Below are 57,671 nucleotides of genomic sequence, written 5' to 3' on the forward strand. Positions count from 1 at the left end.
AAAGTTATCCACAGTATGTTAAAAATCCCCTAATGCAGTAGGGATCATAGTGGAAATCCCACAGTAAGCGCTGGACTAGTGATGGAACGAGGAATTGGAACGAAGAGCCCGACCCGGGAAATGGCCAACTAATTACAATTATTATAAGTGGCTGCGAGGGTACTGCCCTAAAAAAAATATTTTATTTCACATTTATTATGCTATATCATAGAAGTATGCTCTTCTTGAAAATGAAAAAATCCCGATCTTTCGAACGGGATTTGAGAATTATAATGATCTGAATCTATTTACTTAACTCAGCATTTAGTTTTACAGCATCTTGATAGGTTGGATCTAACTGTACAGATTTTGCTGCATACTCTTTCGCTTTAGCAACATCTTTTCCTTTTACCAAATAAGCAACTGCGAAATAGGCATATGATAAAGTCTTTTTGTTAGCTTCTAATTCTTCAGGTTTTACCTTTGCAATGAATTTTTCATAACTCATCATTGCTAATTCGTTATTACCTGCTTGCTGATAAGCATAGCCTTGACTGTAGTAAGCTGGTGCCCAATCTGGCAGCAAACCACTCATTTTTTGCCAAGTCAGTATTGCTCCATTCCAGTTTTTAGCTTCCTGGTAGGCATTTCCTAATTTATACAATGCGTCAGTATCCTGTGGTTTTGCAGCAACGGCTTTCTTAAGCGCTTCAATTTCAGGACTTGTCTGACCTTGGTCAACAACTGCTTGATTTACCGCACCGCCTCCTTTAATCTTAACCAACTCCTCATCCCAATTCAAAGTATCATCTTTAGCAGCTTTCGCTATTGCAATTTTTTGCTGCGAATCTTGCATTAGTGCTGCTTTCTTTGTTGCATCAGTTTCTTTTTGCGCAAGACCTGCTGAAATAAGACCTAATAAACCTTGATCTCCAGCTTGAACTCTGCTAGCTTCAGCTTGAGTCATGAATTGGTCTAAACTACTTTTTGCTCCGGCATAATCGCCATCAGAATATAACAAGTATGCTCTTAATTTAAATTTAATTGGATCTTTTACTTTATCAAATACTTTGTCCAAATATATTTTCGAATTAGCATAATCCTCATTAGTAAAAAATAATTTAGAAATCTCTAACTGAGTATCTGGATCTTCATCAGCATACTGAGCATAATTTACCAGATCTTGTGTTGCTAAAGCGTTTTGCTGATATTTAATATCATAAGCTGCCTTTGCTTTATAAGCCGGAGCATAAGATGCATCAGCTGCAATTGCACGATCAATGCTTTCTTTCGCTTTTTGCCATTGTTGAGCCTGCATCCAAAGTGTTCCAATTCTGGTATAAACTGAAGCCTTATTTTTAGCAACCGGAAGTGCTTTATCATAAGCAGTCATTGCAGAACCTGCAACTTGTGGGCTATTTGTCAATTTTAAACGATAAGCGTCACCTAAAGTGTAATAGTAATAGGCAGGGGTTCCGCCTTTTTGAGATTTATCAACCGCTCTGTTTAAATAGTCGATTGCTGTATCTGCATTTTGTGGACCACCAAAATTTGTTAATGCTTCCGCAGCTCTATACAAAACTTCTGCATCTTTATCACGTGCATCTTTTACAATATTAGCAATTTCGTTCACAGCTGATTTATCTCCTTTTCCTAATTTCACGGAAGCTAAACCTATTCTATTCAGATAACTTTTTTTATCTGCTGCTAAGCCTTTATTAAAATTTTCCTGAGCCATTTCAAAATTCGGCTCAAACTGCGCCAAATAGGCATTTCCCAAATAGAAATAATTCTCAGCGCTAGGAGACTTTGCAATCATTTCTGTAAAAACCTCTTTTGCCTTTGCATATTTATGACTATCTGCATTTGCAACACCATCTTGTAAAGTCTGTGCATAAGCAAAATTTGTAAAAAATCCTACTGCTGCACCGAACGCAATCTTCTTTGATAAATTCATTATATCTTTCATTTTTATTTGTTTAATGTTTACTGGTAACTTTTAACCCAATTTTTATACCAAAATATTCCAAAATTTTAATTTCGGGAATTTTTCTGGATAAATCTAACGCATTTGCACCTCTCGGTTAAAAATAGTGTAAGGCTGCAATCCTTCCTTTTCAACCACGATCTGACCTAACTGCTGACAAGAAAAACGGATGAAACCATTTCCTAAACCGTAATAAGGCTCATTGGTAAGAAAATATAAAACTCTGGTAAATGGATAGGTCATCGCTTTGATATTCGCCATACTAGGTTCAAAAGTTTTATTTTTGGAAATGACGGGAAGAATTTTGACCGAATTCTTTAAATCCTCAGATTCCTTATCATAAGGTCTGCTGATCGTATTTAAACTTATTACTCCGATTTTATCTGGATACTGACTAATTTCTTTTACTACATTTTTATTTCCACTTATGACCGAAAATTTTAATTGATTAGGAACTGTTCCTAATTTTTGCGCTACAAAATTTAAATTACTGGAATTGGTTCCATCGAATATAATTCTCTTTTGATCTGAATTCAATTCATTTTTAAGTTCCTCCATCGATATGCTTTCTCTCGCAGAATTTTTTGGAACGATGAAAATTACGGCATCGGCTGCAAATTTTCCGGGCTCCATCTTCATGTCTATCTTCTTCTTATAAGCTTCTTTTTCTTCAGCACTTAATTCACGGGACATCACAATTACGCGTACTTTATTTTCCAGTAAGTCCAAAAAGCCTAAATCCTCTTTTTTGATGACTAAATTAATTTTAGTTTTAGGATTTAATGCCATATATCTTTCAGTAAGCGCTTCCGAAACACTACGAAATGACTCATCGGCAGATATGGTTATTGTTCCCTGTTGTGGATCATCTGCAATTCTCCCCGATTTTTTTTTACATGATATTAACACTGTAAATAATAACAGTGCCGAGAAGAATACTTTATAATTCATTTTTGTCTTGTCTAATTTTATAAATAGCTCTACCGATTCTAAAAATTCCATACAGGATTAAAAGACCGCCTAAAGGATAAGCGATATTGGGTTCCAGAAAAATAACAAAGAATTTGTAAATTATTACCACGATTCCTAAAACCATATAGAAGAAACCTGTGACTAAGGATAACCAGTTAAACATCATAAAAGCAAAAATACAAAAAAATTAAAAAAGAGAAGCTTTCGCTTCTCTTTGTAGTATTATAAACAGTTTCCGTTACTCGAACTGCATTGTTAGTGGCATTCTAAATCTGTATCGCACAGATTGACCATTAATTTTTGCAGGAGCCCATTTGTTCTTAATCGATTTTACAGTTCTTACTGCTTCTGCGTTAAAGTCTTTATTAGGACCATTTGCTTTCACATCAGTAATACTACCGTCTCTTTCAACAACGAAAATCACTTCTGTTTTCACCGTTCCGGCATCACTATCCATTACAGAGGTATCGAAACCTCCATTAACTTTACTTCTGAAGGAATTGATCCCTCCTGGAAATTCTGCTAATTGCTCAACTTCTGTATAAACCTGCGTTTCTGAAACTTGAGGCTTAACCTCTACTGTTGTAGATTTACCTGGACCTGGAGGTGGCGGCGGTGGTGTATAAGCAGGGGTTTTAACACCTTCCTGATTATTCAAACCTGTCGTCGTTTCCAGCTGCTTAGAAATTGGCGGCGGTGGCGTTTCTACTTTCGGCGCTTTTACCGGCTCCGGTACCACATTCTGAATAACCTCTTGTTTAGGTTCTTCTTTCGGTGGCGGTGGTGGAGGTGGTTCCTTTTCTTTAGGTTGCTCAATGATCACATTGTCTGGAAGAATATCTATCAACTTTGCATTGACCTCAGTATTGTCCTTGGCATTCATCTCCTTGATCTTCATAATTACGAATGGTGTCAATACAACAACCACGAATAAAATAGTACCAAGTATGAACGCTTTAGTAAGCACGGAACGATATTGTGTTCTTAGATCAAATGCACCGTAAGCTTTATTTCTATTTTCAAATACAATCTCATCCAAAGTTGGATTCGGATTGTAAGCGTTTTCATCTGCCATTATTCTTTCTTTTAAATATTAAAAGTTAATTAGTGGGCGCTGCTGGAGTTGCTGCGGGACCACCTACTTTTCTCTCGTAAACCAACTTTTCCCAAGGCTTAATATCGGTAATACCGTATATTTCATTCTTGGTAATCGCCATTTGATCTAACATATCTACGAAATTCTTATATACTGCATCGTCCGTTGGCTTGATGATCACCGTAAATTTGGTCTGATCTTTCGCGTTGGCTTTTGCTTGCTCAATTACTTTTGTAATTCCATTTCTATCAAAAGTTGTTTCCTGCAAGGTTTGATCATTCAATCCTGCCTGGTCTAACTGATGATAAAAAATTCTGTTGTCTTTTCCAATAATTAATGATATCGAATTCGATAAATCAATTTCTGTATTTGGTGGTTTTACGTTGTCTTTCGGTTTTGCCGGAAGACCTAAATCCATCACATTCGGTTTGTTGAAAGTTGTCACTAACATAAAGAATGTGATCAAAAGGAACGCCAAATCCACCATGGGAGTTAAATCTACGTGAGGTACCGCTTTTTTCGAGCGTACCTTTCCGCCTTTCCCGCCGTTGTCTTTTACTTGTACTTCTGCCATTTCTTAATTATTGTGCCACTTCTTGACTTGTTATTAACCAGAACTTCAAGAAATCAATATCTCTTAATCCTTCAAATAAAGATTTAACTTTAGGATACTTTGTCTGAACATCTCCCTTGATCGCTAATTTGTAATCTGGGTTTACAGTTAAACTTTGCTGTACCCAATCAATTAATTGTTTATTGGTACTATCCATTGGTATTCCGGTCTTGCTTTTATAAGCTTTCCGGTCTTCATCTGAAAGGTCTAAGTAACCTTTCAACTGATTCATAGGAACTCCTATTGACTGCGCATTAGAAAAAGCAACTTTTTCTTTGTCAGTAAATTTCATACCATACTTCTCTCCCATTTTATCTAACAGAGCGATTCTTTCGGTTCCGTTCTCAACTGGTGTGAAATAGAATCTTCCGTCGGTTGTGCTCAAAATTGTCATCAAACTCGCATCTGGAAGAAGCTTTTGAGATATAGAAGATGGCGTGGTAATCGTCTCAACATCAGGTTTTGCAAACTGAGCCGTGAGGATAAAGAATGTAAGGAGTAGAAATGATACATCGGTCATGGCCGTCATATCTACCCTTATATTATGTCTTTTTGGTTTGACTCTCGCCATTGTAAATTATTTTTTATTAAACTTCTGCTTTTTGAGATCCTCTAAAAATCAAAGACCTCCAATCAGTCGAGAATTCTTAGTGGAATTCTGCGAAAGACTGCTGAATTGACATTGCGATCTCGTCAATTTTGAACGTTAATCCGTCAATTTTAGAAGTAAAATAGTTGTAAAGAATAATTGCAACAGCAGATGTACCAATACCCAAAGCAGTATTTACTAACGCTTCAGAAATACCGATAGATAGTGCAGCTGAATCTGGAGTACCTCCTCCTGAACCCAATGCGCTAAATGCCTTGATCATCCCGATCACCGTTCCAAGTAGAGCAACCAAAGTCGCAACAGTACCCAGAGTTGAAAGGATCATCATGTTTTTCTCAAGCATTGGCATCTCCAAAGTTGTAGCTTCTTCGATTGATTTGTTAAGAGCTACCATTTTTTGCTCTTTATTCATTGATGAGTCGTGAGCTAAAGCTTTGTAAGTTGTTAAACCTTCTTTTACTACATTCCCCACAGAACCTTCTTGATTATCACATTCTACGATTGCTTCATCAACTTTATTTTGGTTCAATAATCTTCTTACGTTCAAAACGAAAGTATCAACATTTCCTTTTCCAGCTGCTTTTTTCAATGCTAAAGCTCTTTCAATAGAAAACACGATTACGATGATCATGAAGGAAATCAAGATTGGAACGATTGGTCCACCCATATAGATAACTCCCATAAAACCACCACCCGGATGCAATTCTTTGGTCTCTAAACCTGAAAATGCTACAGATGAAAGACCGTTTAGCCTTGGATCAGCCTTAAAATTACCTGGATTACCTAATACAAAGATGTAAATGGCAATACCTATCAAAATAAGAATAGGAATTATTAACGCAGGATTTAATCCTCCTACTTTTTTAGCAACTACTTGCTCCTCGTTGTTTGAAACATTCATTTCCATACTTAACTAAATTATAATTGTTATTTTTTTAATTTTCGAGTTGTAAAATAAAGTCAAAATATTTAATAATGCAAGTCTTTCAAAACTATTACAGTGATTTTTTTTAACGTTAAGATTCATTAACATTACAGAATTTGCAAAATATGAATTGAATTTTGATTATAATTTTGGATTTTAAAAATACCTTTAAAAATTCAGAAGAATAACAGACTTTATTTTACGATTCCTTGCAATAAATATTTTTTAGTAATTTATTTTAAAAGACAATATTAATGATTTTTTTCGGCACTATGATGATTTTTTTAGGATGATTTCCCGCAAGTTGTTGTAAAATGCGCTCATCCTTTAATGCGATTTCCTCGATCTGAGAAGCCGTTAAATCTGAAGGAAGCGCTAATTTAAATTTCATTTTTCCATTAAAACTTACCGGATATTGGATCTCATCCTCAACCAAATATTTCTCCTCGAATTCAGGGAATTTTTCAAACTCAATCGAAGTATGATGTCCCAGATTGCGCCATAATTCTTCACAAATATGAGGCGCGTAAGGAGAAACAACGATTGCCAAAGCTTCTAAAATTTTTCTTTTGTTCGTCTTCAGTTTCTGAAGTTCATTCACCGCGATCATAAAGGAAGACACCGAAGTATTAAAGGAGAAATTCGCAATATCTGCAACCACTTTTTTAATTAAGGTATGTAGAACTTTATATTCTTCTTTGGTTGGTTCTTCTTCCGAAATTTCTAAAACATCTTCATTATAGTAAAGATTATAAAACTTTTTCAAAAAGCCATAAACCCCACTCAAGCCTTGCGTATTCCAGGGTTTTGACTGTTCTAAAGGTCCTAAGAACATTTCGTACAAACGCAGACAGTCGGCACCATATTCCTCACAAATATCATCCGGATTGACAACATTGTATTTTGATTTTGACATTTTTTCGACTTCTCGTTCGCAAATGTATTTTCCGTCTTCTAATATAAATTCCGCATCAGCATATTCTGAACGCCAGTTTTTGAATTTTTCTGTATCGAGTTCATCAGTACCACCTTTTAATAAAGAAACGTCGACGTGGATTTTTTGAAAAAGATCGCTTCTCAAGACCAACGGAGAATTAGCAGCTGATCCAGTTTTATCACTTGGTAAATTTTTAAAAACCATTTTACTAATTTCGCTGATATATGGCTCTTCATTTACTTGATTAATTAGATTTTTAGAAATAAGAATAACATTTGACTTACCAGTAATAGTATCACTGTAGTTAAATCTATAGGCCAATGCGCTCATCCCCAAAATCATTCCCTGATTGATAAGTTTCTTGAAAGGTTCTTCATGATTAATGTAACCTCGGTCTTTCATAAACATATTCCAGAAACGGGAATACAATAAATGTCCGGTTGCATGTTCACTTCCACCAATATAGAGATCAACTTGTCCCCAATAATCTGAAAGATTTTTATCGGTGAAAACTTCTTTGTTATTCGGATCCATGTATCTCAAAAAATACCAGGAACTTCCCGCCCAACCAGGCATTGTCGATAATTCTAAAGGGAAAACATTCTCATCATCAATTAAGTCTGTGGAAACAATTTTTTGATTCGCTTCATCCCAACCAAATGTTTTAGCATTTCCTAAAGGTGGATCGCCATCTTCAGTCGGCAAATATTTTTCAACTTCCGGAAGTTCTAAAGGAAGCGCAGAAACTGGCAAAGAATAAGGCATTCCATCTTTATAATAGATAGGAACTGGCTCACCCCAATATCTTTGACGGGAAAAAATAGCATCACGCTGTCTATAATTTGTTGTGCCGTGACCAATATTTTTCTTTTCAATTTCAGCGATAATTAATGATTTGGCTTCATGATATTTTAATCCATTTAAAAATTCTGAATTCACACAAACCGAATCTTTCGAATCAAAAGACTCTTCCTGAATATCATTATCGTTTTCAATAACATTTACAATATTCAAATCGAATTTCTTCGCAAAACGATGATCCCGTTCATCATGTGCAGGAACCGCCATTACTGCTCCAGTTCCATAACCCATCAAAACATAATCGGAAATATAAATCGGCATTTCCTGATTGGTAAAGGGATTCAAAGCATAACTTCCGGTGAAGGCGCCGCTCACGTTTTTCACGTCAGACATACGATCCCGCTCTGTTTTCTTTGAAGTTTGTTCGATGTAACTTTCAACTTCTTCTTTTTGACCTTCTATCGTTAAATTTTCAACCAAAGGATTCTCAGGCGCTAAGACGATAAAGGTTGCTCCAAAAATGGTGTCTGGACGCGTAGTGAAAACTGAAATTTTTTCTACAGAATCTTCAACATCAAAAGTCACAATTGCTCCCTGAGATTTTCCGATCCAGTATTCCTGAGCATCTTTCAAAGGTTGTGGCCAGTCTAAATTTTGCAGACCTTTCAACAGTCGTTCGGAGTAAGCAGTAATTCTCATGCTCCACTGCATCATTTTCTTTTGAAATACAGGGAATCCTCCTCGTTCAGATTTACCATCTTTCACCTCATCATTTGCCAAAACAGTTCCCAATCCTGGACACCAGTTCACCGTTGTTTCAGCGCGATAAGCCAAGCGATAATTTAATAAAATATCCTGTTGATCTAATTCAGAAGCACTCTTCCACTCTTCTGCTGTGAAATTTAACTGGTCATTTTGAACTGCTGATAAGTTTTCACTTCCTTCATTTTCAAAATGCAGAATCAATTCAGAGATCGGTTCCGCTTTATCGGTCGACTTATTATACCAGGAATCAAAAAGTTGAATGAAAATCCATTGCGTCCACTTATAATAAGCAGCGTCGGAAGTTCTCAACTCCCGACTCCAGTCAAATGAAAAACCAATTTTACGCATCTGCTGTTCGTAGCGCGCAATATTTTCTTCGGTTGTTACCGCAGGATGTTGGCCGGTTTGAATTGCATACTGTTCCGCGGGAAGTCCGAAAGAATCATAACCGATCGGGTGTAAAACATTAAAACCTTCGTGTCTTTTGTAACGCGCATAAATATCTGAGGCAATGTAACCTAACGGATGTCCCACATGCAACCCCGCTCCTGAAGGATAAGGAAACATATCTAAAACATAGAATTTCGGTTTATCGGTCTTATCTGTCGTTTTGTAGGTTTGATTTTCTTCCCAGAATTTCTGCCAGTCTTTTTCTATCTTTTTATGGTCGTAAAACATTTCTTAAATTTAAATAAGTCACAAATTTAAGGTTTTACAATGAAAAAATCCTCACCTGAAGAGATGAGGAAATAGTTTTGAAGATTTATAGAAATTAGTTCGCCACTTTTGTCCCAGAAATTTCAATATTATTTGAAATTGCAGGATTGCTTTTATCTACATAATAAATAATCACATTACTGTTTGTTAAGCTTGTAACTGCACCATACATCGTATTATTGTTGATGGTGATGGAAAACTTTTTAGTATCTGGATCAAAAGTGTAGGTGAAATCTGCTGCTAATGCAATAGCACAAGTTCCATTACTATCGTCCAAGTAAGTTGCTTTTCCAGTTGAATTGCTGTTAAAGACCAAACGTCCTTTTTTCTGGCAATCATTAGTTATAACTGTGGTCGTAGTGGTTGTCCCATTTTGTGTCGCAGTAGAAACAATTTTATCAGGACTCCAATTTCCATTGAGGTTCAACTGAGGAGCATCGGTATTACTGTCACTCCGGCAACTCATCAAAACGGCAAAAATAACTGCCAAACCTATTAAAAATAATTTTTTCATAATGTTTTTGTTTTATGTTATGCATAATACATAAGACAAACTTTGTACCATTTAATTTTTAACGGTTTTGTAATATTCAATTATCTTTGCTTTGAAATAAAGTAAAATATGCCCGAAGTTTCGATCATCACGCCTTGTTATAATTCTGGAAAATTTTTAGATGAGACCATTCAATCGGTTCTCACTCAAAATTTTACTGATTGGGAATGGCTTATTACCGATGATTGCTCCTCGGATGATTCTGTTGAAATCATTAAAAAAATTAATGATCCCAGAATTGTTCTCACCGTTGCAAAAGAAAATGGCGGCGCAGGTCACGCACGGAATTTATCATTAGAAAAAGCTTCAGGAAAATATATCACTTTTTTAGATGCTGATGATTTTTGGGAACCGAATTTTTTAAAGGAAATGGTCGCATTCATGAAAAAAGAAAAAGCTGAAATCGCCTATTCCAATTATGCGCGGTGTGATGAAAATTTAAATCCGAAAATTGCTGATTTTCAGGCGGATAAAGAGGTGACTTTCGAGAATTTACTGAAAACTTGCCGTTTATCCTTATTAAGTTCAATGTACGATTCTGAAAGAGTAGGAAAAGAATTTTTTCCAGCCGGAAGTAAAAGAGAAGATCACGTAATGTGGTTGAATTTATTAAAGAAAATTCCCGTCGGAAAACCGCTTAACAAAACCATGGCAAAATATAGAATGCATTCAAGCAGCATCTCCAGAAAGAAGACCAATATTATGAAAGATCAATATTTAGTTTACAAAGATTACATGCATTTTTCTACTTTAAAATCCTGGTATTACACGGTAAACTGGGCTTTAAACGGATTTATGAAATATTCTAAAATGTTTAATTAATGGAGTATTCAAAAGAATTTAAAGAGGCGATCTCCAATTTCACTTCTGGCGAAAAAGACAAACTGATCATCCGTTTGCTAAAAAAAGACCGGATTTTATCACACCGCCTTTATTTCGAATTGATCGACCCAGAAACTGCAGATGATAAACGGAATCAGATGGAAACTTTGATCAAAGAGGAAGTTTCTATGGTTGCAAAAAGGTTCGGACGAACTAAATATTTTCTTCCAGGAATTCGGAAAATTAGCGCTAAAATAACAGAACATGTAAAAATAACAACTGATAAATTTGGTGAAGTTTCTTTAACGCTTTTATTGATCAGTGAAACTTTAAAAAACGTACCAAAAACCGGTGATCACTATAAATTGTACATCTATCTCCTCAATAAAATTTTTCGTTCTTTAGTTTTAACCAAGAAATTAGATGAAGATTACTATTTAGATTTGAGAGAAAATTTTGAAGAAGTTGAAAAACAAATCATCCAAAATAAAAGTCTCGAACAGTTAACGCTTCATAACGGATTATTTTTAAGCTGGCTCGAACCCGAAAATATTCCTGAAGAAATTGATCAAATTTTGAAAGGAATTAAAGGCGAAGGACTTCTCAGGTAAGTAATCGTTCAAATTGAAGCGATCTTATTCATGACTCTATTCACCATATCATCACAATAAATTAAATTGAATTCGAAAATCTCCTCTTTATTGTAAGATTTTTCAATCTCAGCTCTAAGAAATGTTTTTGCCCGATTGAGGCGAACTTTCACGTTACTTTCGGTAATTCCTAAAATTTCTGCGGTTTCCGAAACGCTTAATCCATTAATTTCGCGCAGTGTAAACGTAGTTCTGTAATCCTCCGCAATATGAAGCAAACTTTTTTCGATTACACTGTTAAGTTCTGTGTTCATCACCTTATGAGTAGTTTCTAGAGTGCCTTTTTTTTCTAAAAGCGTCAGATTATTATCGAGAGATTCTGTATGAGTAGTTTCAAATTTCTTCGATTTTCGGTAACATTCATGAACCATGATTTTCGAGAGCCAGGTTTTCAAGGATGATCTGTTTTCAAACTGACCGAGGTGAGTATAAGCTTGCACGTAAGAGTCCTGCATTAAATCCTGCGTATCTTCGTGACTGAAATGATACATTTTCCCGATCCGATATAAAAAAGGATTATTTCTTCGGATAATTATTTCAAAAAGTCCCGATTCCCTGCCCAAAATCTTTTGAATTAATTCCTGATCTGAATATTGTGATTGAGTTTCCATCTGGTTTAATCGATTATTAAATTGAATACATCATTAGAAAGAAGAAATCGCAAATATCAAAAAAAATGAACCTATAAAGTGCAACTTCCCGGCTTATTACCAAAGATAAAACAATTATCCTACACAAAACTTTGATGTGTTTTTTGTCCGCATTGCGTCTTGATGAAAGTCACTGTAAAATAAAAAAACAGGTGTTTGACCATCGATTTCTATTGTAATAGAGTGCGATTGAAGCTAAAAGGTTACAAAATTTTTAAATCTATAATCTTTTAAGAATCTGATCCAGGATAATTTCAGAAGAAACAGGCTGCTCTTCGATAAAATTTCGGGCATTATTTCCCATCTTCACCAAAGAAGTTTGATCATTTAGCAAACCTAAAATATAAGGCGCCGCAAAAAATTCATCTTCGAACGATTTTCCACCATTTCGGGCAATCAATTCGTCGGCTTCAGGATTTTTGGTGTATTGATTTCCGAAGAAAACCGGAATTCCAAATGTTGCTGCTTCCAAAATATTGTGAAGACCTTTTGAATGAAAACCACCGCCGACAATTGCTAAGTTTCCGTAAGAGTAAATTTTAGAAAGCAATCCGATACAGTCGATAATTAAAACCTGACTGCTCATATATTTCAGTTCCGGAGTATTTTCATGTTGCGAGTAAAGTATTGCATTCGGGAAAATATTTTGTAAACGTTCGACCCTTTTTAAGTCATGTGGCGCAATGATCAATTTTACCTCCTTATTTTTTGAGGCGATAATTTCTGCAAGCCTCTCTTCAGATTCCCAGGAACTTCCGAAGATCAAGGTCGTTTTGTTTTGTTTGAATTCTTCAATATATTTGACCAAATTGTCGCCATCTCGAAGTTGTTTTACCCTGTCGAAACGGGTATCTCCTGATGTTGAAGAATTCTTTAACCCAATTCCTTTCGCCAAAGCAGTAGAATGCTGCGTTTGATGAAAAAACCAGTCCACATTCTTTTTCAGTTGATTGACGAACCAGCTTCCATAAGCTTTAAAGAAAATTTGAGTTTCATAAAAAAGGGCAGAAACGACGAAAATTTTTGCACCCTGATTTTTTAAATTTTCTAATAAATGATACCAGTAATCGTATTTTACAGTAAAGAAAATTTCTGTTTTAAAGTTAGATGTAAATTCTTTCACCCAATCTTCGGTATCAAAAGGTAAAAAACAGATCGCATCTGCTATTGTATTTTTCTTGATGACATTATCATATCCTGACGGTGAAAAAAAAGTGATCAATATTTTATGACCCGGGAATTTGATTTTTAGTTTTTCCAATACAGGAAGTCCCTGTTCATATTCGCCCAAACTTGCTGCATGCATCCATATCACTTTATCGTCCTGGGAAATCTTAGATTTTACAATGTCGCAACTTTGTCTTCGTCCCGCTAAGCCTTTCTTTAATTTATAATTAAAAATAGCACCAATTTTCATGGCAGAAATGAGCAGACGAATAAATAAATTGTAAACAAACATTGATTATAAAAATTTGAAAAAGTTTTTTAAAGTTTCAAAAGCAATAGCGCTGAACAAGGCAACTGTACTTAGATTCGAGACAGTTGGCAAACAACTTATCGTTTTGAGATCGCAACCATAATTCAAGTTAAAAAAGACTTCTCAAAAATCGTAATTTGTGAGTATGCTTATTTAATTCTTTATTGAAAATCCCCGTCGAGTCGAGAGAATCAATACGAACTTTTCCGTAAGCATGAATGATTTCGCTATTACTCAGCATCATTCCAACATGGGTAATTTGTCCTTCGGAATTTTCAAAAAAAGCTAAATCCCCAGGTTTACTTTCTTCGACAAAACTCAAAACTTCGCCAATTTCTGCTTGCTGATGAGATTCCCGAGGCAACGAAATCCCGTGAACTTTATAAATTAACTGGGTAAAACCACTGCAATCAATACCGAAAAAGCTCCTTCCGCTCCAGAGATAAGGAACATTTAGAAACTTTTTGGCAGTTTCTGAAACAGTTTCTACCTTTAAAAATGACGATTCCGTTTTCTCAGAATTAACTTCACTTCCTATCGATAAAAGAATTACACCTTGTGAAGTGTTATAAGTTTGTAAAGTATTCTTGACCAATTCAGTTTTTCTTTCAAGGAAATATTCTTCAGAAATTTCAGCGATCTGTTGCGCATCGATCCAGCCTTTATAACCATCGAAATGCATTTTGATCTTAATGAATTTCGCTGATTTTTCAAGAATATCTACCGTTTCTCCATACAGGATCTGCGACGTCATTTCTGACTGATGCGATTGTTCTGCCCGAATTGCAGCGACTGAAACTGTACAAATTCCTTTATCCATGCTTGATTCCAAATATTTATTTTTTCCGAATTAAATGAAGACCGTCTCGCAAAGGTAAAATAAGATTTTCAAAATCCTCATCTTTTGAGACCATCTCGTTCAATTCCTGTATAATGAGCGTAGATTTTTGCTTTGAATTTTCTTCTAGCACTTTTCCATACCACAAAACGTTGTCAAAAATGATGACGGCGCCACTTTTAATTTTGGCTCTAACGAGTTTGAAATACTCTACATAATTTTCTTTGTCCGCATCGATGAAAACAAAATCGAAAACTTCATCGGTTTCTTTTAAAAAGACTTTTGCGTCTTTCAGCTGAAAATCAATTTGAGACGAAAATTCACTTTCCTGAAAATATTTTCTGGGTAAATAAGCCAGTTCTTCATTCACATCCAGCGTAGTGATTTTACCTTCTTTTGTTAAACCTTCTGCTAAACATAAAGTGGCATAACCTGTAAAAGTTCCTATCTCCAGAATGTTTGTCGGATTACACATTTTTGAAAGAATAGCCAGAAATCTTCCTTGTAAAGATCCGGAGAGCATATGCGGTTGTGTGGTTTTTTGAAAAGTTTCTTTTCGCAATCTTTTCAAAATTTCCGGTTCTGAAGAAGTATGATTTTCCAGATAGCGATCCATTTCCGGGCATTGTTCTTCAAAAAAACTCATTTAATAATAATTTAAGTCAAATTTAAGCATTTAAAATAAAAAACGTTGCCAGAACATAAAGCTCTAACAACGTTTTATCAATATCTAAAAGACAATTGCTTAGTTTTTCACCGGTGCAATATCCATTAATTTCATGAATTCATCTAACTTAGGCATGATGATGATCTCCGTTCTTCTGTTTTCCGCTCTTCCAGAAACCGATGCGTTTGTCGTTTTCGGGTTGTACTCACTTCTTCCTCCTGCAGTAATTCTCGCCGGATTCACGCCAAATTTGGTTTGTAAAATTTTAGCCATTGAAGTTGCTCTCAAAGCTGAAAGATCCCAGTTGTCTTTTGGTAAAGTTGAAGCATTCAACGGAACATTATCCGTATTACCTTCGATCAATACTGAATAAGTGTCGTAATCGTTGATCACTTTCGCCACTTTTCCTAAAACATCCTGTGCAGCAGGTAAAACATTGTAGTCTCCTGTTTTGTACAACATGTTGTCAGACAAAGAAATTAGAACCACTCCTTTCAAAACTTTCACCTGAACATCGCCATCTGCGATATTATCCAGCGAACGTTTTAGTTTATTGGACAAAGCTAAATTCAAACTGTCGTTCTTTGAATTGGTAGAAATCAACTGTTTGATGTATTTGTTGGAAGAATTGATCTCTCCAATCAATTTATCAATGTTAGCAGAACCTTTTCCACTGTTCGATAAACAAGCATCAAGCGAAGATTTTAATGCATCATTCTGACCTTTCAAAAGTGCATTCTCACTAGACAATCCAGAGTTAACGCCTTTCAGATCCTGAATCTCACGCTGTCTCTCACCAACATTGGTAATACACGTATTGTAATTTTCATTTAAAGCGTCAAACTTTTTTTGGCTTACACAAGAAGTTAGCATTACTGCAACTCCCAGAATCGCTCCGATTTTTCCTATATTCATAATTTACTATTTAATGATTCAAAAATAGAGAAAGCAATTTAGATAGAAGAATTATCTTTGCTAAATATTCCTTAAAAAAACCTTAAAAATTGCTTAATTTAAAGACTTTTCAGCAATCTTTGGAGAAACTTTTCCCCGATTATCGACAAGCTAAATTTTTACTCGCCGTAAGTGGCGGTGTCGATTCTATGGTTTTACTGGATCTCTTTGAAAGTGCAGATCTGCATTTTAAAGTTGCCCATATTAATTACAAATTACGTGGAAGAGATTCTGATGACGACCGAAAATTAGTTGAAGGAATTTGCAAAAAAAACAAAATCCCGTTTCATCTTTACGAAGTTTCTGAGAAAGACAATCAACCCAAAAATTCAATTCAGGATTGGGCCAGAAATCTGCGTTATGAGTTTTTTCGAAAAATTCAAGAGGAAGAAAAAATAGATTTTATAGTTACTGCACATCATTTGAATGATCAACTGGAAACTTTTATCATCAATCTTTCAAAAGCATCCGGAATTAAAGGTTTGTCTGGAATCCCGGCGAATGACAATAAAATTTTGAGACCGCTTCTTCAATATTTCAAAGAAGAACTATATGCTTTTGCGAAAGATAACAACATTCAATTCCGCGAAGATCTATCCAATCAAAAAAATGACTATCTCAGGAATAAAATCAGAAATGAAGTTGTGCCGCAGCTCTTGGAAACAAATAAAAACTTCCTGGAAAATTTTGGAAAAAGCATTTCTTACTTAAATCAGACGAAAGATTTTGTTCAGGAGCAGATTTTAAAAATCGAAAAGGAAACTATCTCTGAAAATGATTCGTATCTCACTATAAATAAAGAGTCTTTTTTCAAACAAAGCGAATACATTCAGTTTGAGATCCTGCGGAAATACGGTTTTTCAGAAGAAAAAGAAATTAGAAAGATCAGAAAAGCAGAAGTTGGGAAAATTTTCATTTCTAATGAATATCGATTAAACGTTGACCGCGAAACTTTAATTTTAAGAAAACTCGAAAATGAAGATGAAGAAGTTGATGTTGAAGAAATTATTTTAGAATTAAATAATGAAAATGAATTGACTTTCCCGGAACCTATAAAGTCAAAAATAAAAAATCTCGGAAGTTTTAACTGGAAATTTGATTTGGAAAAAGTTCAGCTTCCTTTAAAATTAAGGCCTAGAAAAGAAGGCGATATTCTTTATCCTATTGGAATGATAGGTAAAAAGAAAATCTCAAAGTTTTTTAAGGATGAAAAAATTCCTATTTTAGCCCAGCAAAAAATCTGGCTTTTGTGCGATGGAAACAACGATGTTTTGGGCATTCTTCCTTTTCGCCAGGACCGAAGATTTGCTGCAACGAAAGAATCTAAAGAAATTATTAAAGTAAAATTATAGCGATGATTAGTTGCTAAAAAGTAAAGTAAAAAATGAAATTTAAAAATTGGTTTATTCTAATTGTCCTTTTCCTTTTTCAGGGAATTACGGCACAAATTAAAGATCCCGTCAAATTCAGATACAATATCAATTCGCTGCCGAACAATGAATACGAGGCAGTCTTAACTGCGACGATTGAACCTAAATGGCACATTTATTCTCAGGATCTACCGGCAGATTCAGGGATTCCGACCCAAATGAAACTGACTTCCAAAGAAGGAGTTGACCTCATCGGAAAGGTTATCGAAGTTGGTAAAAAACACGATGAATTTTCTGAAGCTTTCGGCGCGCAGATCGTTTACTATTCAGATCTAGTTCAGTTTAAGCAAAAATTTAAATTGAAGAATGGTGCAAAACCGGCAACTGTTTCTGCAGAAATCACCTATCAAACCTGTAACGACCGCGTTTGTCTGGCGCCAAATACTTTAGAATTTGATCAAAAAGTCAGTCCAACTGCGACTGCAGTGAAAGAAACTCCAACAGAAGAAAACGTTGTTGCACCAATTGCAGCGGAAAATGCCGACAGTATTCTCGCGACAAAAACTCCCGAAAGTGCAGTCGGAACTCCGATTGCTGCAAAACAGGAAGGTTTGAAAGTAGCTTCCATCGATTTTATGCATCCGGAAACGGATTGCGGAATTGTACAGGAAAAAAATTCTGAGAATTTCTGGACGTATTTATTATTAGGATTTTTCGGCGGGTTGATCGCATTGTTGACTCCATGCGTATTTCCGATGATTCCTTTAACGGTTTCGTTCTTTACAAAAGGATCAAAAGACAAAGCGAAAGGAAAAAGAGATGCATTTATCTACGGCTTTTTCATCTTCTTGATCTTTGTATTATTAAGCGTTCCATTCCACATTATCGATGGAATTGCAGGAAATGTTTTCAACCAAATTTCGACGAGCGTTTGGCTGAATGTTGTATTCTTCATCATTTTTATATTTTTTGCCGGAAGTTTCTTCGGTTACTACGATATCACGTTGCCAAGTTCCATTGCAAATAAATCTTCGAAAGCAGAAGACGCGGGTGGAATTATAGGGATCTTCTTTATGGCTTTAACTTTGGTCATCGTGTCATTTTCCTGTACCGGTCCAATTTTAGGAAGTTTATTAGGAAGTTCTCTTACAGGTTCGGCCGATATTCCAATGTTATTGACGTTTGCTTTGGCAGGATTTGGATTAAGCTGGGCGATCGTTTTCGGATTGTTAGCGTTGTTTCCGCAAGCGTTGCAAAGTTTACCAAAATCTGGCGGCTGGATGAATACGGTGAAAGTTTTCTTAGGTTTCATCGAATTAGGTTTGGCTTTGAAATTCTTATCAAAAGCAGATCTCGTTTCTAAAACATTTTTCCTTAAAAGAGAATTGTTTATCGCAATCTGGATCTTAATTTCAATCGGATTAGTTCTTTATCTGTTTGGAAAAATTAGATTTCCACATGATGATAAAAAAGCAAAAATTTCTACAACGAGAAAAGTTATTGGAGTGTTAGGAATTGGATTTATCATTTATCTAATTCAGGGATTATTTCCAGGAGAAAGACCGAAACTACAATATTTAAGTGGAATCTTACCTCCGATCAATGTGAGTTATCTTCATGATGAAAAAGACGGGATTTTAGGAATGCATCCGGAACATGATTATTTCAAAGCAATCGAACTTGCGAAGAAAGAAAACAAACCAGTTTTGATTGACTTTACAGGATACGGTTGTGAAAACTGCCGTAAAATGGAAGAATTCGTCTGGAGCGAACCCGATATTTTACCAATTTTACAGAACGAAATTGTTCTTGCTTCTCTTTACGTTGATGACAAAGAAGCTTTGCCTGAAAGTGAGCAAACCTCCATCGATATGGGAAATGGACAAAAGAAAAAAGTAAAAACGATCGGTGATAAATGGAGCTTGTTTCAACAAATTAATTTCAATAATAATTCGCAACCGCATTACGTTTTGGTGACTCCAGACGGAGAAGTGATTAATACTCCGATCTCCGGTTATATGCCGAAAGAGGATTTCAAAAAATTCCTGGAATGTGGTATTGATTATTTCAAGAAAAATAAAAAATAGACTTCAAGTCTTGATATTAAAATAACCGGCAGCGATTGTCGGTTATTTTTTTTGTACAAAACTTGCGATCTTATCTAAAAAAAACGATTCGGAATTTAAAAATTACCGTTGAGTATTATTATTTTTGAAAAATAAACCAACCCCTTTATCTTCGCATTATAAATAAACAACATGAAGACAAAACTATTATTACTTATTTTACTTGTTACCAAAGTCATTTTCATCAACGCACAAATGGATGACAAATTTTATTATCCTGGAAAAGTACTGAAACCGATCGAGTGGAAAAACGTGGAAAATGTAAAATTTGCAGTGGAAAATGATACCATCAATGCGGTGATTTTGAAACCTAATGCAAAACCAAAAGCGACGGTATTTTATTTTCATGGCGCAGGAGGAAACGTAACTTCTTACGCACCGATCATTACGCCTTTGTTGAAAGATAATTTTCAAGTTGTACTGGTTGATTTTCGTGGTTATGGAAAATCTACAGGAATACCAACGCATAAAAACATTGCAGAAGATGGAGAAAAGTTCTTCAGCTTTCTTTCAAAAAAAGACGGAATAAAAGACACGAAGAAAATTATTTATGGTGCATCGATGGGAACACAGATCGCTGCGCATTTAGCAAAAGATCACCAAACTGAAATTAGTGGATTGGTTTTAGAAGGAACGATCTCTTCATTTGGCGATATTGCGGCAGTTTACGCTCCGGAATACAAAGCCTATTTAGAAAACAGTTTCGTTTCGCCTTACTCCGCGAAGGAAGATATAAAGTTGGTCACTAAAATCCCTAAACTATTTATTCACAGTAAAGAAGACAAGGATGTTCCTTTTGCACAGGGAATGACGGTTTTTACGAATGCAACTGAACCGAAAGAATTTATAGAATTCAGTGGGGAACATCTATACGGTTTGAAATATGAAAGTGCTAAAATACTGGCGAGTATAAATAAGATGGTGATGAAATAGACGAAAAGAGAATAGATGGATAAATGATAGACTTTTACGCAGAAAATAAAAATAACCAATGATGATTCGTTGGTTATTTTTTTTACTAAAGTGGTTTTTCTTCTTTTTCTAATTTGGCTATTAGCAAAGATTTAATTTTTGTGAAAGCAAAATCTTTCGCTTCTGCAAAGGAAATTAAGTATTGTCGTTCGAAGTTTTGCAGATCTGTGGGAAATGGAATTAGAAGTTTATCGTAGTAAGCATCTAAAATTTCTGAAGTTGGCATTTCGAAATTAATTCGGAGTTGAAATCTTCGCATTATTGCAACATCGATAATTTCAGCATGGTTCGTTGCTGCGATGAGCAAAGCGTTTGCTGGATAATAATCGATAAGCTGAATAATAGTGTTGACCAATCGTCGCATTTCGCCCACATCTTTATCGTCGTTTCCTCTTTCTTTTCCGATCTGGTCGAATTCATCTAAGAAAAGTACAGCTTTTTCGCGGGCTGCTTTATCAAAAATTTGTTTGAGGTTTTGGCTGGTTTCTCCAATTCTGGAACTTACGATATTACTCAGATTTAAAATGAGAATGGGTTTTCCGAGGGCATGTGCGATTGCTTTTGCCGTCGTGGTTTTTCCGCAACCGGAATGTCCCTGCAGGAGAATTTTATTATTGATAGGCAAACCGTATTTGGTGAGTTCATCAACATATTGATGTTCTTTGATGAGTTGCTCGATGTTTTGGTGATTGTATTTATTCAAGAAAACATCTTCCAGAGAAACTACTTCTTTGTCGGTAATGATAAGGTCGAATACATTCATAAGTACGAATTTCTAAGTACAAATTTAGGGAAGTTATGTGAAATTAATTGATGATTTAAGTCAACAGGAATAGTTTATTTATTTTTTACTAATCATTTTAATTGGATCTTGTCTGGCGTCAAAAATATCATTGATAATTATAATTTCCGCTTCCTTTCTATAGATCACTTTAAAAGTACCAACTACTAAGTATCTGTAGTTTTTTTGCAAGTGCTGAAGATTTAATTCAACTTGCCCAGAATCAGGATGATGAATTAATTGTTTCGTTGAAAAGAGAATTTCTTTTCAAATTGAATGAGCTATTTTTTTGTTCGCTTTTAAAGCATAATAATCGAAAATTAATTTCAAATTTTGTATTGCAAAATCTGTCCAAACTATTTTCATGATCTACCACTTTTCAGAAGTTTGCTCCAGCTCATCTTGATTCATGAATTTTCCACTGGTGTAATCCTGTTCTGATTCTTTTACGCTACTTTCTAACTCATCAATAGAAAATGGTTTAAAGTCTGCTTTTTTTTCTAACTGCTGGTTATGAAGAATATATTGTTCAATTTTCCCAAAGGAATTTTCATCTTGAAGTTGAGCAAGATAAGTGATTAAATTAAGTTTTCGGGTTGATAGATCCATGACCAATAATTTACTCAAATGTACAAATTTGAGAATAATCTTATTTAAAAAAAATAACAAGCAATAATTAGTGCTGGTTATTTAATATAAGAAAAAATGTTCTTTATTCTAGCCCGGATGGAAGTGGAAATCCTTTTTGCCTGAGCAAAAAGATTGCAACGGACAGCCGGAAACAATCGTGGAGACCAATAAATATTTTCTTGCTCCCAGAAATTAAATTAGTTTACGGGAACGCTGTTAAATCCGATTGAAGTTTTTACAGAGACATCGGAAGTTGGTGATTTTTTCAAAACGTACACCATTTTTGCCTGCACATTCCCAGCTTTCATGACTTGATCGAATTTTTGCGAAGAATTAACATCCAGAGAAAGTGAACTTCCTACATTATCAGGAATCGATTCTCTTGAGGCTGCTAAAGTTTCGTTGCTTCCACCGTTGGAAATATATATTTTCACCGAACTGAACATTCCCATGCTGCTGTTTGAATCTACAGATACCGTGGCATTTGTAACGCGGATATCTTTCACATTTGCACCGGAACCGGTAATTTGATTGATGCTTTGCGCCACGGAAATATTAGACAGCTGAACGTTTGCGGGAGAACCTGCAGTCACCAAAACCGTCGCCGTATAGGGAAAAGTATTCTGTAAAATGGATGAAACCGTAGAACAACTCGCTAATGTTGCAGTGGCAACGATTGCAGATAAAAATATATTTTTCATAATTTTATTATTTAATTAAAGCCTCTTATCCAGAAATCAGACCAATCAAGCCGTTTAACATAAGATTAACTATTGCAAAACGGTTAAAATGCTCAATTTCTATTTTAAACTGACGGAGAATTTCCCGGTTGGCTTTCCGTCGGCCATCAAATTTTTACCGATGATCAACCAGATTTCGCCAGGTTTATCAATTGGTGTCGAAATATCACTGCCAAAAGGTCCATCGAAAGTGCCGTTCGCGAATTTGATCTGATTGAAGCGGATGTTCATGTCTGAATTTTTTGAGGTGACTTTTGCAACCATATTTTTGCCGGTAAAGTTTTTGATCTTCAGTATGAATTTCTGGCGATCTGTCTTGAATTCATCGTCGATGGTGAGCGGAATCATGTCGCCATTGATGGTTTTAATGATGCTGTCGCCGTCGATGACGCGGAAGGTTTTTGAGATTTCTTTCGGTTTAATGGTTGTGGGAACATTTACAACTCTGGGTAAATAATCAGCCGGATCTATTACTTCGTTCTGATTGGTTGTTTTCATGGAATCCTGTTTTGATGAGCTGGAAATAACCGCTTCTTTTTTTGTACATGACAAGATCAGAAGTGGTATTAGAACAAGTACTGTTTTCATTTTATTTCGATGGAGTTGTTTCATAATATAAAGTTTTTGAGAGGAAAGAGTTTTCACGTTTAAGTTCTATTTCTAATAGAATTTGTTTCCGCAATGTTTCATTTTTGGTTTGTTTTGCATAGTCCAGCAATTGTTTTTCACTATAATCAATGGCGGTTTGGTGGTAATTTAAAGCAAAATCTTTTCTGCCCATATTGTGACTGGTAATAATTCCGCCCCAATTGACGAAACTACAAACTAACATTGTACCATAAAAATACCAAAACATTTGATTAAAAAGAAATGCATTTGTTTTTCTAAAGTGAATCTTATAAAAAGTAAGAATCAAACCGATGAGTGCTAAAATCAAGAACGCATAAACGCCAAGTCTCTTATAGGTTAAACCGAAATTCAGAATGTATTCAGAATTTTTTGTCACTGCAGAAATCACTAAAACGGCATTGAGTACGATCCAGATTTTTGCCAATATTTTTAAAGATTTTGATTCGATATCAAAATTAAAATTTCCTTTAAAATAAAACATGATCACGCAAATTGCCAGGATGATCGATAAAATTACTGCGTTTACTCTTTCGTGCGTTTCGGCGGAAAGTTGGTTGGGATTTTTCGAGATCTCTACAAACTGTTCATAATTAAAGGTTACAATAAAAATTAAAAGCAGCAGATTTAAAGCAATAAATGAAACTACTCCGCTTTTTCTTTCGGCATTAAGATCCAGAAAAGAATACGTGGGTTTTTGCGTAATATCCTCATTCACAAAATCATTTTTAAGCTGATGATTAAAGCTGAAAAGCAAATGATAGATTTTGAAATTCCAAACTGTAAAGGCCAGAAAAAATCCTAAAACAGTGATCCAGAAAAATTCCCAAAGATTAAGATCAAATTCCCACTTAGAAAAAAAGCTGGAAAAATGATCACTTCCCAAAGAGTAAACTCCAAAGAAAATAGCGATAAAGACGAAAGGAATTACAAAAACTGAAATGATCTTTTGCGTCATTCCAGACGTTTTTTTCCTCGGAAACCACTCGTCAAACTTAAAAAATCTACCAATAAAAGTGATGAAATTTGCGATGAAAAGTGGAATTACAAGAAGCGATTTCAATTCTCGATTTTTTGCTTTTAAAGCGAATAGAAATAGAGATGTAAAAAGAGCAAGTCCGGAAATAAAATCGCCAAACCAGGCAAAAGCAAAACTGGAAAATACGGTGATGACAAAAAGAAGCAGGAGATTTCGGGAATGGTTCTTTTTTGGAGTTTCGACCAGCAGGAGAATCGAATAGGAAATTCCGAGTACTCCCAGATTAATTCCAATTGCTGTTTCGCCGTAGAAAAGCGTGATAAATAATGCTGTGGTGAGCAAAATTAGGTGGTGTTTTTTCATTGTTTTGATTTTAATATTAATTATTTTATTTCAAAGTACTTTGTTTTTCAAAGTTAAAAGATAAAAAAAAGAGTTTTACTTTCCGATGAGTTTTTCTAAGGCGTTCAAATGGTCTTCGAAAGCTTTTCTTCCAGAGTTCGTCACACGATAAGAGGTTCTTGTTTTTTTTCCGACGAATTCTTTTTTTATTTCGATATAATTTGATTTTTCTAACGCATTGCTGTGACTGGCTAAATTACCATCTGTAATTTCAAGAAGATTTTTCATTTCCGTAAAATCGATCCAGTCATTAACCATCAAAACCGACATGATGCCTAATCGCACCCGACTTTCGAATTCTTTGTTAAGTTGGTTAATGTTGATCATTTTTAATTAAATAACATTCTAAATATCCCCTTTTCTTTTTTAGTGAAAAACATATTTCCAAATTTTTGAGATTTGAAAACATAATAAAATCCCCATTTTTTCCTCACAAGTAATGGTTCGCTTTCTTTAACTTGATTATCTGGTTGTGCATTTAAAATCCTTAAATGCGGACTTGCATAGTTTACAAACTCTACTTCTCCTTTGTGAACGCTTTTAATTTTTCCAGTATCCGAATATTCATAAAAAATAAACTCATCATTTTTTGTAATCAGAAAGCTAAAGTGTTGATATTGCCAAATCGCATTTTTACCTTTAAACATTTCTTTATCAATTATATAGTTGCCATATAAATCATCTTTGTCTACGGTTGCTTTGCTATTAATAAATTCTGCAACAGATAAAATGAGAAAAAGCAAAATTACAAAACCCCAAAAAGTAAAAAAAGAATACAAAATATTTTCTTCTTCCTAAAATAATATAGGACTGGAAAAATCAAAGTAATTCCGATCATAAAAATGAATATGATAAAACTCATCAAGTATATTATTTATACTTCTTATACATCACAATTCCATAAACAATATGCAAAATTCCAAATCCAACTGCCCAGAAAATCAATCCCCAACCGAGAAAAAATAAGGAAATCAATCCTAAAAATATTTCCAAAAATCCCAAATATTTTACATCGGTCAACGTATATCTTTCTGCGCTCACCAAAGCCAGTCCGTAAAAAATTAAAGTTACAGGTGCAATCAACACATACAATTGATGATAAAGTAATGCTACACAGAAAATTCCACCCACGAATAAAGGAAGTGCAAAATTAGCGAGAAGTCGCTGCGTTGTTTTGTCCCAGATCTTAATATTTTTTTCCTTGCTTTTTTTTGCGGTAAAAAAATATCCCGACAAAATGGCAATAACTAAAACTGCGATTCCTACAGCGATCAAATGCCAAATCAGCTCCGGTTGAAAAATATTTTTTCTTCCTGCAAAATAATCAATTCCGTTTCGTTGAAAAAGAAAATAAACGTAAGTTGCTCCGATCAAAGCAGCCATGCCGGCGAAAACTCCGGAAAGTCCACTGAGTGAAATAAATCGGGAACTTCGCTCCATCATCGTTCGGATGTGGGAAAGATCATCATGAAAATTTTTTGACTCCATAAAAAGTACTTTGAACTGCAAAGTTATATTATTTTTTGATAAGTCTGTATTATTTTTTATAATATTTCAAAAATGTTTTCACTTTAAATTCTGTGTAAGAAAACTGCGGACTTTAAAGTTTGAAATTAATTATCTTTGAATAAATATTTGTAATAATGTTCAATAATCTTCGACACAACTTAGAAAAACAATGGTTTGGTGTGCTCACAAGAATGGGTGCAAAACTGGGAATTCCCGTGTCTAAACTGCGTGTATTTTTTATCTACTCTACTTTCGCAACGGCAGGCGTTTTTTTCCTGATCTATTTGGGACTGGCTTTTACGTTGTGGATCAAAGATATGTTTGTGACGAGAAGACCAAGTGTTTTTGACTTATGATCTGGTTTGAAGAATTGCAGACGCGCAAGAAACTCTCCCGGATCTATTCCGCTTACGAAAAAACTTTTCCTGTAGATGAACGCAGAGATAAAGAACAGTTTCTCGGACTCATAGAAAATCCGGACTGTTTCATCTTTGCGGTAAAAAATGACATTGATTTTGTTGGATATTTAATTCTCTGGAAATTAGAGGAATTTCATTTTTTGGAACATTTCGAAGTTTTGGAAGAGTTTCGAAATTTAAAATTAGGTTCTCAGATCCTGGGGGAATTAAAGGAGAAATTTGGCGATATCATTTTAGAATGTGAACCGAATCATTTAGGTGAAATGGCAGAAAGGAGAATTAATTTTTATTTGCGAAACGGTTTTTCTGTTATCTCTGAAAATTATGTGCAGCCGAGTTATGGTGCAGGAAAAGATCCAATCAAATTGTATTTGTTGAGTAATTTCTTGGTGAAAGAAGTAAAAGGAATTGTGGAGGAGTTGCATTCTAAAGTTTATGGAGCATAAAAAACTTTGTCAAAAATTTTCTTTGTGACAAATTGACTTTTTAATTCACCTCATATTCCAATTTAATCGTAATACTCGCTTCTTTGTCTTTGGATGAAGTATTAAATGTTCCACCGTAGGAGTATTCTTCTGTGGAATTTGGTGCGGTAATCTGAGTAACACCCATCGTGGCTTTTTTAAGATTTCCCAATTTTGCACCGGAGTTTTCTGCAATTTTTTCAGCGCGTTGTTTTGCATCTTTCGTGGCATCGGCAATCATTTGCTGTTTTACACTTCCCAGTTTAGTGTAGAAATAATTGGGTGGTGAGGATGTAAACTCAATTCCGAGATTGATGATCTCTGTAATATTTCTTGAAAGGTTTTCGACTTTTGCGACGTCTTTGCTGTCGATAGAAACTTTTTGGGAAAGCTGATAACCTGCAAAAGTTTGAGTGCTCCTTCCGTTTGCGTCTGTTCCGTAATTAATTTGTTTTTGAATATCTACGGCAGAAAAAACCATCTGATCTTTTGCAATTCCTTTGGAAATTAAATAATTTTCAATTACTTTTTTATCATTCGCCAATTCGTCATACGCGGATTTGAGTTCAAAACTATTTCGGGAAAAATTTCCACTCCAGGCGATAAGATCAGAGGTAAATTTATTGGATCCTAATCCAGTGACCGAAATGGTATTGTCTGCTTTGTTTCTATTTTTGATGGCGCTGCCTAAAAAGGCTAGTCCGATAACGAATCCAACTGCAGCAATTGCGATCCCAATGAGATTTCTGTTCATGAAGGTGTTTTTTTAATTTAATAATAGACATTAAAGATAGCGAAAAAATTGAGTAAAAAATAAAGTCTTCCAATTACCGATGAAGATATTTGGGCAATGTTTCTTCCAGATCAAAAAGAACTCTGGACAAATTTTTAGCTCTGATCCACCGATTGATGTCTGGTTTTAAACCCATTGAAAACTGAAGAAATTCAGAAATTTTATCTGGCGGAATCTCCATCTTTATGAAGTAATCATCACCCACTCTTTCTCTGATCCACGCAATGTTATCCTGAAGATCTTCATATTTGTATAAAGACCGCATTCTTCGACCATCACCAGAAATATTTTTATATAAAGTGTTGAAATTTAAATTACTCAATGCGTATTTGATTATACCAGCTTTTTCTAAAGTCGGAGGTGGAGTTTCCCGAGGTTTTTCGGGTGGTCCTGGAACGCCGACTGCTTGCTGAACCTGCGCAGACCGATCTATTTTGGTTAAATTCCAGGAGTCCGTATTCAGGTCGCCGGTCAACCTGAATTTAGAAACTTGCACTTCTTCGATCTCTTGAGCCGTTCTTACGATTGAAATCGTGAAAGGTCTCGTAAAATCTCCCTCATTAATAATTTTTGCATTTCGGTCAAAACCCTGCCTTACAAATCTAAGTTCGTTATTTGCAGAAGCTTCAATGGTAAATTCACCACTGAGATTCGTGTAAGATTTTTGTTCGGTTTGCAGATTAAAAACCATCACCGCAGCTAGCGGATTTTGATCTTCATCGGTTACAACACCAGAAATTTTTTGCGCAAAAGCGATTGTGGAGATAGATAATAGCAACACTATAAAAACTCTAAACATCAAGAACCAATTTTGTGTGTTTTTATATATTCACTATAAGCCATTTTCATATCTGAACTGATTGAAGAAACATCTAAAGTTTTGCGGTATTTTTTGGCTAAAGAATAAGATGCATCCGCATAAATTAAAAAGCGGTCAATTTCTTCTTCGTCAAAACCTCGAGCGGTGTAAAAACTTAAATCTAAAGTATTTTTTATCCAGCGATAAAAATCCTGGGTTTCTGCATAAGACGCGGTAGTAGGCGCAGGATTTTTCACTTTGCCCAATAACCCTGATAACGCAGAAGCAATTCCTAAAATATTGACTTGTCCTGCATTATAATTCGGTGCCGCAAATGCGGATGGTGTAGAAAGTTTCGGGAAAACTTCGGTTAACGGACTTTTCATATAGGATCTCATGCTCGAATTTAGTGCAACTACTCTTTTTGGAGATTCTAAATTTTTGATATCTTTTCTCAAATTCCCTGTCGCATGGAAAGCGAGCTCTACTTCCGGGATGAGATAAGGAGTTTTCAAAAGCGATATATTCAGTGGCTGAGAATAGTTTTGAGAAGAAACTTTCACTGAATTTCTGTCGTAACCACTTTTTACAAAGCGCAATTCATCGAAAGATTTTGCAGCGATCATGTAATTTCCGTGTTTGTCGGTGAAGGCTTTTTCGTCAGTTCTTACGTTGAGAATGGTGACTTCCTGTAAATCATTCCCAAACTCAGAAGACACTTTTCCGAAAATATATTCCTGCGAAAAGGCGGAAATTGAACTTACAAAAAAGAAGAGAAAGAGTAGTTTTGTTTTCATGCAGTTTTATTTGAAGTAAAAGTAATTTTATAAAACACTTGTTTAATGATTTGAGCATTATTGAAGTTAATTTTAACCGGTTTTAAGGGGTTTTGTGATTTTTTTTGAATTTTAGATTTTGTTTTTTGTTAAGGTTTTTAATGATTGCGTTTTACGTGGCTGCTTGTTGGATAGATTTTTTTTAATCTCCCATTAACTAAGAGACAAAGATTTCCTTATAACGCTATTTCTGAAAGACTAAAAGACATTTGACTTAGGAAATGAAAAGCGATGAAAATCGGATCAACCCTGTCACGGTTTCGAACCGTGACAGGGTTTTGCGTAGAATCCAATTAGTTTTAAAAAGGATTTTGGGAGCGAATTTCTTTAATAATTTTTCTAAATTTCTATAAAAAACTGAGTCTTGCGTAAGGGATGGCAGTGGAAATCCTTTTTTGGGGAATTGGGCGCGAGCGAAGCGAGCGCTCAATTCCCCAAAAAAGATTGCAACGTACAGCCCGACCTGAATTTCGCTGGAAAGTCCCTCTGCTTTGGAGAAAAATTTAGGGTGCGGAATGAAGGTTACGCCCAAACTTCGACTTCGCTCAGTTTGAAAATGAATTTTATTTCTGAAAATTATTTGTTTATCTTTGTGGTCTTACAAAATTGGGGTTGACTGGTTTCGACAGCAAGATCAATGGGTAAGATTGCATGCAGAGAACCGTGACGCGATCTCTTTAATCCCTTGTCACAAAATTTTAACTGGCGACCAAGAGTTTGCTCTTGCAGCTTAATCCGAATTACAGTAGGATTCAGCGCTCTCCTGAAGATAGTAAGGAGGTAAGATATCCCACAGAAGTTCTGTTTCGCGACGTCTGATCCTGGGGTATAGCAATGCGGAAATAAGGTTTTAGTTGCTTCGGCTAATTCACGAAAATTTCAGAAGATAAGTTGTAAGTTGGGTGTCTGTGCTCTGTTTGCAATCGAAAATTAACTGCAGAATAAGCATGTAGAAGTCTTATGTGTTGCTTGTTTGGACGAGGGTTCGAATCCCTCCAACTCCACATTTTAATAAAATAACCCGCTGTTTCTCAGTGGGCTATTTATATTTTAGCACGTATTCTTTTTCTATTCACAAAAGATTTTTCGCCGAATCATTAATTTTTAAATCGCGGGGAAGTAAAGAGTTTGTATAAAAATAATACAACCGCGATCAGCTGCAAACTTAATCCAACTGCTAGCAGGATATTACCATTTTCCCAGTGCGTAATTTTAAATAATGCGCCAATAAGATTAAGGATCAATCCTAGTGCGAAAATTAAGACAATGTGTATTTTTTTCAAAGTTGCGAATTTTATTTGTTATTGAATTTTAGCGTTAATTTCAGTGAAACTTATAATTTATAGTCTTTGAATCTAAGCTCAGTTTCCTTTTTAAAACAACTCAAAGATAAGTAAATTGTTCATATTTTCTAGGCCTAAAATTGATGTAAATAAACGCATCTATTTCCAAATTTTGAAATTGAGCATTACTTTCTTTTTTTGAATTAAAGTTCGCCAGTCGATAAAGAATAGAAAAAACAAAAGCACTAAACTCAAAACCAAACTTGAAACAGATTGCCAGGAAAACGTATTATCGATGATCATTTGAATATTTTCCGAGGCATATTTTCCCAAATGTAAAGCAAAAGTGTCGCTCGCAAATTTTCCGACAATAAAAGCAGGAATGATGTAGATTGGTTTTATCTTAGAAATGCCGGCTCCCAAAAAAAGTGGCGTTGTCGGAAGTGGTAATAAAGAATAAGCCAGAATGAAAAGTTGCCCTTTCCATTTATTTTCATTCAATTTTTCTCCCAGGAATTGAATGTCTTTATTCTTGGAAGTTTTCAGATATTTTTTTGCGATTGCGGGCGAATAAAGCAGCAGAATATATCGTCCCAAAACTGAACCTGAAACACCAACTACAATGACCGCCCAAACATTCAGTCCAAACAGGATCTGGAAAAAGACCATCACTGTGAAGGCCGGTGGAAACGGAAAGGGAACAATATCAAATAACAACGCTCCGAAGAAAACTAAAACGTAATACCACAACATTTTTTTAAGATCTATCAATTTTTATTTTAAAATCATCTGAAAGAAAACGTGGCAATCTGGAAGATTAAAATAATTCGATTCACCTCAATTATTTCGATTTTGTAACTGGTAAAGTGTTCTTCTATAATTAAAAACCTCATCCATCCTTCACAGAATCTAATTAATCAAAGATAATGTTCTATTTCCTTTTAACCTCTTCGACTGATCCAAGGTCACAATTTTTTTTATTCTACAATGTAGGAAATAAATCGACAGGTTTTAAAATTTGAGAATTTGGTTAAACTTTTATCAGAATAAAAGTTTATTTTCTATCATTCATACATTATTCACAATTTTATCTCGTAATAAAATTAAAGTTGTGTAGAAAAAATTAGAGAAAAAAATCCCCCAACAAAGTTGAGGGACATAGATCTCGATAAATAAAAAACTTATTTCTTCAATTTAGTTGTTGGCAACGTCACTTCGCCTGGATCTTTCCAAACACCGTCTTTTTCTGCTCTTTTTTTGATATTCTGCGCTCTTTTTTCGCTATCAGGATGCGAGCTCATCATTTTTTGGAAAGAAGTAGCTTTTGCGCTTCCACCCAATAAAGCTAATTTTTTGAAAGCAGTATAAGCTCCAACTACGTTATAGCCATGCTTTTTCATAAAGTCATAAGAATAATCATCCGCCTGACTTTCTTGTTTCTTGCTGTGTTTAGCATCTAAAATACTGTTGGCAAATTCACCCAACTGGCTTTGAGTCAAGGCTTCAATTTTTCCAGATGATGCAGAAGCAGCATCCATCGCAGCGGCACGAAGATAAGCGCTCTTCACAGCATCTTTCGAATCTTCATTTTTTACGTGACCAATTTCGTGACCAATGATCGCCAACAATTCGTCGTCAGTCATGATATCCATAAGGGAAGAAAATACCCTTACACTTCCATCAGCACAAGCAAAAGCGTTGATATCTGAAACTAAATATACTTTGTAATTTAAAGGAAGACCATCTTCATTTTGATGTTTTGCGAATAACTTTTTCAAGCGGATGGAGTAAGGATCTTTCGCTCCCGCCACTTTATTATGAGTGTCCATGTAGGCAACTCCTTCTTTCGCTAATTTTTGCGCATCGGCATTGGAAAATGAAAGTGCACTTACTCCTTTTGAAGCAGCTTTAGTCATTTTTCCCAGATTGATCTGAGCACTTACACTTAAAGTTGCTGCAACTAAAAATACAGTAGATAAAATTTTTTTCATATGATTTTTTTATAATTTAACTTCCAATAAAAATAGGAAAAATTATTGAATTTTTGACCGAATGATAGACTGTTGCGAAAACTTAATGTTAAACTTTGCCGTTTACAGTTGAATAAAATCTATACTTAACTGGCCTCTTGACTTTTACAGGAACACTAACTTTTATTTTTGTGAGAATTTTACCTAAAAAGATTTAAACAAAAAATTCCCTCAGCAAAAACTGAAGGAATCTATATTTTAAAGTGAATAACTTTTACAATTGTGGTCCTGCTGCAACTAATTTTTTAGCTTCGTCATTATCACAATACTGCTCAAAATTCTTAATGTATCTCGCCGCCAGATCTTTTGCTTTTACTTCCCAATCAGAAGCGTTTGCATAAGTTGATCTTGGATCCAGAATTCCTTCCGAAACATTTGGCAATGCTGTTGGGATCTCTAAATTCATTACAGGAATTGTAATTTTCTCTGCAGTATCAATTGATCCGTCGATGATCGCATCAATGATCGCACGTGTATCTTTCAAAGAAATTCGTTTTCCTGTTCCGTTCCAACCGGTGTTTACCAAATATGCTTTCGCGCCATGTTCTTTCATTTTTCCAATTAATGTTTTTGAATACATTGTAGGGTGTAATGATAAGAACGCTTCACCAAAAGCTGGGGAAAATGATGGTTGTGGTTCGGTAATTCCTCTTTCTGTTCCGGCTAATTTTGAAGTATAACCGCAAAGGAAGTGATATTGAGCCTGATCTTCATTCAACAAAGAAACTGGAGGCAAAACTCCAAATGCATCTGCTGATAAATAAACAATTTTGCTGGCATGTCCTGCCTTTGAAGGCAAAACAATTTTACTCATGTGATAAATTGGATACGAAACTCTGGTATTTTCTGTGATTGAATTATCGGTGTAATCTGCTTCACCGTACTCGTTCACGACTACATTTTCTAACAGTGAATCTCTTCTGATCGCTTTGAAAATATCCGGTTCTTTTTCTTCTGTAAGATCGATCACTTTTGCATAACAACCGCCTTCAAAATTGAAAACGCCATTGTCATCCCAACCGTGCTCATCATCACCAATTAAATATCTTTTTGGATCTGCAGAAAGCGTTGTTTTTCCTGTTCCTGATAAACCGAAAAATAAAGCAACATCTCCTTCTTCACCTACGTTTGCTGAACAGTGCATAGAAGCCATTCCTTTTAAAGGAAGGTAATAATTCATCATTGAGAACATTCCTTTCTTCATTTCTCCACCGTACCAGGTTCCACCGATGATCTGCATTTTCTGAGTTAAATTAAACATCACAAAATTTTCAGAATTCAATCCCTGTTCTTTCCAGTTTGGATTAACGGTTTTTGAACCATTCATTACAATAAAATCGGGTTCGCCATAATTTTCTAATTCAAAACTAGAAGGACGGATAAACATATTGGTAACAAAATGCGCTTGCCACGCAACTTCCATAATAAAACGAACTTTCAGTCGGGTGTCAGGATTTGTTCCACAGAAAGAATCAACAACATATATTTTTTTAGACGAAGACAATTGCTTCAACACCACTTTTTTACAACTTTCGAAAATCTCGGCTGTAGTTGGCAAATTTACTTTACCGTCCCAAAAAATAGTATCTCTACTCACATCATCCTGCACAATATAACGGTCTTTTGGCGATCTGCCTGTAAATACGCCCGTTTTTACTGCTACAGCACCAGATTCTGTTACGGCACCTTTTTCAAAACCTACATTTTTACTGGACATTTCTGCAGTAAACAATTCTTCGTAAGTTGGGTTGTAAGAAACTTCTTCGTAACCGGTAATTCCTAAATCATGGAGTTGTTGAATGATTTTAATGTTCTTCATAACGTCTTTATATTTCTAATTTTATTCTAAAAGCAAATTTACTATTATTTAAAAGTATTGATGTTTTAAAATTACTGATATTAGTCAGAATCTGCAAGAAAATTTTAAATTGATAAAAGACTGAATGTTAAGCAATTAAATCTTCGTAAGAAAAGATCGAAGAAAAACCCTTTCCCTTAAAATAGTCCTCAAAACCTGCAAATTTAGAACTCATCACAAAATCTCCGCCCCACGCTCCCAGACTTTTTACAAAGGAAGGACAGTTTTCGAAATATTTTTCGCTCACCGTTTCAATACCGAGGAAAAAACTTAGTTTTTTTTCGTGAAGATTCATTAAATGTGAAAAATCTTCTAAATTTTGAGCATCAAGAACATCACGGGTTATTTGGGAAAATGCTTCTATTAGTTCGGGTGATTTTTTTCGGGAACGGTAAAGATCAATTCCTTCACGGCTGTTTTGTTTTTGGTTCAGATGAATGAAGATCAGCTCCTTTTTGAAAGATGGATTAAATTTAACTTTCTGAACTGTTCTTTCCGGTAAATTTTGGTAGACAATGGCAGATCTTTCCTGCGCAATCGCAATGTCATAACCACTTCCACCCAAGCAAGTTTCGTTAAGATCGAAAGAATCAATTTCTGCCCACTGTGCCAAATTATTCATTAAAGTGGAGCTGCTTCCCAACCCAAAATCAGAAGGAAACTGTAAGTTGGTCGTTATAGCGTAGGAAGAATTTTGTTGAAACTGCACTTTTGAAAGTTCTTTCACTTTCATTAAAACCTTTAAAATAAATTCGGCAGAATCAGGGATATTCGTGGATACAATTATTCCTTTTTTATAATCAATTTTAATTTCCAACCAGGGTTGATGTTGATGAAGAGCAGTCCAGTAAATTAAAGATTCACCATCCTCAATTTCCTCAAAAAAAAACTCCTGCCCCCATTTTGTTGGGATAGCAAGAGCTGAAGCGCCGTCGAGAACGACATATTCTGAAGTGAGCAATAATTTTCCCGGTGAAAAAATTCTACCCGCCATTTTTTAATTTGCTGAAGAAGTGGTCACTTCGGAATTGATTTTTTTGATCAAACCCTGTAAAGTTTTTCCAGGACCAACTTCAATGAAATTTGTTGCACCGTCTTTGATCATATTCTGCACAGATTGTGTCCATTTTACGGGACCGGTCAACTGCTTGATCAAATTCATCTTTATTTCTTCGGGATCCAAAACTGCGGTGGTCGTGATATTCTGATAAACAGGGATCATCGCTTTCCGGAATTTGGTATTTTGTATTGCTGCCGATAATTTCTCCTGAGCCGGTTGCATTAAAGGAGAATGAAAGGCACCGTTTACAGGAAGCATCAAAGCTCGTTTTGCACCCGCTTCTTTCAATTTTTCACAAGCCATTTCTACAGCTGTAGTTTCGCCGGAAATAACCAGTTGTCCGGGACAGTTATAATTTGCAGGAACTACAATTCCGTCGATCTGTGCACAAATTTCTTCTACTTTTTCATCAGGAAGTCCCAAAATTGCTGCCATCGAACTTGGATTAGCATCACAAGCTTCCTGCATGGCTTTTGCACGAGCAGAAACCAATCGCAGACCATCTTCGAAAGACAAAACGCCATTTGCTACCAAAGCTGAAAATTCTCCTAAAGAATGTCCGGCAACCATTTCCGCTCCTAAACCGTTCACTGTTTTTAAAACTGCAACAGAATGGATAAAAATGGAAGGTTGGGTAACTTCGGTCTTCTTTAAATCTTCATCTGTTCCTTTGAACATTAGAGAAACGATATCGAAACCTAAAATTTCATTGGCTGATTCCATTAAATCTTTTACATCTTTCCGGGAATCGTATAATTCTTTTCCCATCCCCACAAATTGTGAACCTTGCCCAGGAAATACTAGTGCTTTCATATCTATTTTTTAGAACAGTTTAATTTTTCGGGATACAGAATAATTTTCCGCTGATCCCTGAATGCTTAATTTAGTAGGAATTACTGCAAATTTTAAAGCATTACTTCGATAAAATTTAATTAGGAACTAATCGCACAACGCGGTATCCTTTGTTGACATAAGCGCCGGATTTGGTTTTTTCAAATTCGAATTTTGTGGCTAACTGCGTCTGCACTTTATTCATCTGTTTGAAAATTTCTCCCTTTTTATTTTCGCGGCTTAACATATCATTTACAACATCAAAACCAATCACTGCATATTTAGAAGGAGTTTTGCAGTATTTCTTTTTAAAATCCGCTAAAATTTCTTTCTCAAAATCACCATCAGTGTTGATCTTTCTATCCATCAAATACACGAGATTCGCCTGACTGAGTTCATCTACCTTCTTCTCAAAAACTGGAGAATAAGACATGCTGAAGGCTTTTAAATTTTCAACTTCTTTGGATAAAGCGATCATCTTATTTGCAAAAGCATCTCCGGCAGAATCGCTGTCATCAACCAAAATTGCAATTACAGGAGCACTTTTGCCCGTCATCATATTTTTATCCAACTGAATATCCTGCGAAGAATTTACCATTACAACTGCAGAATTCTTTAATTCCTTTTCAAGTCTGGTTTTCAAATAAGTCGCTTTGCTTTTGTCAGCATCGGCAACGATATATATTTTTTGATCGGAGTAAACATCTTTCACTTCCTTTACAATACGGTCTGAATAAACCGCATCATTGGTCTCAACAAGGATCAAATTATCATATTTCAGTAACTCATCAGAATTTGCGAAAGGCGCAACGACAGGAATCTTCGTGTCTTTTACATAGTCCAAAACCTGTAAAACGCTTGACTTAAAAAATGGACCAATAATTAGATCGGTATTTTTCGCGTTAATTTGAACTAAAGAATTTTTGAAACTGGCTTCGTTTCCGGCATCGATCACGTTTATATCTAATTTCTGACCTCTTGCTGCATTTCTTTCGATAGCCAGTTTAGCACCGGAAAGAAAATCGAGAGACATGGCTCTGTATTTTGAATCGTTGGTATCAAAACCAAAAGGCAGCATTATAACTACATTCAACATGTCGCCAGATTTCTTAATGTACGCGGCACCCAACTTTTTTATTTTCAAAACCATTCCTGATTTCAAACCTTGTGATAGATTCGGATTCAGTGTTAATAGATCGTCCAGGGTAATGCCGAATTTATTTAAAATACCGAAAACAGTATCTCCGTTTGCCACCGTATAAGTCACATAATCATCAGAAGAAGAAATATCAGAATAAGTGTTTGTTGAAACCGGCGCTGAAACTTCAGTCGTTTTTGGTTCACTGGAAACTACGGCAACAACTGCTTTATTTCCTCCTTTTATCTTAATGAATTCGCCTGGCTGTAAACCTTTCCCTTCCAAACCTGGGTTCAGTGCAAAAAGATCAGCTTGCGAGAGATTGAACTTTCGCGTTAATTTATAATAATTGTCTTTCGCCTGAATTTCATAAGAATCTTCATTTGAAACCGGAGCAATTTTTTCTTTTTCCACAGAAACTTCAGCTTTCACCGGAGTTTCAGATTTTTTGACCACTTCGGTTTTCACTTCTACAGGTGTCGAAGCAACAGCTTGAGTACCACCAAATTTTTTGATACTTTCTGAAGGTAAAACTACTTCATCACCAATCTTCATGTGCGAATCAAGTTCTGGATTAAGTCTTCTTAATTCCGTTTCTGAAATTTGATATTGTTTCGTAATTCCGTAGATGGTCTGTTTCGGCTGAAGAACGATCTTCCCTAATTTCCCAGATACAGGAGCAGGAGACGAAACCGTTTTTTCTGTTGAGGCTGCTTTTTCAGTCTTACCACTTTTACTGATGATCAAAACTTCGCCCAGCGCCAGATTTCCCCCTTTTACTTTTGGATTTAGTATCACCAATTCATCCATGGTCATGCCATATTTCTTAGAAATATTATAGGGATTATCGCCCTTTACTACGGTATGCGTTTTTTGAGCATAGACCGCTGATAAAGCGATTAAACTGGAGAATATGAAAAGTTTTTTGATCATGTTTTATAGTAAATAATTACAAAAATAGCGCTTTAAAATTAAATGGTAAAAATAATTAATTCCGAATTTTGAACGTCGATTCCATCATAACAATTTTGAAGCCATTCCTTTCCGAAATCTGCATAGAAAACCGAAAAATTATAAGATCTTTCCTGCCATGTTTTGCCGGGATGAATTTTTAAAAATAAATTTTCCAGCCTTTCCAGTTTTTCATTTTGTTTGATCTTTTCAGCGCGCAGCAATCTTTTTTTCATTCGGTCAAATGATTTCAACTGCCGCGTTTTTTCTGCCTGAACCAAATTTCTAAAAGTTTTATCTGTTAAACTCGCACTTTCAGCCAAATCCTCAAAATGCTTTTCGAGAAAAGTTTCATCTTTATTTAAGAGTGGAAGAATTTGATTGTTCTCTAAAAGAATTTCATTCGTCACGCTTGCAAAATTCCGGAAGAAGTCTTTAATTTCTAAACCGAAGTTCTTCGTTTTATCTAAAGTTTTCTCAGCTAAAAAAAGCATCGAATTTCTCGGTATCAAAATCGGAAAAGGAGTTTCGATCTTTGAAAAATAGTTTTTTAATTCTAACCAGTACATAATTTCCGCATTTCCACCAATATAGGCAAGATTGGGAAGGATCGTTTCCTGATAAACCGGTCGCATCAAAGCGTTCGGACTAAATCTTTCCGGATGATTTTCCAGTTCGGCTAGAATCACTGCTTTTGTGAAAGAAATTTCTGTGTCAACAATGTGAAACTGGCCGTCAACTAATTCAATTCTATTTCGGGTTTCTCTGAGGTAAAATAAATTAATTTCGCGCGGATTAACCTGAACTTTTCCATATTGCTCTGTTAAATATGCAACAGTTTCTTTCGTCGCTTTAATTAAATCCTGTTGAAGCAATTCGGTCTTAAAAATCGATTTCATTTCAGTCTTTAATAACTTATTATCGCCATCAATAATGAGCAAACCGTACTCTGCAAATAGCTCCTGTACCAGAATCCTTGTTGCCTGAGAAAGGGTATTTCCTTTTTTGTAAGCTCTTTTTAGAAGCAGGATCAGTTCTGTTCCAAAAACAGAATCTTTGAATTCATTCTCAAATTCCGAAATAAAGAAATCGTCTTCAAAAACTATATTTCCTACAACGCCGCCGGACTTTGCCTGCGTTTCATAGTAATGATTTTCCGTCTTAAAATGGTTGATCTCTTCAAAATCATGATCTTCAGAAGCCATCCAAAAAATTGGAACCGTTTTTCTGTTCGGAAATCTTTCATTTAAAAAATCTGCCAGTTTGATGGTTTGCAAAATTTTATAAATAAAGAAAACGGGACCGGAAAAAAGGTTCAACTGATGACCGGTTGTCACGGTAAAAGTATTTTCTTCCTGAATTAATTTTAAATTCAATTCCTGTTTTTCAGATAACTGAGATCCTGAATGTTGTTGGTGTAAAACATCTGAAAGAACCTTTCTATTATCTGAGGAAAATGACTCTTCCTTTAATTGAAACTGATTTTCAATATTTTTCAAATCAAAAGTACTTTGTTCAAAACCGGGGATTTTCTGCAAGAGAAAATCTTTGATGAGTACGGGAATACTTTCAATAGCTAAAAAGGGAATGTTTGCAATTTTTTTCAAAATAATTAAGAGAATAAATACCAAACTATTCCAATATTCACGCGGAAATCGGAGATCGGATAATTGGGTGCGGTGAAAGATTTGTTCTTCATGAAAGTGGTGTTCAAATGTTGTGCCTCGATAAAAAAGAACATTCGCTTCACTCTCATATTAAAATAAACATCGGCAATCGGCTGACCACCAATATCGTATGAATTTGCATTGGGCAAAATAAACTCATTCAGAATCGGAAAATATTCCCTGGACGCAAATTTGGTAAAATAATACACTTTTACACCAGCTTGAATCTCTGCCGCTTTCTTAAAGGCTTTGGTTTGATAAAAAACGTTGGCTCTACCAATAAAGTTGGGCATCGGTAAGAGATTTTTATTATTGATGGCACTTTGAAAAAGCACTTTTGGATTCAAATGGAATTTACCGTACGAAAAAGTCGCTTCGCCACCGATCTGGGAAATATTGAGCGACGCATTGCTTTGTCTCGGAAGTGCATTGGCATCGAGATAGGTATAATTATCGATGCGGAAATAGTTTACGGAAAGCTTGCTTTGAAACCATTTTAAATTGACGTCGCCACCAATTTGAGTAGTCGTTTCATTTTTTGGATTCTCCAGATAAAAATTATATTTTCTATAAACAGACGGATTCATCAACAAGTTAAAACTTGGTGAGGCACTTTGAAAATTCACTTTCGCATTGACAAAATAATCTTTAATAGGTTCAAATTTCAGTAAATTCTGAGAACGGATATAACTTCCGAAAGCTTTACCACTGGAAATTTCGAGGTTTGAATTGACTTCTACTTTATCCCATAATTTAACTAATAAATTTCCAACGGCGCCGACTCGGTTTTCGGAAAGTTCTTGCGGAATATTTAAGTAACTTGGTAAAGCGTCTCCAATCCCGAGTTTAATTATTTGATAACGCACACCTGCATCAAGTTTGAAATTTTCTTTATCAAAAAGAACACTTACGGTATTGCTGAGATTTTCGGAATATTTTTTTGAAGAGTACGGATAATCGATTAAATCTGATTGACTGTTAAAATAATAAGGTTCGAGAGAATTTTGGGTGTAGTAATATTTATTGCCCTGATGAAAAATGGTATGCCGAATTTTAAACGGGAATTTCTCCGAAGCAAACGGTCGGAACTGCTGACTGAAATAATATCTTCGGTAAGCAAAGCGCGAATCTGAGGTTGTGAGATTTACCGGTAAATTGAGACGGTTGTTAAAATTACTGCTGCCATTGAGAAAAAGATCAATATCTGAAACACCTCCGTTTTCCTGATTGTTTATATTTTGATGAATATAATGGGCGTAAGCTTCATACTTTTTGTTTTCCGAAAGGTAATGTCCGGAAAAGATCACGTTGTTGCTCGATGCAAGTGAATACTGATAAAATCCGAGAGAACGAAGGCCCATATATTCTACGGCAAAGTTAAAATTCTTACCAACATTCTGGGTATAGGTCGTCTGTAAAGTGGCACCACTGCTGTAAGCATTATGATAAATAAAACTTGTGGTTGGGGTTTTCACATCGTAATATTTAATATCGTTGATGCCCAAAATAAAAGAAGACTTTCTGGTGGGAAGTAGGGAAAGATTTTGTTCTGTATTGACCTCAAAAACTAGATCCTGAAATCCTGATCCTGTATTGGCAAACTGAATTTTACCGAAATTATCTCTATTATTATATTGGGAGAAGATAAATGTTTTATCCGGTGTGAAAGCGGTATCGAATATTTTCTTTTCGGAGAACTGGGTTTTATAGGTGTAATCGTAAATCGTCGGTTTAAAGATCTGTAGAGAATCTTTTTTACCCGAATCGATGACGAGAGTATCTTGAGGTTTAACTCTGTTTGAATCGGTCTTGTTCAGGACCTGCGCCTTGAAAAAATAACCGCAGAATAAAAGACAAAGAAGGATATATTTCATCGGTAGAATGCTCGTTTTTTTTTGGTCTGATGGAACGCCTTTAGTTTTCAGTTTATAATACGATCGATGTTTGCGTTTCATTAATTTACTTTGGAGTACAAATGTAAGAAATATGAGTAAATAAAAAATGAGGCTTTTAAAATCGATAAGCCAGGTCTTCTGTAATAAAAAAAGGACTGTAATTTTACAATTACAGTCCTCAGATAATTATCTATACAGGATTTTAATTATATCCTGGATATTGTGTTAAGTTTTTATTACTGTTCAAAGCCGTTTGTGCAACTGGGAAAACAAAAAGCTTGTCTGTTGCCGCAAGATCACAAACTGTACAATTTGAAGGTCTAGCTACAGGTAAGTTATAGCGTTTCAAATCTAAGAATCTTTGACCTTCACCATAAAACTCCTTGCTTCTTTCTGCTAAGATATCTGCAAGAATATCTGTTCCTGTGTACGTAGAACCTTTTCTAGATAAAGCAAATTGATTCAATTCGATTAGCGCCTGACCATCTTGACCGGTTAAATGCAATGCTTCAATCCTGTTAAGGTATGCTTCAGAGAATCTCAAAATCTTGATATTTCTTAAGTACCGCCCTTCAGTCGAAATTTGAGGATATTTATTTGTCCAGTACCCTCTTGGAGTATCCGTAGATAAAAGTGGAGTACCAACTTGCGTTAACAAACTTGTCACCGCACCCGGTCCTTTACGGATATCATTTGCGCCAAAACTGCCATAAAACGTTTGATTAAATAAGAAACATTTTTTAGGATCTACCCGGCTGTAATAACCTGGTAGTGATATATTAGCACCGATACCATTTACTCTTTGTGTATCTGGAGTTAAATCAAGCTCCCAAATAGTCTCCGGTTGTTCTTCTGCAACTGTATCGTCGATAGCAGAATAGTAAGAATTGTAAGTTGCTTCAGGAACTACAGATGCAGTGCCAAAAGTACCAGGTTCACTGATTCCGGCGTCTCTAACTTCTGTAGCCAATTGCAACGCTAATGCTGCGTCTCCCGAAGCTTTTCGGGTCAAATATACTTTAGACAGCAATAATTTCGCAGCGGTTTTACTTAAGGTCAAACGGTTTCCCGCATCATCAGCATTAAGTATTCCATCTTTTAAATCTGCAATAATCTGATCATAAACCTTCGCAACAGTTGCTCGTGCAGGCTGGAGCGTCGCATCATAGTTTGTTAAAACTAAAGGCACGCCATAATCCTGATTTAGACCAGAAGCTGGTGACGCAGAAAAATAATTTAATAAGGTAAAATAAGCAAGTCCTCTCAAAGTTTTTGCTTCTCCTTTCATTCTTATCACATTTGGACTGCTTGCTACGACCTCATTATTAATGACCAAGTTGCAATTTGCAATTACTGCATATAAACCATCGTAAAAACCACCTAGATCACCCTGTTGTGAAGAATTGTAGTTAAAATTATAGGTATTTAAAAACGAAGGGTTAGAGTTAACGAACATTTTATCCCCCATAAGGTCACCAAAAACCATGGCTTTAACACCTAATATATTTGCAGATGAAATAGTAAGATATCCTCCATTTAAGAGTTGTTGTAACTTAAGTTCCGTGCCGATATTACCAATTTCGTCTAAATTGGGAGGGAATAATTCTAAATCTCTGTCACTACACGCATTCGACGTAAATAAAAGAGTTAGTGTGGATATAATTAAAAAATATTTTTTCATTTTAATTTATTTTTTATTGTTAAAAACCTATTTGGATACCAAAGGACATTGTTCTGATTACTGGTGAAGAATACCAGTATCTTCCTTTCCCTACCCAAGACCAAGAATTTGATGTAGATTCTGGATCATAGTTTAGTTCTTTATCAAAAGCATAGGTTAAAAGGTTTGTACCTCGAACATACACAGTAAAATTGGTGATTCCTGTAGCATTTTTAAATACTTCACCGAATGAATAAGCTAGTCTCGCTTCTTTCAATCTGATATGATCCCCTTTGTTGAGGAATCTTGAAGATTCTAGTCTTGATTCACTTGGGTTATTCAATAAAGCTTTTGGATTATCTGCATTGAAGTTTTCAGCTCCCGGAGCATCAGTCCAACTGTTATAAAGTGCCTCTGCAATTTGATTTCTGTTAGGGAATCTACCATCGTGAATGGTGTAAGAATGCACTCCGTTTTGAACCAGGAAGTCAAACTGACCTGAAATTAAAAAACTTAAAGTTAAATTCTTGTACTTGAATTCATTGGTCAAACCAACGTTGTAAGTAGGAAATGCATTTTTGCCTATCCAAGCTTTTTCAGCTTTGGTCTTAACATTAGTTACAGCAGTTTGTGAACCATCAGTGTACCAAAGACCATCTCCTGCTTTGATATTGTTAGCTGCATCATCTGCTTTCGCAACTCCTGCCCATAACCAAGTATAATATTCACCTAAAAGATGACCCGGTGCTAAAGCCACTAATTCATTACTTGAATCTGATGTTCCTCCTGCAAATTCGTAACGGTCAACATTTAATTTTTCAACTACTGATTTTCCGTAAGAACCATTTGCATTAATAGACCATCTGAAATTATCATTTTGAATAGGAACCGCGTCAATAACGATCTCGAAACCTCTGTTCCTAATGTCTCCTACGTTAGCAAAAAATTCGCTGGGACCTCCAGTTTCAGCTGCAGGAAATGCGTAGAATATTGCTTTTTTTGTTAATTTGTCATAGTAATCCATGGAAAACTTTAATCGGTCATTGAAGAAACCGAAATCAGCACCGATATCTAAATGTCCTGACTGTTCCCATTCCAATGAAGAGTTACCTGGATTAGAGATCCCTGCGTAACCGCCATTTCCACCATATCCGACTTGAGAGTTGTATCCCAATGTTGCATAAGCATCATACTGAGAACCCCATTGGTCTGCGTAAGGAATATTTCCTAACACCCCATAACTTGCGCGTAAGGTTAGGGAAGAAAATGCTTTTGGCGCAAAAGATTCATTGAACACGTTCCATGAAGTTCCTACTGACCAGAAATTTCCCCATTTTTGGTCTCCAAGCGTGGAGTTACCATCTCTTCTGATTTGTCCTGATAAGGTATATTTACTATCAAGTGTATAATTTAACCTTCCAAAATAAGAGATCTGTCTCCAGGCAAGGTCGCTGTTTGTAGTAATTACTTTATCTGCAAACTGAAAATATTGTCTAGGATCATTCATCGTAAGAGAGAATGCATAGAGATTATTATAACTGTGATCCTGATATTCCATTCCTGCATAAGCCTGAACGTTGTGAATGCCATTGAATATATTTCTGTAGCTCAAAGTATTCGACCAGTTCCAATCCAGAATGGTAGTACGTGCATCACCAAAAAACCCTTGATCTTCGGTCATCCCAATGTAAACAGGATGTCCTTTTAATCCAAATTGTCTTTCAGTCATAAACTGCGCCTGCAATCCGAAAAGGGAATTAAAATAGAAATTTTTGATAAACTGATAATCCATATTTACCGATCCAATGAAGGAGTTGATAACAGATCTTTGTCCTGTTTCCTGTAAAATGGAAACGGGGTTAAAACCTGCCGTCATTTCATTAGCATCTTTCTCCCAACTGTCTTGATTGAAAACGCCGTTTTTGTAAACAGAACGGAACGGAGAAAGCATGATCGTAGAAGTTACCGGATTTGCAGAAGCTCTACCACCAAAATAGGTATTTCTAATGATGTTGGAATAATTCAAATTTAAACCAAATTTTAATTTCTCAGAAGCTTTGTGGTCAATGGCTGTATTTATACTCAACCGGTCGAAGCCAGAGGATTTAACCAAAGGACTGTTCTGATAATAAGAACCCCCGATTCTGAAAGAAGTATTTGCACCGCCTCCGCTTACTCCAAAATTGTAAGTATTAACTACAGAAGAAACTCTGTTGACTTCTTTAGACCAATTGGTGTATGCTCTGGACGTTTTAATCGGTTCATCATTTGGAATATAATTATCCAAATAATATTGTGTTGCTTCCTCTAATGTATTGAAAGTTTGAGCAATACCTTTACCACCTTGTGAATTCCACATTAAAATTCCACCGTATTTAAGGTATTCATCACCGGTCATCAATTTCAATTTATCAAAAGCACGGTCCTGAACTCCTGTTTCGGTAGAGAATTCAAATTTCGTCTTCTGATTATATTTCCCTTTTTTGGTCGTAATCAAGATTACCCCATTCGCACCTCTAGAACCATATAACGCAGTAGCAGATGCATCTTTTAAAACAGATACATTTTCAATTGCATTTGGATCTATCGAAGCCAATGGATTCCAAGATTCCATCATGGATGCGTTATCTGAACCTTTTCCTACAACAACTCCATCAATTACATATAATGGATTTGGCGTACCGATAAGAGAACTTACTCCACGGATTGTAATCATATTGGAAGAACCTGGATCTCCACTGGCGGAAGAAAAGTTTAGGCCAGCAACTCTACCATTCAAAACCTCATCTACAGAGGAAAATGGTGTAGATTCAAAATTAGCTTTAGAAACCACATTATAAGCACCTACCTTTTGGGCCGGGTCCAGTTTAATTCCTCCAATTAATACAACTTCTTCAATTTCTTTAGTTTTGGTTGTAGTATCACGCTTTGCAGACGTATCGCGTTTTGCTTTTTGAGCCATTACAGATTGTCCTGCGAAAAACAATACTCCAATGGTTAAAACTCGTAATTTTACATTCATATTAACATTATTTAATATTTTAATGTCGCAAATATGTTAATTTAATTTAACATATACAAGTTAAAATTTTCAATAAGTCTATATAAACTTAAAATCGTTAATGGTTCTCGAATAATGCATTGATTATTTTGAACATTTATTACTAAAAATACCCAAAGCATTTAATTTTAATTATCAGTTAGAAAAGCAAAAGTTGAAACTATTAACATTATAATTTGAATAAGTCACAAAAAAAAGCCCGCTTCTCAGCAGGCTTTATAATTATGATAAAAATTTATTTCAATTTTTTCTTCACAGAAACTTCTTCATAAACTTCCAGAATATCACCGGTTTCGATGTCGTTATATCCTTTAATGTTCAATCCACATTCATAACCTTTGGTTACTTCTTTCACATCATCTTTGAAACGTTTCAAACTTTCAAGTTCTCCTTCGAATTTCACAATTCCGTCTCTCAATAATCTGATTTTTGAATTTCTGGTTACTTTTCCTGTAAGAACCATACAACCTGCAATGGTACCAACTTTCGTGATTTTGAAAGTTTCGCGTATTTCTACGTTACCGATTACCTGTTCTTTAATCTCAGGAGAAAGCATTCCTTCCATCGCTTCTTTTACCTCATCGATTGCTCTGTAGATAATTGAATAGGTTCTGATCTCAATTTCTTCTTTGTCTGCCAATTCTTTTGCGTTGACACCGGCTCTTACATTGAACCCGATCATAATCGCGTCGGAAGCGGCTGCTAACAATACATCTGATTCGGTAATTTGACCAACTCCTTGGTAAATAATATTTACGCTGATTTCTTCCGTTGATAAACTTTGTAACTGGTCAGAAAGTGCTTCAACAGAACCATCAACATCACCTTTCAAGATAATATTCAATTCCTTGAAATCACCAAGAGCAATACGTCTTCCTAACTCATCCAAAGTAAGGTGTTTTTTCGTTCTTACGGATTGTTCTCTTTGTAACTGACCTCTTTTGGTTGCAATTGTTTTCGCTTCTCTTTCGTCTTCGAAAACCCGGAATTTATCACCTGCAGTCGGCGCTCCGTCTAAACCTAAAATAGTAATTGGGATCGATGGACCCGCTTCTTCAAGTGGTTTCCCTCTTTCATCAAGAATTGCTTTTACTTTACCGTGATTTTTACCGGCAAGAACATAATCTCCTACTTTCAAAGTTCCGGTTTGTACAAGGATTGTTGAAATATACCCTCTTCCTTTATCCAAAGAAGCTTCAATAACAACACCTTGTGCATTTTTATTTGGATTGGCTTTTAACTCTAACATTTCTGCCTGAAGTAAAACTTTCTCCAATAAGGCGTCCATATTGTTACCCATTTTTGCAGATACTTCCTGAGACTGAATATTTCCACCCCATTCTTCTACCAATACGTTCATCGCAGATAGCTGCTGACGAATATTATCTGGATTAGCATTTGGCTTATCTACTTTATTTAAAGCAATGATCATAGGAACTCCTGCAGCTTGCGCGTGAGAAATTGCTTCTTTTGTTTGAGGCATTACATCATCATCCGCAGCTATTACAATAATTGCGATATCGGTGATCTGTGCACCTCTCGCTCTCATCGCAGTAAAGGCTTCGTGACCTGGTGTATCAAGGAATGTAATTCGCTGACCATTTTCCAGTTTCACGTTATAAGCTCCAATATGCTGTGTAATTCCACCAGATTCACCGGCGATCACATTTGTTTTTCTGATATAATCCAGCAAAGATGTTTTACCGTGATCTACGTGACCCATTACGGTTACGATAGGCGCTCTGTTTTTAAGATCTTCGGCAGTATCGGTATCTTCTTCAACCACTGATTCTTCGAGATCAGCATCGGAAAATTCAATTTTATAGCCGAATTCATCAGCAACCAATAGAAGCGTATCTGCTTCCAAACGCTGATTCATTGTCACCATCACTCCTAAAGAGAAACATGCAGAGATCACTTCGGTCGGACTCACATTCATCAAACTTGCCAGTTCACCAACAGTAATAAACTCTGTTACTTTTAGCGTTCTGTCAGCTGCATCGATTTCCTGTTGAAGTTCATCTTGCTCTCTTCGGTAAACTCTTTTCTCTTTTCTATATTTAGCTCCTTTATTCTTACCAGCTTTACTCGTAAGTTTTTCCAGAGTTTCTTTAATCTGATTTTTAACCTGCTCATCAGTTAATTCAACAGGCATTGTTGGCGCACCTCTTCTGGAACCTCCTGGTCCTGAAGGTCGGTTATTACCACCTTGATATCCTCCGCCTGGTCTATTTTGTCCCGGTCCTGGAGGTCTGTTCCCGCCGGGTCCCGGAGGTCTGTTTCCACCTGCACCCGGAGGTCGGTTTCCTTGAGTTTGATTGCCACCCGCACCTTGCGTACTGGTTCCCGGAGTTCCCGGTTTTTCAATACGTTTTCTTTTTTTCTTAGCTGCAGCGCTATTTGCTGAAGGTTTAGGCTTATTGAATTGTGATAGATCAACAGTCTGTTTTAAAATCTTAACACCTCCTAATTTCTGGTAAACCGTTTCTATTTTTGTAGATTCCGGGTTTTCACCATCGGAAGGAATTATCTCTAATGCCGGAACAGCAGGAGCATCAACTGTAGCAGCTGGTGTTTCAACCGTTGCGACAGGAGCTTCTACTTTCGGAGCGGGAACTTCTTCTACTTTTGCAGCAGGTTTAGCTTCCTCTTTCTTTGGAGAAGTTGTTTTTGATGTTTTGGGTTTATTGCCTTCAATTTGAGACAGATCGATTTTATCTAAAATCTTAAATTCCTGTTTTTCAGGAGTTGTAAGAACAGTTGGAGTTTCTTTTACAGGAACTTCTTCCGCTTTCACTACCGGTTCAGCCGGTTTTGTTTCCTGAACTTCCTGCTTTTTAGGTTCCAAGTCGATTTTACCCAAAATTCTAGTTTCAGGTCTTGCGCTTGATTTGGCTCTAATTACCTCAGGTTTCGTTGGTTCAATTTCCAGTTTTTCTTCCGGAACCTTTGCAATGACCACCTCATGAGAAGCCTTTCTTTGTTCCCCGTCTTTGCGGAACTCCGCTTCTAATGCAGAATATGCCGATTCTTCCAATTGAGCGTTCGGGTTACTTTCTACTACGATTCCTTTGGACTGTAGAAATTCTACAAGTCTTGTCATCGAAATATTAAATTCCTTAACTGCTTTGTTTAATCTAATTTTTGGCATGTATATTTTATACTTTTATTTTAAATTTCGGTAAAGTTAATTATTTTAACTTCATTGTAAGCTTTTCTGAAGTTTAGTCTTCAAATTCAGCTTTTAAGATCTGTTTTACTTCTTCGATGGTTTCTTCTTCAAGATCTACCATTTTCAATAATGCATCGGTGTCTTTATCAATAATACTTTTTGCAGTAGTAAGACCAACTTTCGTGAATTCATCGATGATCCACTGTTCGATATCTCCTTCTTCCGCACCACCAAATTCTTTCAATTCAACGTCGTCATCTTCACTTGCTTCTCTGTAAACATCGATCTCAAATCCAGTTAACCACGAAGCCAGTCTGATATTTTGTCCACCTTTACCAATAACGCGGGAAATTTCTTCAACCGGCGTATAAACCATGGCATAGTTGGTTTCTAAATTAATATCAATTTTATTAATGGTAATGTTTCCCAAAGCTCTTTTGACCATGATTTCAGGATTTTTCGACCACTGAATGACGTCAATATTTTCATTCTTCAATTCGCGAACAACGCCGTGAATTCTGGAACCTTTTACTCCAACACAAGCTCCAACAGGATCAATTCGATCATCATAAGCATCAACTGCGATTTTCGCTTTTTCTCCCGGAATACGAACTACTTTTTTCAAAATAATGGTTCCGTCCTGAATTTCAGGAATTTCAAGTTCAAGCAGTTTTTCCAAAAATTTAGGTGCAGTTCGCGAAACGATGATTTGAGGTTTTGCTCCTTTAAAATCAACACTTTCTACGATCGCTCTAATATTTTCTCCTTTTTTGAAGAAGTCAGATGGAATTTGATTTTCTTTTGGTAAAATAAATTCATTATCCTCATCATCTAACAAAATAACATGTTTGTGACGAATATGATGAACTTCCCCTACAACAATCTCGCCAATTTTGTCCTTAAACTGTTCATAAAGATAAGCATTGTTATGTTCCTGAAGTTTAGTCGCCAAAATCTGCTTTAAAGTAAGAATACTTCTTCTTCCTAACTGCGCAATTGGAATTTCTACCGTAAAATCTTCTCCGACTTCAAAAGTTGGATCGATTTTTTTCGCTTCTGAAATTTCAATTTCCAGATCATCATCTTCAGACATATCGTCTGCTACAATGGTTTTATTTAAAAATATCTGAAAATCTCCTTTATCTGGATTTACAATGACATCAAAATGATCATCAGAATCAAATCTTTTTCTTAATAAAGTTTTCAATGAATCCTCAATAATCGCCATCAGATCAATTTTGCTGATGTTTTTATCTTCTTTGAAATCGCCAAATGCTTCAATCAATGCTAATCCGTCCATTTATCTTCTTTTTTGTAAGTGATGATTAATGCGTGATTCGGGTACCACGTCATCGTTTTTAATTAAAATTTTACAGCAACAAGTGCTTTCTTGATCTCGGTGTACGGAAGCTCTCTTTCTTCCACTACATCTACTTTTCCTTTGCCCACTTCTTTGGGTTTCCGGTATTTCATAATCAAAGTGATCTTGTCGTCTTCAACTTTGATCAATTCTCCTTCAATTTCCTTAGAATCTGTCAATATTATCTCCAGTTCACGGCCGATATTTTTTCTAAATTGTCTTGGCGTAACCAAAGGTTCGCTCAGACCGGCGCTCATTACCTGAAGGGAGAAATCATGCTCTTCACGATCCATATTATTTTCGATAGCGCGACTTGCATCTAAGCAATCCTGCAATGAAACTCCGTTGTCTCCATCGAGGATCACAGTGATCGCGTCGGCCGTAGAAATCTTAAGATCAATCAGATATAAATCTTCTCTTTCTACAAGAAAAGTATTGAGTAATTCTTCTATTTGCTGTCTAAATTCCATATCCTTAATTTGCTTTACGAAAAAAGGCATTCTTGCGAAGGCCTTTTCATTTTTTCCGTAATTCCGATGCAAATATACAACTTTTTGATATATTGGCAAAATACCTTTAAAAGTGATTTAACACTTCACAAACTCAAAGCAATAAATTATTTATATTTGTTGCTACATTAAAAACATAAATTTTGAATATTACGATTGTTGGGACAGGTTATGTAGGATTGGTTACAGGAACTACTTTGGCAGAATTAGGCAATACGGTTTACTGTGTTGATATCGACGCAAAAAAAGTAGAAGCCATGAAGCAGGGAATTGTTCCTATATATGAACCTGGCCTGGAGGAAATGTTTTCCCGAAATATTCAGGCTCAAAGATTATTTTTTACCACCGAATTAAAAGAAGCGCTCGAAAAAAGTGAAGTCATCTATTTGGCGCTCCCAACTCCACCGGGAGAAGACGGTTCTGCAGATCTTTCTTATGTGCTGTCGGTTGCGGATCAAATTGGGACTTTGCTCACCGATTATAAAGTCATCGTCAATAAATCTACGGTTCCTGTCGGAACGGCTGATCGAGTTACTGCATCAATTTCAGCAAAAACTAAAGTTCCTTTTGATGTTGTTTCAAATCCAGAATTTTTGCGTGAAGGTTTTGCGGTGGAAGATTCCATGAATCCAGCGCGAGTTATTGTTGGGAGTGAATCTGAACGGGCAAAAGAAGTGATGGGGAAAATTTATCAGCCATTTACCAATATCGGAATCCCTATTATTTTCATGGATGAAAAATCCTCGGAATTAACAAAATATGCAGCAAATTCTTTTCTGGCGGTGAAAATCACTTTCATGAATGAAATTGCTAATTATTGCGAAAAAGTTGGTGCTGATGTTGACAAAGTTCGTTTGGGAATGGGTTCTGATGACAGAATCGGGCACCGTTTTCTTTTCCCCGGAATCGGTTACGGCGGAAGTTGTTTTCCGAAAGATGTAAAAGCATTGATCAGATCCGGAAAGCAGGAAAATTTTGATTTCCAAATTTTAGAGGCTACTGAAAGCGTGAATCAAACGCAAAAAGTAATTTTAGTTTCAGAGATCGAAAAATATTTTGGCGGAAACCTTCAAGGCAAAAAAATCGCTTTGTGGGGTTTAGCGTTTAAGGCAAATACTGATGATGTTCGTGAAGCTTCTTCTTTGGATAATATTAAACTTTTATTGGAAAAAGGAGCTGAAATTATCGCTTATGATGCGATCGCAGAAGGAAATGTAAAGAAAATTTTAGGCGATAAAATATCTTATGCCAGTGAAATGTATGCGGCTTTAGAAGATGCAGATTGTCTTCTTATCGCGACGGAATGGAGTGAATTTAAAAATCCAAACTTCGAATTAATGGCGAAAAAGATGAAAAACAAAGCCATTTTCGATGGTAGAAACATGTTTCCCTTAGAACAGATTGAAGACTCCGGATTCTTTTATAAATCCATCGGCCGTAAAACTTTGAGATAAAATTCTCTGAAAACTTCACGAAACACAAACACACAATTTTGAAATTAAATTTACTTTCCAAACTTTTATTTGTAATGCTTTTGGCTTTTACAGTCAATAGTTTTATCTATTTTTCTTTTGGAAATATTTACTCTTCAAAAATCTTAAATTACACCGATTTTTCTAAACAATTTCATTCCGGAATTTATCAATACCGAATTTTAAGTGGCTATTTTCTGATCTGGATCTATGATTTTTTATCGAGTTTAAATATTGATTATAAAATCTTTAAATTAAAATTTCAGGATCCCAATTCTGAGCCTCAAATGTATTTATCATTCTATATTTTAAATACTATTTTTATGGTTTTGAGTGCTTCAATATTATTTTTCATCACTGAAACAACAAATTTTGTCGCGACAAATGCTGAGAAAATTTTAATTGCATCACTTGCTATTTTTGCGATGGCTTTCGCTCAATTTGTAATTGTACCCTATGACATTTCCAGTTACTTTTTCCTCTTGCTTTTCTTCTATTTCTTACTTCAATATTTGCAAAAGAGTTCAATTCTACTGCTGGCTTTTTTAATGATCATAATTTTAATCTCCACTTTAAACAGAGAATCTTCGGCGCTTTCACTTTCTTTAGCCGGAACGCTTTTATACTCTAAATTTGGCTTTAAGAGAGAAACTTTTCAACCGATTTTATTATTGGGAATTGCGTTCATCGCAGTTTATTTCGGAATGAGATTTCTCAACCAAAGCTTTTCTACAAACGATGGAAACCTTTTCTCTCAAAATTTCAGCGAACCAAAAAACATATTAGGTCTGCTATTTTGGATCACTTTTTTTATCTTTAGCTTAATTATCGCTAAAAACAGAAATGCAAAGCAACAAATTCTGATTTTCCATTTTTTGTCTCTTCCTTATATATTGATGTGTTTTTATACAGGCATTATTTATGAGATCCGGCTCTATGTTCCTCTATTTTTAACTTCAATTTTGCTTGGCAGAACGGAGCTTTTACGAATTCATTAAATTAAGCTATTTTTACAAAAATTTATTCTCACAAATGACCGAACCTCAACAACAATGGACAGAAACCATTGAGTCAAACCATTCTCTTTTCGATCTCAAACTAAAAGAAGTTTGGCGGTACAAAGATTTGGTTTATATGTTTGTAAAACGCGATTTTGTTTCGGGTTTCAAACAAACTATTTTAGGTCCACTCTGGTTCTTTATTAACCCCATTTTTACCACCATTGTATTTGTATTTGTATTTGGAAACATTGCAAAGCTTTCCACGGACGGCATTCCACAGGTTTTATTTTATCTTGCAGGCATCACTTTATGGAATTATTTCTCCTCTTGTTTAACTGGCACTTCTAATATATTTACGGCAAACGCTTCCATTTTTGGTAAAGTCTACTTTCCACGTTTGGTCATGCCGATCACGATTGTGATTTCCAATCTGATGAAATTTGGCGTTCAGTTTATGCTTTTTCTGGCAGTCTGGATTTTCTATTTTAGCAAAGGAAGTATTCAACCCAATATCTGGATTTTGGCTACCCCTTTTTTAATTGTATTAATGGCTATTTTCGCTTTAGGCGTTGGGATGATTTTTTCGGCATTGACTACGAAATACCGTGATCTACAGATGCTTTTAACTTTCGGCGTAAGTTTAATGATGTACGCAACACCGGTTATTTATCCCGTTTCCTCGATTACTGGAGTTTGGAAAAAACTGGCTTATTATAATCCACTCACCGGAATTTTTGAATGTTTTAAATATGGCTGGATGGGACAGGGAGAATTTACCCTGGAAATGCTGCTCATCAGTACCGCAATTATTATCGTACTCTTGGTAATTGGTACTGTAACATTTAATAAGGTAGAAAAAAGCTTCATGGATACGGTTTAGAAGAGCCAAGTGAAAAGTAAACAGAGCCAAGTGAAAACTATGACGAAAAGCAAGTCACAAATAATATAAGAATTTATTAAATAAAGAAAATGCTTGCATTAAAGGCAGAAAATATATCAAAACAATACCGACTCGGGCAAGTTGGAACAGGCACGCTTTCGCATGACTTGAACCGTTTCTGGCATCAGGTCCGCGGAAAAGAAGATCCTTATTTGAAAATTGGTGAAGCCAACGATCGTGCTTCAAAAGGAGAAAGCGAATATGTTTGGTCATTGCGGGATATTAGTTTCGAGATTGAGCAAGGCGATGCAGTTGGAATTATTGGTAGAAATGGTGCCGGAAAATCAACCTTGTTAAAATTGCTAAGTAAAGTTACCAAACCTACCACCGGAAAAATTTACACCAACGGACGAATTGCTTCTTTGTTAGAAGTAGGAACTGGTTTTCATCCAGAAATGACGGGTCGCGAAAATATTTATTTAAATGGCGCAATCCTGGGAATGAGCAGAAAAGAGATCAAACGTAAATTTGACGAAATAGTAGATTTTTCCGGAGTTGAAAGATATATAGACACGCCCGTAAAAAGATATTCTTCCGGAATGTATGTTCGATTGGCATTTGCTGTTGCGGCACATTTAGAATCCGAAATACTGATTGTAGATGAAGTTCTTGCAGTTGGTGACGCTGAGTTTCAGAAAAAATGTTTGGGGAAAATGGGCGATGTTAGTAAGGGTGAAGGAAGAACGGTTTTGTTTGTAAGTCATAATATTGCAGCGGTAACCAGTTTATGCAGAACCGGTATTTTACTGGATAAAGGCATTCTAATAAAATCAGGAGACATAGAAACCGTCGCCTCCGCATACAAGAACTCTAGGAGCAATGGGTATGAAAAATATATCGCTGTAAAAGACAAAGAACTTTATACCACGAATGCAGAAATAGCACGAGATATATCTGATTTTTACAGTACTGATGAAATTTTATTTAACTTTAAAATTCACAACACCGTGAAAAATTCTGCGAACAATTTCATGTTAGTGAGAATTATGGACAGCGATGAGCAACCTCTATTTTCCAGCCAACATCCTGTTATTGCTGGCAAAGAATCTTATAATCTTTCCGTTCCGGCAAACACTCTTGTGAAAGGGAATTATTATATCAGCATTTACTTATATAATCCGGGAAGTTCACCCTTTGATGTGGTTGAAAAATGTTGCGAGTTTTCATTAATTAACAATAACGAAGAATTTGCACATTTAGAAAATTTTAATATCGGAAAAATCTATACTCCGACAAATTGGAACGTTTCCTAAACTTGAAAAGCATTCTCTAAATATTTTCTCATATGTTGAGTACCTTAAAAGATAGAATCATCGAAAGACTTTTTTTTCTGCTCGAAAATTATAGAAAGAAAAAGATCTACGCTGATAAAAAAGCCATCCAGTTTAAGTCGATTGGTGAAAATTTTTTTATTGGAAAAGACTATAGAATAGGCAATCCGCAATTCATGCAGATCGGCAACAATTTTTCTGTTTTAGACCGTTTAAGAATTGAAGCAATTGAAAAGTTTCAAAATGAGGTTTTTTCACCAAAAATAATTATTGGAAACAATGTCAACATCAACAATGATGTCCATATAGGCTGTATTAATAGAATCGAAATCGGTGATAACTGTTTGCTGGCGAGCAGAATTTATATTTCTGATCATAATCACGGAAGTTTTTCGAAAGAAGACCTAAAAATCGCACCAAATAAAAGACCTCTTATTTCTAAAGGTCCTGTCATTATTAAAAATAATGTTTGGATTGGTGAAGGAGTCGCGATCCTTCCGAATGTTACTATTGGCGAAAACTCCATTATTGCAAGTAACGCAGTGGTGACCAAAGATATACCGGCTAATTGTGTAGCGGCAGGAGTTCCTGCTAAAATAATTAAACGAATCGTGTCTGATGAGCAATCATGATGATTACAAAACTTTGTCGCCTATACTTAATATTGTACCATGCTCACATTCCTCCGTTTAGGTAAAAAAGGAAACCTAGGAAACCAACTTTTTCAGGTGGCTTCAACCATTGCTATTGCAAAACGCAACGGTCATGGTTACTGCTTTCCGGACTGGAAAATGAACAGTTATTTTAAAAACCCACTCCCACTGATTCCACATGATAAAGAATTCAATTGGGAGAAGATTAAAGAACGGCAGTTCAATTTCTATGAATGGAATGTTGCGGAAGGTAATTTTTCTTTGGATGGATGGTTTCAAACAGAAAAATATTTTCTTGATCTCTATGTTAAAGAAATCTTCAGTTTCAAAAAAGAATACGAAGATGAATTGCTGGCAAAACACCATCATCTCTTCACAAAGCCAACCGTATTAATTTCT

51 protein-coding genes and 1 other RNA gene (1 of these 52 running past the window's edge) are annotated in these 57,671 nt (G+C 35.6%); 14 read left to right on the top strand and 38 right to left on the bottom strand.

All coding sequences use genetic code 11. The features are described 5' to 3' along the window. Positions 1-283 precede the first annotated feature (283 nt). The 8 genes from IV494_RS10825 to IV494_RS10860 form a co-directional block, all read right to left on the bottom strand. A complete protein-coding gene (locus IV494_RS10825; protein WP_196080168.1) occupies positions 284-1,948 on the bottom strand; it encodes a tetratricopeptide repeat protein in 1,665 nt (554 codons plus the stop codon). Between the two features lie 93 nt (positions 1,949-2,041). Beyond that, a complete protein-coding gene (locus IV494_RS10830) occupies positions 2,042-2,917 on the bottom strand; it encodes a PstS family phosphate ABC transporter substrate-binding protein (protein WP_196080169.1) in 876 nt (291 codons plus the stop codon). Positions 2,918-3,176: 259 nt separating this feature from the next. After that, positions 3,177-4,013 carry an energy transducer TonB gene (locus IV494_RS10835; protein WP_196080170.1) on the bottom strand — a complete coding sequence of 279 codons (837 nt, stop codon included), beginning with the start codon at positions 4,011-4,013 and terminating at the stop codon, positions 3,177-3,179. Between the two features lie 25 nt (positions 4,014-4,038). Further along, positions 4,039-4,608, bottom strand: coding sequence for an ExbD/TolR family protein (locus tag IV494_RS10840; RefSeq protein WP_196080171.1), 570 nt, complete (start codon positions 4,606-4,608; stop codon positions 4,039-4,041). A gap of 7 nt (positions 4,609-4,615) precedes the next feature. After that, a complete protein-coding gene (locus IV494_RS10845; RefSeq protein WP_039349455.1) occupies positions 4,616-5,218 on the bottom strand; it encodes an ExbD/TolR family protein in 603 nt (200 codons plus the stop codon). 76 nt (positions 5,219-5,294) lie between these two features. Next, the gene (locus tag IV494_RS10850; RefSeq protein WP_039349458.1) at positions 5,295-6,164 is read right to left on the bottom strand and encodes a MotA/TolQ/ExbB proton channel family protein; all 870 of its coding nucleotides are present in this window, start codon (positions 6,162-6,164) and stop codon (positions 5,295-5,297) included. Between the two features lie 256 nt (positions 6,165-6,420). After that, the gene (locus IV494_RS10855) at positions 6,421-9,363 is read right to left on the bottom strand and encodes a leucine--tRNA ligase (protein WP_196080172.1); all 2,943 of its coding nucleotides are present in this window, start codon (positions 9,361-9,363) and stop codon (positions 6,421-6,423) included. Between the two features lie 94 nt (positions 9,364-9,457). Continuing rightward, positions 9,458-9,916 carry a lipocalin family protein gene (locus IV494_RS10860; protein WP_196080173.1) on the bottom strand — a complete coding sequence of 153 codons (459 nt, stop codon included), beginning with the start codon at positions 9,914-9,916 and terminating at the stop codon, positions 9,458-9,460. Positions 9,917-10,024: 108 nt separating this feature from the next. Between IV494_RS10860 and IV494_RS10865 the strand changes: the two genes are divergently transcribed. Both IV494_RS10865 and IV494_RS10870 read left to right on the top strand, forming a co-directional pair. Beyond that, positions 10,025-10,777, top strand: a complete 753-nt coding sequence (locus IV494_RS10865) for a glycosyltransferase family 2 protein (protein ID WP_196080174.1) — start codon at positions 10,025-10,027, stop codon at positions 10,775-10,777. Then, positions 10,777-11,388 carry a deoxyuridine 5'-triphosphate nucleotidohydrolase gene (locus IV494_RS10870; protein WP_196080175.1) on the top strand — a complete coding sequence of 204 codons (612 nt, stop codon included), beginning with the start codon at positions 10,777-10,779 and terminating at the stop codon, positions 11,386-11,388. Before IV494_RS10865 ends, IV494_RS10870 begins: the two co-directional genes overlap by 1 nt. An 8-nt stretch (positions 11,389-11,396) precedes the next feature. Here the strand turns inward: IV494_RS10870 and IV494_RS10875 are convergent, their stop codons facing one another. The 5 genes from IV494_RS10875 to IV494_RS10895 form a co-directional block, all read right to left on the bottom strand. Next, a complete protein-coding gene (locus tag IV494_RS10875; protein WP_196080176.1) occupies positions 11,397-12,038 on the bottom strand; it encodes a sigma-70 family RNA polymerase sigma factor in 642 nt (213 codons plus the stop codon). A gap of 259 nt (positions 12,039-12,297) precedes the next feature. Further along, complete coding sequence (locus IV494_RS10880) at positions 12,298-13,536, bottom strand: 3-deoxy-D-manno-octulosonic acid transferase (protein ID WP_196080177.1); 1,239 nt, start codon at positions 13,534-13,536, stop codon at positions 12,298-12,300. Between the two features lie 127 nt (positions 13,537-13,663). Beyond that, complete coding sequence (locus IV494_RS10885; RefSeq protein WP_196080178.1) at positions 13,664-14,374, bottom strand: C40 family peptidase; 711 nt, start codon at positions 14,372-14,374, stop codon at positions 13,664-13,666. 16 nt (positions 14,375-14,390) lie between these two features. Continuing rightward, positions 14,391-15,038: an O-methyltransferase gene (locus IV494_RS10890; protein ID WP_196080179.1), complete on the bottom strand. Its 648-nt coding sequence runs from the start codon at positions 15,036-15,038 to the stop codon at positions 14,391-14,393. Positions 15,039-15,137: 99 nt separating this feature from the next. Beyond that, entirely contained in the window at positions 15,138-15,974 is an 837-nt protein-coding gene (locus IV494_RS10895; protein ID WP_039349481.1) for an OmpA/MotB family protein, read from the bottom strand. A gap of 89 nt (positions 15,975-16,063) precedes the next feature. Here IV494_RS10895 and tilS point away from each other — a divergent pair, with 89 nt between their 5' ends. The 3 genes from tilS (at position 16,064) to IV494_RS10910 (ending at position 20,442) form a co-directional block, all read left to right on the top strand. Then, positions 16,064-17,365, top strand: a complete 1,302-nt coding sequence (gene tilS / locus IV494_RS10900; RefSeq protein WP_196080180.1) for a tRNA lysidine(34) synthetase TilS — start codon at positions 16,064-16,066, stop codon at positions 17,363-17,365. A 32-nt stretch (positions 17,366-17,397) separates the two neighbouring features. Continuing rightward, positions 17,398-19,470, top strand: a complete 2,073-nt coding sequence (locus IV494_RS10905) for a protein-disulfide reductase DsbD family protein (protein WP_196080181.1) — start codon at positions 17,398-17,400, stop codon at positions 19,468-19,470. 171 nt (positions 19,471-19,641) lie between these two features. Continuing rightward, positions 19,642-20,442: an alpha/beta hydrolase gene (locus IV494_RS10910; protein ID WP_196080182.1), complete on the top strand. Its 801-nt coding sequence runs from the start codon at positions 19,642-19,644 to the stop codon at positions 20,440-20,442. Between the two features lie 85 nt (positions 20,443-20,527). On the opposite strand, the gene IV494_RS10915 is transcribed toward IV494_RS10910, so the two are convergent. The 8 genes from IV494_RS10915 to IV494_RS10950 form a co-directional block, all read right to left on the bottom strand. Next, complete coding sequence (locus tag IV494_RS10915; protein WP_196080183.1) at positions 20,528-21,244, bottom strand: AAA family ATPase; 717 nt, start codon at positions 21,242-21,244, stop codon at positions 20,528-20,530. Between the two features lie 387 nt (positions 21,245-21,631). Further along, the gene (locus IV494_RS10920; protein WP_230380106.1) at positions 21,632-21,889 is read right to left on the bottom strand and encodes a hypothetical protein; all 258 of its coding nucleotides are present in this window, start codon (positions 21,887-21,889) and stop codon (positions 21,632-21,634) included. A 200-nt stretch (positions 21,890-22,089) separates the two neighbouring features. Next, positions 22,090-22,593, bottom strand: coding sequence for a hypothetical protein (locus tag IV494_RS10925; protein WP_196080184.1), 504 nt, complete (start codon positions 22,591-22,593; stop codon positions 22,090-22,092). A gap of 99 nt (positions 22,594-22,692) precedes the next feature. Further along, positions 22,693-23,220, bottom strand: a complete 528-nt coding sequence (locus tag IV494_RS10930) for a hypothetical protein (protein WP_196080185.1) — start codon at positions 23,218-23,220, stop codon at positions 22,693-22,695. 1 nt (position 23,221) lies between these two features. Then, on the bottom strand, positions 23,222-24,601 hold the full coding sequence (locus tag IV494_RS10935) for a DUF4153 domain-containing protein (RefSeq protein WP_196080186.1): 1,380 nt from the start codon (positions 24,599-24,601) through the stop codon (positions 23,222-23,224). A gap of 75 nt (positions 24,602-24,676) precedes the next feature. Beyond that, complete coding sequence (locus tag IV494_RS10940) at positions 24,677-24,967, bottom strand: winged helix-turn-helix domain-containing protein (RefSeq protein WP_039349498.1); 291 nt, start codon at positions 24,965-24,967, stop codon at positions 24,677-24,679. 2 nt (positions 24,968-24,969) lie between these two features. After that, complete coding sequence (locus IV494_RS10945) at positions 24,970-25,419, bottom strand: hypothetical protein (RefSeq protein WP_196080187.1); 450 nt, start codon at positions 25,417-25,419, stop codon at positions 24,970-24,972. A 91-nt stretch (positions 25,420-25,510) separates the two neighbouring features. Beyond that, positions 25,511-26,128 carry a hypothetical protein gene (locus IV494_RS10950; protein ID WP_196080188.1) on the bottom strand — a complete coding sequence of 206 codons (618 nt, stop codon included), beginning with the start codon at positions 26,126-26,128 and terminating at the stop codon, positions 25,511-25,513. A gap of 155 nt (positions 26,129-26,283) precedes the next feature. Here IV494_RS10950 and IV494_RS10955 point away from each other — a divergent pair, with 155 nt between their 5' ends. Together IV494_RS10955 and IV494_RS10960 are read left to right on the top strand one after the other, a co-directional pair. Beyond that, positions 26,284-26,505, top strand: coding sequence for a PspC family transcriptional regulator (locus tag IV494_RS10955; protein WP_039349501.1), 222 nt, complete (start codon positions 26,284-26,286; stop codon positions 26,503-26,505). Beyond that, complete coding sequence (locus tag IV494_RS10960) at positions 26,502-27,014, top strand: GNAT family N-acetyltransferase (RefSeq protein WP_196080189.1); 513 nt, start codon at positions 26,502-26,504, stop codon at positions 27,012-27,014. The genes IV494_RS10955 and IV494_RS10960 overlap by 4 nt, the downstream gene beginning before the upstream one ends. A gap of 40 nt (positions 27,015-27,054) precedes the next feature. On the opposite strand, the gene IV494_RS10965 is transcribed toward IV494_RS10960, so the two are convergent. From IV494_RS10965 to IV494_RS10975, 3 genes are all read right to left on the bottom strand, one after another. Further along, positions 27,055-27,786: an SIMPL domain-containing protein gene (locus IV494_RS10965; protein WP_196080190.1), complete on the bottom strand. Its 732-nt coding sequence runs from the start codon at positions 27,784-27,786 to the stop codon at positions 27,055-27,057. A 73-nt stretch (positions 27,787-27,859) separates the two neighbouring features. Then, positions 27,860-28,624, bottom strand: a complete 765-nt coding sequence (locus IV494_RS10970; protein ID WP_196080191.1) for a carboxypeptidase-like regulatory domain-containing protein — start codon at positions 28,622-28,624, stop codon at positions 27,860-27,862. Beyond that, positions 28,624-29,421, bottom strand: coding sequence for a hypothetical protein (locus IV494_RS10975; RefSeq protein WP_196080192.1), 798 nt, complete (start codon positions 29,419-29,421; stop codon positions 28,624-28,626). Before IV494_RS10975 ends, IV494_RS10970 begins: the two co-directional genes overlap by 1 nt. 647 nt (positions 29,422-30,068) lie before the next feature. Between IV494_RS10975 and ssrA the strand changes: the two genes are divergently transcribed. After that, positions 30,069-30,467: a transfer-messenger RNA gene (gene ssrA / locus IV494_RS10980) on the top strand. 90 nt (positions 30,468-30,557) lie between these two features. Here ssrA and IV494_RS10985 read toward each other — a convergent pair. The 14 genes from IV494_RS10985 to rimP all read right to left on the bottom strand — a co-directional run bounded on the left by IV494_RS10985 (position 30,558) and on the right by rimP (position 51,896). Further along, complete coding sequence (locus IV494_RS10985; protein WP_196080193.1) at positions 30,558-30,743, bottom strand: GldL-related protein; 186 nt, start codon at positions 30,741-30,743, stop codon at positions 30,558-30,560. A gap of 159 nt (positions 30,744-30,902) precedes the next feature. Next, the gene (locus IV494_RS10990; protein WP_230380110.1) at positions 30,903-31,514 is read right to left on the bottom strand and encodes a hypothetical protein; all 612 of its coding nucleotides are present in this window, start codon (positions 31,512-31,514) and stop codon (positions 30,903-30,905) included. Positions 31,515-31,924: 410 nt separating this feature from the next. Beyond that, positions 31,925-32,734: a M48 family metallopeptidase gene (locus tag IV494_RS10995; protein WP_196080194.1), complete on the bottom strand. Its 810-nt coding sequence runs from the start codon at positions 32,732-32,734 to the stop codon at positions 31,925-31,927. A 253-nt stretch (positions 32,735-32,987) separates the two neighbouring features. Next, on the bottom strand, positions 32,988-34,592 hold the full coding sequence (gene pckA / locus IV494_RS11000; protein WP_196080195.1) for a phosphoenolpyruvate carboxykinase (ATP): 1,605 nt from the start codon (positions 34,590-34,592) through the stop codon (positions 32,988-32,990). Between the two features lie 127 nt (positions 34,593-34,719). After that, a complete protein-coding gene (locus IV494_RS11005) occupies positions 34,720-35,625 on the bottom strand; it encodes a GYDIA family GHMP kinase (protein WP_196080196.1) in 906 nt (301 codons plus the stop codon). 3 nt (positions 35,626-35,628) lie between these two features. Continuing rightward, on the bottom strand, positions 35,629-36,504 hold the full coding sequence (fabD, locus tag IV494_RS11010) for an ACP S-malonyltransferase (RefSeq protein WP_196080197.1): 876 nt from the start codon (positions 36,502-36,504) through the stop codon (positions 35,629-35,631). 115 nt (positions 36,505-36,619) lie between these two features. Further along, positions 36,620-38,593 (bottom strand): LysM peptidoglycan-binding domain-containing protein, encoded by a 1,974-nt coding sequence (locus IV494_RS11015; RefSeq protein WP_196080198.1) that lies wholly within the window; start codon positions 38,591-38,593, stop codon positions 36,620-36,622. Positions 38,594-38,631: 38 nt separating this feature from the next. Beyond that, positions 38,632-40,218, bottom strand: coding sequence for a bacillithiol biosynthesis cysteine-adding enzyme BshC (gene bshC / locus IV494_RS11020; RefSeq protein ID WP_196080199.1), 1,587 nt, complete (start codon positions 40,216-40,218; stop codon positions 38,632-38,634). A 5-nt stretch (positions 40,219-40,223) separates the two neighbouring features. Continuing rightward, positions 40,224-42,233 (bottom strand): putative porin, encoded by a 2,010-nt coding sequence (locus IV494_RS11025; protein ID WP_317193005.1) that lies wholly within the window; start codon positions 42,231-42,233, stop codon positions 40,224-40,226. Between the two features lie 142 nt (positions 42,234-42,375). Beyond that, positions 42,376-43,854 (bottom strand): RagB/SusD family nutrient uptake outer membrane protein, encoded by a 1,479-nt coding sequence (locus IV494_RS11030; protein WP_196080200.1) that lies wholly within the window; start codon positions 43,852-43,854, stop codon positions 42,376-42,378. Between the two features lie 19 nt (positions 43,855-43,873). Beyond that, positions 43,874-46,855 (bottom strand): SusC/RagA family TonB-linked outer membrane protein, encoded by a 2,982-nt coding sequence (locus IV494_RS11035; RefSeq protein ID WP_196080201.1) that lies wholly within the window; start codon positions 46,853-46,855, stop codon positions 43,874-43,876. Positions 46,856-47,129: 274 nt separating this feature from the next. Continuing rightward, complete coding sequence (gene infB / locus IV494_RS11040; RefSeq protein WP_196080202.1) at positions 47,130-50,045, bottom strand: translation initiation factor IF-2; 2,916 nt, start codon at positions 50,043-50,045, stop codon at positions 47,130-47,132. A gap of 73 nt (positions 50,046-50,118) precedes the next feature. After that, positions 50,119-51,366, bottom strand: a complete 1,248-nt coding sequence (gene nusA, locus IV494_RS11045; RefSeq protein ID WP_196080203.1) for a transcription termination factor NusA — start codon at positions 51,364-51,366, stop codon at positions 50,119-50,121. A 62-nt stretch (positions 51,367-51,428) separates the two neighbouring features. Next, the gene (gene rimP / locus IV494_RS11050) at positions 51,429-51,896 is read right to left on the bottom strand and encodes a ribosome assembly cofactor RimP (RefSeq protein ID WP_039350484.1); all 468 of its coding nucleotides are present in this window, start codon (positions 51,894-51,896) and stop codon (positions 51,429-51,431) included. A 182-nt stretch (positions 51,897-52,078) separates the two neighbouring features. Here rimP and IV494_RS11055 point away from each other — a divergent pair, with 182 nt between their 5' ends. The 6 genes from IV494_RS11055 to IV494_RS11080 all read left to right on the top strand — a co-directional run. Next, positions 52,079-53,389, top strand: a complete 1,311-nt coding sequence (locus IV494_RS11055) for a UDP-glucose dehydrogenase family protein (RefSeq protein WP_196080204.1) — start codon at positions 52,079-52,081, stop codon at positions 53,387-53,389. A gap of 38 nt (positions 53,390-53,427) precedes the next feature. Then, complete coding sequence (locus IV494_RS11060) at positions 53,428-54,405, top strand: hypothetical protein (RefSeq protein WP_196080205.1); 978 nt, start codon at positions 53,428-53,430, stop codon at positions 54,403-54,405. A 34-nt stretch (positions 54,406-54,439) separates the two neighbouring features. Continuing rightward, positions 54,440-55,288, top strand: a complete 849-nt coding sequence (locus IV494_RS11065; protein WP_196080206.1) for an ABC transporter permease — start codon at positions 54,440-54,442, stop codon at positions 55,286-55,288. A gap of 89 nt (positions 55,289-55,377) precedes the next feature. After that, positions 55,378-56,601 (top strand): ABC transporter ATP-binding protein, encoded by a 1,224-nt coding sequence (locus IV494_RS14760; RefSeq protein WP_230380116.1) that lies wholly within the window; start codon positions 55,378-55,380, stop codon positions 56,599-56,601. Positions 56,602-56,633: 32 nt separating this feature from the next. Continuing rightward, positions 56,634-57,251 carry an acyltransferase gene (locus IV494_RS11075; RefSeq protein ID WP_196080207.1) on the top strand — a complete coding sequence of 206 codons (618 nt, stop codon included), beginning with the start codon at positions 56,634-56,636 and terminating at the stop codon, positions 57,249-57,251. A 39-nt stretch (positions 57,252-57,290) separates the two neighbouring features. After that, positions 57,291-57,671, top strand: partial view of an alpha-1,2-fucosyltransferase gene (locus IV494_RS11080; RefSeq protein ID WP_196080208.1) — the 5' end (the start) only. Its footprint extends 522 nt past the window's final position; only the first 381 of its 903 coding nucleotides appear in the window; it begins with the start codon at positions 57,291-57,293; its stop codon lies off the right edge, out of view.

Source organism: Kaistella gelatinilytica (assembly GCF_015679325.1).
In the GTDB taxonomy this organism is placed as follows: Bacteria; Bacteroidota; Bacteroidia; order Flavobacteriales; family Weeksellaceae; genus Kaistella; species Kaistella gelatinilytica.

Bases quoted from the DNA above. Each gene is read 5' to 3' on its own strand.
- IV494_RS10840 (WP_196080171.1), bottom strand. From the start codon at position 4,608: ATGGCAGAAGTACAAGTAAAAGACAACGGCGGGAAAGGCGGAAAGGTA.
- IV494_RS10885 (WP_196080178.1), bottom strand. From the start codon at position 14,374: ATGGATAAAGGAATTTGTACAGTTTCAGTCGCTGCAATTCGGGCAGAA.
- fabD (WP_196080197.1), bottom strand. From the start codon at position 36,504: ATGAAAGCACTAGTATTTCCTGGGCAAGGTTCACAATTTGTGGGGATG.
- IV494_RS10935 (WP_196080186.1), bottom strand. From the start codon at position 24,601: ATGAAAAAACACCACCTAATTTTGCTCACCACAGCATTATTTATCACG.
- IV494_RS10975 (WP_196080192.1), bottom strand. From the start codon at position 29,421: ATGAAAACAAAACTACTCTTTCTCTTCTTTTTTGTAAGTTCAATTTCC.
- infB (WP_196080202.1), bottom strand. From the start codon at position 50,045: ATGCCAAAAATTAGATTAAACAAAGCAGTTAAGGAATTTAATATTTCG.
- IV494_RS10995 (WP_196080194.1), bottom strand. From the start codon at position 32,734: ATGAAAAAAATTTTATCTACTGTATTTTTAGTTGCAGCAACTTTAAGT.
- IV494_RS11005 (WP_196080196.1), bottom strand. From the start codon at position 35,625: ATGGCGGGTAGAATTTTTTCACCGGGAAAATTATTGCTCACTTCAGAA.
- IV494_RS10910 (WP_196080182.1), top strand. From the start codon at position 19,642: ATGAAGACAAAACTATTATTACTTATTTTACTTGTTACCAAAGTCATT.
- IV494_RS10870 (WP_196080175.1), top strand. From the start codon at position 10,777: ATGGAGTATTCAAAAGAATTTAAAGAGGCGATCTCCAATTTCACTTCT.
- IV494_RS10925 (WP_196080184.1), bottom strand. From the start codon at position 22,593: ATGAAAAATATATTTTTATCTGCAATCGTTGCCACTGCAACATTAGCG.
- IV494_RS10890 (WP_196080179.1), bottom strand. From the start codon at position 15,038: ATGAGTTTTTTTGAAGAACAATGCCCGGAAATGGATCGCTATCTGGAA.
- IV494_RS10940 (WP_039349498.1), bottom strand. From the start codon at position 24,967: ATGATCAACATTAACCAACTTAACAAAGAATTCGAAAGTCGGGTGCGA.
- IV494_RS10955 (WP_039349501.1), top strand. From the start codon at position 26,284: ATGTTCAATAATCTTCGACACAACTTAGAAAAACAATGGTTTGGTGTG.
- IV494_RS10860 (WP_196080173.1), bottom strand. From the start codon at position 9,916: ATGAAAAAATTATTTTTAATAGGTTTGGCAGTTATTTTTGCCGTTTTG.
- IV494_RS10855 (WP_196080172.1), bottom strand. From the start codon at position 9,363: ATGTTTTACGACCATAAAAAGATAGAAAAAGACTGGCAGAAATTCTGG.
- IV494_RS10845 (WP_039349455.1), bottom strand. From the start codon at position 5,218: ATGGCGAGAGTCAAACCAAAAAGACATAATATAAGGGTAGATATGACG.
- IV494_RS10915 (WP_196080183.1), bottom strand. From the start codon at position 21,244: ATGAATGTATTCGACCTTATCATTACCGACAAAGAAGTAGTTTCTCTG.
- IV494_RS10895 (WP_039349481.1), bottom strand. From the start codon at position 15,974: ATGAATATAGGAAAAATCGGAGCGATTCTGGGAGTTGCAGTAATGCTA.
- IV494_RS10880 (WP_196080177.1), bottom strand. From the start codon at position 13,536: ATGTTTGTTTACAATTTATTTATTCGTCTGCTCATTTCTGCCATGAAA.
- IV494_RS10835 (WP_196080170.1), bottom strand. From the start codon at position 4,013: ATGGCAGATGAAAACGCTTACAATCCGAATCCAACTTTGGATGAGATT.
- IV494_RS10865 (WP_196080174.1), top strand. From the start codon at position 10,025: ATGCCCGAAGTTTCGATCATCACGCCTTGTTATAATTCTGGAAAATTT.
- IV494_RS10950 (WP_196080188.1), bottom strand. From the start codon at position 26,128: ATGGAGTCAAAAAATTTTCATGATGATCTTTCCCACATCCGAACGATG.
- IV494_RS14760 (WP_230380116.1), top strand. From the start codon at position 55,378: ATGCTTGCATTAAAGGCAGAAAATATATCAAAACAATACCGACTCGGG.
- IV494_RS10850 (WP_039349458.1), bottom strand. From the start codon at position 6,164: ATGGAAATGAATGTTTCAAACAACGAGGAGCAAGTAGTTGCTAAAAAA.
- IV494_RS11035 (WP_196080201.1), bottom strand. From the start codon at position 46,855: ATGAATGTAAAATTACGAGTTTTAACCATTGGAGTATTGTTTTTCGCA.
- nusA (WP_196080203.1), bottom strand. From the start codon at position 51,366: ATGGACGGATTAGCATTGATTGAAGCATTTGGCGATTTCAAAGAAGAT.
- IV494_RS10875 (WP_196080176.1), bottom strand. From the start codon at position 12,038: ATGGAAACTCAATCACAATATTCAGATCAGGAATTAATTCAAAAGATT.
- IV494_RS10970 (WP_196080191.1), bottom strand. From the start codon at position 28,624: ATGTTTAGAGTTTTTATAGTGTTGCTATTATCTATCTCCACAATCGCT.
- pckA (WP_196080195.1), bottom strand. From the start codon at position 34,592: ATGAAGAACATTAAAATCATTCAACAACTCCATGATTTAGGAATTACC.
- IV494_RS10960 (WP_196080189.1), top strand. From the start codon at position 26,502: ATGATCTGGTTTGAAGAATTGCAGACGCGCAAGAAACTCTCCCGGATC.
- IV494_RS10905 (WP_196080181.1), top strand. From the start codon at position 17,398: ATGAAATTTAAAAATTGGTTTATTCTAATTGTCCTTTTCCTTTTTCAG.
- IV494_RS11075 (WP_196080207.1), top strand. From the start codon at position 56,634: ATGTTGAGTACCTTAAAAGATAGAATCATCGAAAGACTTTTTTTTCTG.
- rimP (WP_039350484.1), bottom strand. From the start codon at position 51,896: ATGGAATTTAGACAGCAAATAGAAGAATTACTCAATACTTTTCTTGTA.
- IV494_RS11030 (WP_196080200.1), bottom strand. From the start codon at position 43,854: ATGAAAAAATATTTTTTAATTATATCCACACTAACTCTTTTATTTACG.
- IV494_RS11065 (WP_196080206.1), top strand. From the start codon at position 54,440: ATGACCGAACCTCAACAACAATGGACAGAAACCATTGAGTCAAACCAT.
- IV494_RS10930 (WP_196080185.1), bottom strand. From the start codon at position 23,220: ATGAAAACAGTACTTGTTCTAATACCACTTCTGATCTTGTCATGTACA.
- IV494_RS11025 (WP_317193005.1), bottom strand. From the start codon at position 42,233: ATGAAACGCAAACATCGATCGTATTATAAACTGAAAACTAAAGGCGTT.
- IV494_RS10825 (WP_196080168.1), bottom strand. From the start codon at position 1,948: ATGAAAGATATAATGAATTTATCAAAGAAGATTGCGTTCGGTGCAGCA.
- IV494_RS10830 (WP_196080169.1), bottom strand. From the start codon at position 2,917: ATGAATTATAAAGTATTCTTCTCGGCACTGTTATTATTTACAGTGTTA.
- IV494_RS11015 (WP_196080198.1), bottom strand. From the start codon at position 38,593: ATGATCAAAAAACTTTTCATATTCTCCAGTTTAATCGCTTTATCAGCG.
- IV494_RS10965 (WP_196080190.1), bottom strand. From the start codon at position 27,786: ATGAACAGAAATCTCATTGGGATCGCAATTGCTGCAGTTGGATTCGTT.